Origin of the sequence: Bdellovibrio bacteriovorus (genome assembly GCF_041888015.1) — a bacterium.
Classification (GTDB): domain Bacteria; phylum Bdellovibrionota; class Bdellovibrionia; order Bdellovibrionales; family Bdellovibrionaceae; genus Bdellovibrio.
The window spans coordinates 511388-567297 of the sequence record NZ_CP168968.1; the positions used below are offsets into that span (position 1 = coordinate 511388).

General features: G+C 48.6%; 57 protein-coding genes (2 of these 57 running past the window's edge). 39 read left to right on the plus strand and 18 right to left on the minus strand.

Features of this window, described 5'->3' with window-relative positions; translation table 11 throughout:
* Positions 1-435 carry the 3' portion of an aldehyde dehydrogenase family protein gene (locus ACES2G_RS02565; protein ID WP_374001239.1) on the plus strand. It extends 951 nt beyond the left edge of the window, so only the last 435 of its 1386 coding nucleotides appear in the window; the start codon falls outside the window, past its left edge; its stop codon occupies positions 433-435.
* Between the two features lie 43 nt (positions 436-478).
* Here the strand turns inward: ACES2G_RS02565 and ACES2G_RS02570 are convergent, their stop codons facing one another.
* Entirely contained in the window at positions 479-685 is a 207-nt protein-coding gene (locus tag ACES2G_RS02570) for a hypothetical protein (protein ID WP_347356176.1), read from the minus strand.
* A gap of 192 nt (positions 686-877) precedes the next feature.
* Here ACES2G_RS02570 and ACES2G_RS02575 point away from each other — a divergent pair, with 192 nt between their 5' ends.
* Positions 878-1831, plus strand: coding sequence for a hypothetical protein (locus ACES2G_RS02575; RefSeq protein WP_347356179.1), 954 nt, complete (start codon positions 878-880; stop codon positions 1829-1831).
* Here the strand turns inward: ACES2G_RS02575 and ACES2G_RS02580 are convergent.
* The 5 genes from ACES2G_RS02580 to ACES2G_RS02600 form a co-directional block, all read right to left on the minus strand.
* Complete coding sequence (locus ACES2G_RS02580; RefSeq protein ID WP_347356181.1) at positions 1828-3762, minus strand: response regulator; 1935 nt, start codon at positions 3760-3762, stop codon at positions 1828-1830. The two genes, ACES2G_RS02575 and ACES2G_RS02580, sit on opposite strands and share 4 nt — an antisense overlap.
* Before the next feature lie 190 nt (positions 3763-3952).
* On the minus strand, positions 3953-5044 hold the full coding sequence (locus ACES2G_RS02585; protein ID WP_347356183.1) for a D-alanine--D-alanine ligase family protein: 1092 nt from the start codon (positions 5042-5044) through the stop codon (positions 3953-3955).
* Between the two features lie 44 nt (positions 5045-5088).
* A complete protein-coding gene (gene elbB, locus ACES2G_RS02590; RefSeq protein ID WP_347356184.1) occupies positions 5089-5742 on the minus strand; it encodes an isoprenoid biosynthesis glyoxalase ElbB in 654 nt (217 codons plus the stop codon).
* Positions 5743-5811: 69 nt separating this feature from the next.
* Complete coding sequence (locus ACES2G_RS02595; protein WP_374001242.1) at positions 5812-6681, minus strand: hypothetical protein; 870 nt, start codon at positions 6679-6681, stop codon at positions 5812-5814.
* Positions 6678-7769 carry a GNAT family N-acetyltransferase gene (locus ACES2G_RS02600; RefSeq protein ID WP_347356188.1) on the minus strand — a complete coding sequence of 364 codons (1092 nt, stop codon included), beginning with the start codon at positions 7767-7769 and terminating at the stop codon, positions 6678-6680. Before ACES2G_RS02600 ends, ACES2G_RS02595 begins: the two co-directional genes overlap by 4 nt.
* A 163-nt stretch (positions 7770-7932) precedes the next feature.
* Here ACES2G_RS02600 and ACES2G_RS02605 point away from each other — a divergent pair, with 163 nt between their 5' ends.
* From ACES2G_RS02605 to ACES2G_RS02630, 6 genes are read left to right on the plus strand one after another with little or no spacing between them, the layout of a single operon-like run.
* Positions 7933-8166, plus strand: a complete 234-nt coding sequence (locus tag ACES2G_RS02605) for a ferredoxin (protein WP_347356189.1) — start codon at positions 7933-7935, stop codon at positions 8164-8166.
* Complete coding sequence (nth, locus tag ACES2G_RS02610; RefSeq protein WP_347356191.1) at positions 8156-8809, plus strand: endonuclease III; 654 nt, start codon at positions 8156-8158, stop codon at positions 8807-8809. Before ACES2G_RS02605 ends, nth begins: the two co-directional genes overlap by 11 nt.
* A gap of 14 nt (positions 8810-8823) precedes the next feature.
* Positions 8824-9306 carry a DoxX family membrane protein gene (locus tag ACES2G_RS02615; protein ID WP_347356192.1) on the plus strand — a complete coding sequence of 161 codons (483 nt, stop codon included), beginning with the start codon at positions 8824-8826 and terminating at the stop codon, positions 9304-9306.
* A 3-nt stretch (positions 9307-9309) separates the two neighbouring features.
* A complete protein-coding gene (locus ACES2G_RS02620) occupies positions 9310-10350 on the plus strand; it encodes a thiamine ABC transporter substrate-binding protein (RefSeq protein ID WP_374001243.1) in 1041 nt (346 codons plus the stop codon).
* 11 nt (positions 10351-10361) lie between these two features.
* Positions 10362-11810, plus strand: coding sequence for an ABC transporter permease (locus ACES2G_RS02625; RefSeq protein ID WP_374001244.1), 1449 nt, complete (start codon positions 10362-10364; stop codon positions 11808-11810).
* Positions 11782-12420, plus strand: a complete 639-nt coding sequence (locus ACES2G_RS02630) for an ATP-binding cassette domain-containing protein (protein WP_374001245.1) — start codon at positions 11782-11784, stop codon at positions 12418-12420. The genes ACES2G_RS02625 and ACES2G_RS02630 overlap by 29 nt, the downstream gene beginning before the upstream one ends.
* On the opposite strand, the gene ACES2G_RS02635 is transcribed toward ACES2G_RS02630, so the two are convergent.
* Positions 12417-15149, minus strand: a complete 2733-nt coding sequence (locus ACES2G_RS02635; protein WP_374001246.1) for an ATP-binding protein — start codon at positions 15147-15149, stop codon at positions 12417-12419. The genes ACES2G_RS02630 and ACES2G_RS02635 overlap by 4 nt on opposite strands.
* Before the next feature lie 106 nt (positions 15150-15255).
* On the opposite strand from ACES2G_RS02635, the gene ACES2G_RS02640 reads away from it, so the two are divergent.
* The 4 genes from ACES2G_RS02640 to ACES2G_RS02655 all read left to right on the plus strand — a co-directional run bounded on the left by ACES2G_RS02640 (position 15256) and on the right by ACES2G_RS02655 (position 19175).
* The gene (locus ACES2G_RS02640; RefSeq protein WP_374001247.1) at positions 15256-16002 is read left to right on the plus strand and encodes a substrate-binding periplasmic protein; all 747 of its coding nucleotides are present in this window, start codon (positions 15256-15258) and stop codon (positions 16000-16002) included.
* Positions 16003-16113: 111 nt separating this feature from the next.
* Positions 16114-16866, plus strand: a complete 753-nt coding sequence (locus ACES2G_RS02645) for a 3D domain-containing protein (protein WP_374001248.1) — start codon at positions 16114-16116, stop codon at positions 16864-16866.
* A 102-nt stretch (positions 16867-16968) separates the two neighbouring features.
* On the plus strand, positions 16969-17898 hold the full coding sequence (locus ACES2G_RS02650; RefSeq protein WP_374001249.1) for an N-acetylmuramoyl-L-alanine amidase-like domain-containing protein: 930 nt from the start codon (positions 16969-16971) through the stop codon (positions 17896-17898).
* A 452-nt stretch (positions 17899-18350) separates the two neighbouring features.
* Positions 18351-19175 (plus strand): flagellin, encoded by an 825-nt coding sequence (locus tag ACES2G_RS02655; RefSeq protein ID WP_347356207.1) that lies wholly within the window; start codon positions 18351-18353, stop codon positions 19173-19175.
* Between the two features lie 183 nt (positions 19176-19358).
* On the opposite strand, the gene ACES2G_RS02660 is transcribed toward ACES2G_RS02655, so the two are convergent.
* The gene (locus ACES2G_RS02660) at positions 19359-19997 is read right to left on the minus strand and encodes a transposase (protein WP_347356209.1); all 639 of its coding nucleotides are present in this window, start codon (positions 19995-19997) and stop codon (positions 19359-19361) included.
* A 434-nt stretch (positions 19998-20431) separates the two neighbouring features.
* Here ACES2G_RS02660 and ACES2G_RS02665 point away from each other — a divergent pair, with 434 nt between their 5' ends.
* Both ACES2G_RS02665 and ACES2G_RS02670 read left to right on the plus strand, forming a co-directional pair.
* Positions 20432-21265 (plus strand): flagellin, encoded by an 834-nt coding sequence (locus ACES2G_RS02665; RefSeq protein WP_347356210.1) that lies wholly within the window; start codon positions 20432-20434, stop codon positions 21263-21265.
* A 278-nt stretch (positions 21266-21543) separates the two neighbouring features.
* A complete protein-coding gene (locus ACES2G_RS02670; protein ID WP_374001250.1) occupies positions 21544-23700 on the plus strand; it encodes a zinc-dependent metalloprotease in 2157 nt (718 codons plus the stop codon).
* Here the strand turns inward: ACES2G_RS02670 and ACES2G_RS02675 are convergent.
* Positions 23690-26038, minus strand: coding sequence for a phosphoenolpyruvate carboxylase (locus ACES2G_RS02675; RefSeq protein ID WP_374001251.1), 2349 nt, complete (start codon positions 26036-26038; stop codon positions 23690-23692). The genes ACES2G_RS02670 and ACES2G_RS02675 overlap by 11 nt on opposite strands.
* A gap of 112 nt (positions 26039-26150) precedes the next feature.
* On the opposite strand from ACES2G_RS02675, the gene ACES2G_RS02680 reads away from it, so the two are divergent.
* The 14 genes from ACES2G_RS02680 to ACES2G_RS02745 all read left to right on the plus strand — a co-directional run bounded on the left by ACES2G_RS02680 (position 26151) and on the right by ACES2G_RS02745 (position 39088).
* Positions 26151-26528: a hypothetical protein gene (locus tag ACES2G_RS02680; protein ID WP_347356216.1), complete on the plus strand. Its 378-nt coding sequence runs from the start codon at positions 26151-26153 to the stop codon at positions 26526-26528.
* A gap of 197 nt (positions 26529-26725) precedes the next feature.
* Complete coding sequence (gene fliD / locus ACES2G_RS02685; protein WP_374001252.1) at positions 26726-28069, plus strand: flagellar filament capping protein FliD; 1344 nt, start codon at positions 26726-26728, stop codon at positions 28067-28069.
* Positions 28070-28108: 39 nt separating this feature from the next.
* Positions 28109-28516 carry a flagellar export chaperone FliS gene (gene fliS / locus ACES2G_RS02690; protein ID WP_347356220.1) on the plus strand — a complete coding sequence of 136 codons (408 nt, stop codon included), beginning with the start codon at positions 28109-28111 and terminating at the stop codon, positions 28514-28516.
* Between the two features lie 23 nt (positions 28517-28539).
* Positions 28540-28965, plus strand: coding sequence for a hypothetical protein (locus ACES2G_RS02695; RefSeq protein WP_347356222.1), 426 nt, complete (start codon positions 28540-28542; stop codon positions 28963-28965).
* A gap of 146 nt (positions 28966-29111) precedes the next feature.
* Complete coding sequence (locus tag ACES2G_RS02700; RefSeq protein ID WP_347356224.1) at positions 29112-30158, plus strand: tetratricopeptide repeat protein; 1047 nt, start codon at positions 29112-29114, stop codon at positions 30156-30158.
* 1 nt (position 30159) lies between these two features.
* The gene (locus tag ACES2G_RS02705; RefSeq protein ID WP_347356225.1) at positions 30160-30771 is read left to right on the plus strand and encodes a hypothetical protein; all 612 of its coding nucleotides are present in this window, start codon (positions 30160-30162) and stop codon (positions 30769-30771) included.
* Positions 30771-32333, plus strand: a complete 1563-nt coding sequence (locus tag ACES2G_RS02710) for a glycosyltransferase family 9 protein (protein WP_374001254.1) — start codon at positions 30771-30773, stop codon at positions 32331-32333. The genes ACES2G_RS02705 and ACES2G_RS02710 overlap by 1 nt, the downstream gene beginning before the upstream one ends.
* A 56-nt stretch (positions 32334-32389) precedes the next feature.
* Entirely contained in the window at positions 32390-33844 is a 1455-nt protein-coding gene (locus ACES2G_RS02715; RefSeq protein ID WP_347356229.1) for a glycosyltransferase family 9 protein, read from the plus strand.
* Positions 33831-34514, plus strand: a complete 684-nt coding sequence (locus ACES2G_RS02720; RefSeq protein WP_347356231.1) for a hypothetical protein — start codon at positions 33831-33833, stop codon at positions 34512-34514. Before ACES2G_RS02715 ends, ACES2G_RS02720 begins: the two co-directional genes overlap by 14 nt.
* Entirely contained in the window at positions 34435-36471 is a 2037-nt protein-coding gene (locus ACES2G_RS02725; RefSeq protein WP_374001256.1) for an ATP-binding protein, read from the plus strand. The genes ACES2G_RS02720 and ACES2G_RS02725 overlap by 80 nt, the downstream gene beginning before the upstream one ends.
* Positions 36468-36821 (plus strand): response regulator, encoded by a 354-nt coding sequence (locus ACES2G_RS02730; RefSeq protein WP_347358976.1) that lies wholly within the window; start codon positions 36468-36470, stop codon positions 36819-36821. The genes ACES2G_RS02725 and ACES2G_RS02730 overlap by 4 nt, the downstream gene beginning before the upstream one ends.
* The gene (gene rsmD, locus ACES2G_RS02735; RefSeq protein WP_347358977.1) at positions 36818-37399 is read left to right on the plus strand and encodes a 16S rRNA (guanine(966)-N(2))-methyltransferase RsmD; all 582 of its coding nucleotides are present in this window, start codon (positions 36818-36820) and stop codon (positions 37397-37399) included. The genes ACES2G_RS02730 and rsmD overlap by 4 nt, the downstream gene beginning before the upstream one ends.
* Complete coding sequence (coaD, locus tag ACES2G_RS02740) at positions 37392-37871, plus strand: pantetheine-phosphate adenylyltransferase (RefSeq protein ID WP_347358978.1); 480 nt, start codon at positions 37392-37394, stop codon at positions 37869-37871. Before rsmD ends, coaD begins: the two co-directional genes overlap by 8 nt.
* A 14-nt stretch (positions 37872-37885) precedes the next feature.
* Positions 37886-39088 (plus strand): pyridoxal phosphate-dependent aminotransferase, encoded by a 1203-nt coding sequence (locus ACES2G_RS02745; RefSeq protein ID WP_347358979.1) that lies wholly within the window; start codon positions 37886-37888, stop codon positions 39086-39088.
* Between the two features lie 72 nt (positions 39089-39160).
* Here the strand turns inward: ACES2G_RS02745 and ACES2G_RS02750 are convergent, their stop codons facing one another.
* Positions 39161-40378: a hypothetical protein gene (locus ACES2G_RS02750; protein WP_374001258.1), complete on the minus strand. Its 1218-nt coding sequence runs from the start codon at positions 40376-40378 to the stop codon at positions 39161-39163.
* Between the two features lie 161 nt (positions 40379-40539).
* On the opposite strand from ACES2G_RS02750, the gene ACES2G_RS02755 reads away from it, so the two are divergent.
* Both ACES2G_RS02755 and ACES2G_RS02760 read left to right on the plus strand, forming a co-directional pair.
* Complete coding sequence (locus ACES2G_RS02755) at positions 40540-41451, plus strand: DUF2802 domain-containing protein (protein ID WP_347358981.1); 912 nt, start codon at positions 40540-40542, stop codon at positions 41449-41451.
* Between the two features lie 2 nt (positions 41452-41453).
* Positions 41454-41696: a hypothetical protein gene (locus ACES2G_RS02760; protein ID WP_347358982.1), complete on the plus strand. Its 243-nt coding sequence runs from the start codon at positions 41454-41456 to the stop codon at positions 41694-41696.
* Here ACES2G_RS02760 and ACES2G_RS02765 read toward each other — a convergent pair.
* Positions 41693-42658 (minus strand): hypothetical protein, encoded by a 966-nt coding sequence (locus ACES2G_RS02765; RefSeq protein ID WP_347358983.1) that lies wholly within the window; start codon positions 42656-42658, stop codon positions 41693-41695. The genes ACES2G_RS02760 and ACES2G_RS02765 overlap by 4 nt on opposite strands.
* A gap of 185 nt (positions 42659-42843) precedes the next feature.
* Here ACES2G_RS02765 and ACES2G_RS02770 point away from each other — a divergent pair, with 185 nt between their 5' ends.
* Positions 42844-43644: a trypsin-like serine protease gene (locus ACES2G_RS02770; protein ID WP_374001259.1), complete on the plus strand. Its 801-nt coding sequence runs from the start codon at positions 42844-42846 to the stop codon at positions 43642-43644.
* Positions 43645-43689: 45 nt separating this feature from the next.
* On the opposite strand, the gene ACES2G_RS02775 is transcribed toward ACES2G_RS02770, so the two are convergent.
* Both ACES2G_RS02775 and ACES2G_RS02780 read right to left on the minus strand, forming a co-directional pair.
* A complete protein-coding gene (locus tag ACES2G_RS02775; RefSeq protein ID WP_347358985.1) occupies positions 43690-44169 on the minus strand; it encodes a LuxR C-terminal-related transcriptional regulator in 480 nt (159 codons plus the stop codon).
* 60 nt (positions 44170-44229) lie between these two features.
* A complete protein-coding gene (locus tag ACES2G_RS02780) occupies positions 44230-44886 on the minus strand; it encodes a cytochrome b/b6 domain-containing protein (RefSeq protein ID WP_374001260.1) in 657 nt (218 codons plus the stop codon).
* A gap of 262 nt (positions 44887-45148) precedes the next feature.
* Between ACES2G_RS02780 and ACES2G_RS02785 the strand changes: the two genes are divergently transcribed.
* On the plus strand, positions 45149-45409 hold the full coding sequence (locus tag ACES2G_RS02785) for a PepSY domain-containing protein (protein WP_347358987.1): 261 nt from the start codon (positions 45149-45151) through the stop codon (positions 45407-45409).
* Positions 45410-45444: 35 nt separating this feature from the next.
* Here the strand turns inward: ACES2G_RS02785 and ACES2G_RS02790 are convergent, their stop codons facing one another.
* Together ACES2G_RS02790 and ACES2G_RS02795 are read right to left on the minus strand one after the other, a co-directional pair.
* Positions 45445-45954 carry a hypothetical protein gene (locus ACES2G_RS02790; RefSeq protein WP_374001263.1) on the minus strand — a complete coding sequence of 170 codons (510 nt, stop codon included), beginning with the start codon at positions 45952-45954 and terminating at the stop codon, positions 45445-45447.
* 124 nt (positions 45955-46078) lie between these two features.
* The gene (locus ACES2G_RS02795) at positions 46079-49036 is read right to left on the minus strand and encodes a hypothetical protein (RefSeq protein ID WP_347358988.1); all 2958 of its coding nucleotides are present in this window, start codon (positions 49034-49036) and stop codon (positions 46079-46081) included.
* A gap of 122 nt (positions 49037-49158) precedes the next feature.
* Here ACES2G_RS02795 and pal point away from each other — a divergent pair, with 122 nt between their 5' ends.
* From pal to smpB, 6 genes are read left to right on the plus strand one after another with little or no spacing between them, the layout of a single operon-like run.
* Entirely contained in the window at positions 49159-49662 is a 504-nt protein-coding gene (gene pal / locus ACES2G_RS02800) for a peptidoglycan-associated lipoprotein Pal (protein WP_262553565.1), read from the plus strand.
* A gap of 47 nt (positions 49663-49709) precedes the next feature.
* On the plus strand, positions 49710-50021 hold the full coding sequence (locus ACES2G_RS02805) for a DUF4398 domain-containing protein (RefSeq protein WP_347358989.1): 312 nt from the start codon (positions 49710-49712) through the stop codon (positions 50019-50021).
* The gene (locus ACES2G_RS02810) at positions 50018-50695 is read left to right on the plus strand and encodes a tetratricopeptide repeat protein (protein ID WP_347358990.1); all 678 of its coding nucleotides are present in this window, start codon (positions 50018-50020) and stop codon (positions 50693-50695) included. Before ACES2G_RS02805 ends, ACES2G_RS02810 begins: the two co-directional genes overlap by 4 nt.
* 7 nt (positions 50696-50702) lie before the next feature.
* Entirely contained in the window at positions 50703-51737 is a 1035-nt protein-coding gene (gene tsaD, locus ACES2G_RS02815; protein ID WP_374001881.1) for a tRNA (adenosine(37)-N6)-threonylcarbamoyltransferase complex transferase subunit TsaD, read from the plus strand.
* A complete protein-coding gene (rsmA, locus tag ACES2G_RS02820; protein ID WP_374001264.1) occupies positions 51734-52558 on the plus strand; it encodes a 16S rRNA (adenine(1518)-N(6)/adenine(1519)-N(6))-dimethyltransferase RsmA in 825 nt (274 codons plus the stop codon). Before tsaD ends, rsmA begins: the two co-directional genes overlap by 4 nt.
* The gene (smpB, locus tag ACES2G_RS02825) at positions 52558-53016 is read left to right on the plus strand and encodes an SsrA-binding protein SmpB (RefSeq protein WP_347358993.1); all 459 of its coding nucleotides are present in this window, start codon (positions 52558-52560) and stop codon (positions 53014-53016) included. The genes rsmA and smpB overlap by 1 nt, the downstream gene beginning before the upstream one ends.
* Here smpB and ACES2G_RS02830 read toward each other — a convergent pair.
* The gene (locus tag ACES2G_RS02830) at positions 52961-53620 is read right to left on the minus strand and encodes a hypothetical protein (RefSeq protein ID WP_347358994.1); all 660 of its coding nucleotides are present in this window, start codon (positions 53618-53620) and stop codon (positions 52961-52963) included. The two genes, smpB and ACES2G_RS02830, sit on opposite strands and share 56 nt — an antisense overlap.
* Before the next feature lie 76 nt (positions 53621-53696).
* On the opposite strand from ACES2G_RS02830, the gene ACES2G_RS02835 reads away from it, so the two are divergent.
* Positions 53697-54488 (plus strand): hypothetical protein, encoded by a 792-nt coding sequence (locus ACES2G_RS02835; RefSeq protein ID WP_374001265.1) that lies wholly within the window; start codon positions 53697-53699, stop codon positions 54486-54488.
* 11 nt (positions 54489-54499) lie between these two features.
* Here the strand turns inward: ACES2G_RS02835 and ACES2G_RS02840 are convergent, their stop codons facing one another.
* Both ACES2G_RS02840 and ACES2G_RS02845 read right to left on the minus strand, forming a co-directional pair.
* Entirely contained in the window at positions 54500-55177 is a 678-nt protein-coding gene (locus ACES2G_RS02840) for a PilZ domain-containing protein (RefSeq protein WP_347358996.1), read from the minus strand.
* On the minus strand, positions 55153-55910 hold the 3' portion of the coding sequence (locus ACES2G_RS02845) for an SAM-dependent methyltransferase (RefSeq protein WP_374001266.1). 142 nt of this gene lie beyond the right edge of the window; the window shows 758 of its 900 coding nt (coding positions 143-900); its start codon lies off the right edge, out of view — the gene reads right to left on this strand; it ends in the stop codon at positions 55153-55155. The genes ACES2G_RS02840 and ACES2G_RS02845 overlap by 25 nt, the downstream gene beginning before the upstream one ends.

Consider the following 55910-nt stretch of genomic DNA (forward strand, 5'->3'; position numbering starts at 1 on the left):
GTGGAAGATGTTTTGAAGAAAACCCAAGGTGGGGTTGTTGAGCACGGCAAGGTGGCTTGGGGGGCTGAAAAGATTTCGGGCTCTGGATACTTCGTTAAGCCGGTGATGATGATTGATCTTCCGAACTGTTCTGTTCTGCAGCAGGATGAGCTTCAAGGTCCGCTGTTTTTAATTACCCCGGTGAAGTATCAGCATGAAGTCGCCAAATGGGTGAATACATCTTATCTGGCTCATTCCGCAGTGATCTGGGGACCGGCTGAAAAGTTGGACAAGGTGATTGCACAGCTGGAGTGTGCTCAAGTTTGGATGAATCAGTGGATGAATGGTGAAAGCCAGACAATCTTTGGTCATAAGCAGTCCAGCTTCGGCAATCCCGATATGTCCTGGTCAGGCTCGTTCTATTCGGATGTTAAGATCTTGACGGGAACCCGTTAATGTCAATCATCTGACAAGATTCCCGTCGAAACATTGGCTGGACTTAGTTCAGGATGTGCGTTCGGTTGCGGGTTTTGACTTCACAGTGAGGGCAGAAAGCCTCTTCTTTGACTTCGGAAAGATCGCGGTCTGCGATGTGTTTTAGCTCCAGTACGGTGCCGCAAAGTATGCAATTGTTTTGGGAAATGATGAACTCGCGGTGTTGCGCTGATTCGGCTTTTTCGAAGTAGTTGATCTTGTTGTATTCCATTTGCCTCTATCCTTGGGGCGTTCATCGTCGTCCTGACGAAGTCTCCTGTCCGGAGCATTCATGTAACTATGCAAAAGCTGTTCACAGACGAAAGTCCGGCATCCGGAGTCGGAAAGAAAGCCAGAAGGTTTTATTGGGGAACTGATTTTGGAAGGCGTCCTTTGCATTTGAAACTTGTAAAAGGGGTTTTCCATGAAAAAGGTTGTTCTGATTATTAGCTCATTGATGGTGTTGTTCGCTCAAGCTGGTTGCATTGAGGTCCGGGATGACAGTGATGTCCCGGATGCGAGTTCCCCGCAGGCACCGGCGGCTCCAGTCGTGCCCTCTATGGTGGAGGAAGTCAAAGGCGAGAAAATGGTTGTTGACGGTGAGGCCTTTGTTTTTAAAGGAAAAATTCTTTCAAGAAAAGAAATGGAATTTGAGATGTACCAAGCCGGTCTGAAATCTATTCCTCGCGACGTCAGCGACTTAGAGTTCCGCTTTGAAGAGTTGGAGTTTCACGAAGGCGCAGTCTTGAACACACTCGGGAACCGAGTTCGAATTCATGTAAATAAGCTCTCCGTAGCTCCGAAAGCATTGATTCGAACCTTTCAAAAGGGAATTAAAGCTCCCAAAGGGGTCTCTGGCCGCTCGGGAGGACATTTGTTTTTGAATGTGGGCACGGCCAGTGGACATTTGACTATTGAGATGCGTGGCGAGGATGGGGGCGATGGGCATGAAGGCGCTCCCCCGACACCAGATATGAAAGGGAAGCGCGGTACGGATATGCCGAATTGTGGCGTTGGTCAGAACTCCGTCGCCGGGGAAATTGGAAAAAGGGGGCATTCTGGCCAAGCGGGCTTTGCGGGTGGAAACTGCGGGACGGTGGAGTTGAGTGTTCAAAAAGAAAATGATTTTTCAGTCTACTTGACGAAGCACCCAGGAGCTGGAGGGGCCGGCGGAGTTGGAGGGGCCGGGGGTGTTGGGGGTGACTTTGGAGTACGCCGGTACTTGAAAACTGGATCAAGAGGCGGGCAGGACTGTGCAGTTGACAGGGAACCACGCCGTGGTCCAAATGGCTTGCAGGGGCCCACTGGTGCAAGTGGAGAGCCTGGGGTCGCTCAAGCCGCGTGTGTCACCCGAGATGGAAAAGCCACCTGCTTTTAGTTGCTCTCCATCGAATAGTTCAGAATCGTTTGTATGAGTGATTCCACCTGCACGGGTTTGGTCAAGTAGTCCGTGCAGCCGGCTTCGATACAGCGTTCGCGATCATCTTTCATCGCGTGCGCAGTCAGGGCAATGATGGGCTTTTTGTATCCGGCCTGGCGAAGTTTTTTAGTGGCAGTATAGCCATCCATCACGGGCATCTGGATGTCCATCAGGATGATGTCATATTCCTTTTCCAATGCCTTGGATAGTCCTTCCTGACCGTTTGTTGCCAGAGTCAGGTGGGCTCCTCGTTTGGCCAGCATTCTTTGAATCAAAAGGCGATTGTCCTCGACATCGTCAACCAACAAAATTGAAGTGGATGAAAGTTGTTGGCCCAAGTGAACCTCTTTGGGGAGTCCCATTGAGTGTTTGGGCTTTGGACTGTTTGGAATGTCCAATGCAATTTTAATAATAAAGGTGCTGCCTTTTGCAGACTCGCCGTCTTCTAGAGTGACATCGCCACCCATCATCTGGGCCAAGCGGCGCGACAGAACCAATCCTAAGCCTGTGCCTTCATATTTGCGTGATATCGAATTGTCGATCTGACTGAAGGCCTGGAACAACAGGCTGCGCTGTGAACTGGAAATTCCCACGCCGGTATCCTTGATGGTAAAGACCAGGTAAGGACCCGAAATTTCATAGGTCATGCGCACATAACCTGCATCTGTGAATTTCACAGCATTCCCCAGAATATTGGTCAGGATTTGGCGCAGACGTAAGGAATCTGTGCGAATCATATCCGGGATCAGGCCCCGGCGATTGAATTCAACGTGCACAGGTTTTGATCCGACTCGTGCGACCATCAGAATATGCAGGTCGCTGAGCAGGGATGAAAGATTCACATTGTGGGATTCCAGTTCCAGATGCCCGGCTTCCACTTTCGACAGATCCAGAATGTCATTGATAATACGGGTCAGATGTTCACCGGTGCGGTGAATGATATTGACGTATTGCTGGCGTTCCTCTTCGGTCAGGTGGGAATCCTTTAGCAGATCGGAAAAGCCGATAATTGCCGCCAGAGGTGTGCGAATTTCATGACTCATGTTTGCCAGGAACAAACTTTTTAACTGACTGGCTTGCTCCGCCTGACGACGTTCCCCAATGCTGCTGCTTAGGTGCTGGGCCATATTGTTGATCGACTCTGCCAGTTGTCCCAGCTCGTCTCCAGAACGTACGGGCACCGCCACATCAAACTTGCCTTCGCCGACCTTGAACGCGGCATCGTTGAGCTCAGACAGACCCTTGGAAAGATTACGACTGAAAGAAATGGTGAGCAGCAAGCCCGTGCCTTCCACAAGCAGTACAGCGAAGATCAAGGTCACCATCAGAACATGTTCCAACCAGCGAGAGCCTTCACCGAGAGTGTTGGAGAAAGCTTCCTCCATAATCGTCAGGCGGTCGTTCAAAGCATCCACCCTATCAAGAGCCTGGATGACGTCTGTTTCGCGAGCGCCTTTTTGGATCAAGTCATGCAAGTTGTTTCCATGGGCAATCAGCTCTTGGGTCATGCCATCGCCTTCTCTCCAGATGTCGACGGCTTTTTTTACATACTTAAAATCATGGAATCGCGTGATCAGGCGAATGACTCCGGGAATATCATCCGGATGAACTTTGCCTTCGCGGAAACCTTCAAAGGCTTTGTCGTAGTTGGGAGGTGTTTCTTCCAGAGCCATGCGGGCCTTGGAGTCACCCAAAGGGACTTTTATATTTTCCTGGAAGTTCTTGTAGTAAGTGAGATCACGGGTTCGTGCATACTTGTGCAGGCTTAATACGGCGTCTTTTTGCCCTTTGGACCACATGCTTTCACCGGTAACAAAGGCACGGACGGATGAAAGATTGTTCATCGCAAAATAAAGCGTGAACAGTTCCAGCGCAATCAGCAGAGCCATAACTCCGATAACGATATAGAGTTTATTAGCTACAGAAAGAAATTTCCAAAAACGTCGTAATCCCATATGCACTAATGTATCGGCATATACGACTATTGTTGTAAACAAAAGATTCTTTTGAATAACATCAGGACATAAGATTGAAGCCCTTCATTTTAAGAGAGGCCTCAAAGTGAAATATTGCGAAAAATTAATCCAGATAGCTGGTTTTGAGCTTTTGCTCGGATTGGTGCTTTTCAACCCCTAGCTGCAGAAGTTGGGTAATCAAATCCTTATAACTTAAGCCCGAAGCTTCCCACATTTTTGGATACATGGAAATCTTAGTAAAGCCAGGAATGGTGTTAATTTCGTTGATATAAAGATCACCATTTGGGCGCACGAAGAAGTCCACGCGAGTCAGGCCGTCGCATCCCATGGCTTGATACGTTTGTTCCGCCATTTTTTGCACAGCTTTGATCGTTGCCTCGGGCAGTTCTGCGGGAATTTTTAGCAAAGCTCCGTTGTCATCAATATACTTGGCTTCGTAAGAATAAAATTCGTGCTGAGGAATCACCTCGCCTGGCAGGGATGCCTTCGGAGCATGATTCAAGCCCAGCACCGAACATTCGATTTCACGGCCCTGGATAAACTCTTCCGCCAGAACTTTGTGGTCGAATTGGAAGGCGTCTTTCAGTTTAACGGTAAAATCTTCGGCAGTTTTGATTTTATGAACGCCGACAGAAGATCCCGCATTGGCTGGTTTGATAAAGAAAGGCGTTCCCAATTGTGCAACAACGTCGTTGTAGCTTGGGTTGTTATGTGGAGTCAGAAGAAGGTATTTTGCGTTGGGGATTTTTGCCACCTGCAACAGGCGTTTCATGATCTCTTTATCCATACCTGCTGCTGAAGACCATACTCCGCAGCCAACGAACGGCAATTGAACCATTTTGAAGAGCCCTTGAATCGTGCCGTCTTCACCCATGGTTCCATGCAGAATCGGGAAAGCGATATCCACATGTGTTTTGGAATGATCTTTAAGAGAGTAAAGAACGGGTTTTCCCTGCAAGGACATCAAAGCCACGGATTCGGCATTCGCAGGCAGGGATTGATCCACGATCTTGGTCGCTTCAGAGAAGACTTTCATGTCGGGGAAGCGATACCAGCTTCCTTCTTTACTGATGCCGATCAGAATCGGAGAGAATTTGTCTTTATCCAGAGCATCCGCGATGTTCTTTGCCGAACGGACAGAGACTTCATGTTCTGCGGATTTGCCACCAAAAATCAATGCTACAACTTGCTTCATAACTGTCTTTAATCCTAACTTCAGTTGCTTTATCTAAAAAATTATTATGCCCACTCAACCAATTCGTGAGCCAGACCGAAAATACCTGCAAACACTTCGTTAGGTTTTGCGTCGCCATACATGTAAGCCGGGGTGGTCACAACTTTTGATTCACGGTCTGTGATGTAATCGTTCACAGGACACTCTTCATGAATGGCACCGGTTTTTTGAATTTCGGCGGCGGTTTCTGCATCATCCCCGATAGTCACGGTGACTTTTTTATCGCCTAAAACCTTGGCAACGACTACAGGTGCGATGCAAAGAGCACCGATGGGTTTGCTGGAATTATAGAAATCCAGAATCACACGTTTAACTTCCGGATTCACTTCACACTGCGCCCCTTTTTCGGCCCAGTTGCAAAGATTCTTGGCAGCGCCATAGCCACCCGGGAATGCCACTGCATCGAAATCTTTGGCGTGCAACTTGTCCAAACTTTTGATGTGACCGCGAGCAATACGTGCGGATTCAGCCAAAAGGCTGCGAGTTTCTCCGGAAGGTTTTCCGGTCAAGTGATCGGTCACGGGAATTTGAATGTCGGGAGCAAAACAGGAAACTTCGGCTCCGGCTTGGTTCAGGCCAACCAGCAAGCTGACAGCCTCTGTGATTTCGCTTCCGTCTTTGAAGCCACAGCCAGAAAGAACAACGGCCACTTTTTTCATAAAAAACCTCCCGAAAGAGGCTTTAGCTTAGCGGATTCACAAGGGCATGGCAATGAAGGAGGGCGGAAACTAGTTGCCGCCCTTTTTATAATTTTCCAATCGATTGCAGACTGTGACCAGAGCTTTCTGGTCACCGGCACTTGCCAAAGCGCGATAACAATAGTCCGTCACGCGTGAGAAGAAAGGCAGATCCGGAGTGATGGAAACACTGTAATTGACCTTTTGCTTCTCGGTGGTTTCACCCTTTTTGTAGTAAGCGGCCCAGTCAAACGACACAGTTTTTACTTTCATAGTGCAATTGCTTAAGCCGCCACAGTTCGGCTGTGTCTTCATCAGATCCGGTGCCGGGCGCATTTCTTCAGACACTTTCAGATTGAAGCATTTGATTTCGCAACTGTCGTAACCCAGAGTTTCTTTGCAGACCTTCTGTTGTGCATCGGAAAGCTGGCAGGCATAGGCCAAACCCAAAACCCGCTCGTATCCCAAAGACATCTGCAGGTCATCGGCCATGGTGGAAACTTCGCCCTTCAGGCGGGCGGCCCGAGACATGACTTCCACAGCTGGAGCCGCCTTTGTCACTGTGCGATGCTCTTCCTGTGTACTTTGTTGGGTGTTGCCATCCGAAGTCAGCACTTCGGTCTGATACAGATAAGTGTAAAGCCAGTCGTTTTCACGCTCTTCTTTTTTAGAGATCGTGATGCCTTCTTGCAGCCATAGCTTATCTTCGCCGGTTTCGATTTTGCGATAAGTGCGTTGCAGAACGAAGTCATTCGCTGACATTGTCAAAGGTTCCGCATTATCCCAGGCATCCCCAAGGGCTCCAGCAACCTCCTGGAGGGTTGACGGATTTTCTTCGTCTTCCAATTCCGGCGTTTTCACGCAGGACACTACGGAAGTCAGAAGTAGAACGGACAGCAGGGGTTTTAAGAAATACTTCATATTGAATCCCATCCCCAGACCCAAAGATTCAATGGCAGAATTTTTTCAAATTGCAAAACTGTTTCTTCCTTAAAGATTCCCAGTGCACGATAGTCCACAGGGCCAAACAACAGGCGAACCATGTCTGTTTCGTTGTTGATGGTGTACAGATCCTGACCGATCCCGAAGACAAAATGTTGCGGGTGCTTTTCCAGAACAATATCCGCGACACCTTCTGCACGGAAGGCGCGCTTGATTTTGGCTGCCAATTGATCAAAGTTCACAAGTTTGATCATGCCCAGGAAGCCGTTGTTCATGGTCACATTTTTAGTCTGTAAAGAGTGAATCAGATTTTGTGCATGGCGCGGGCAGATGATGGTGTAAGGCTGACCTTTTTGTGCACGAATAAAGCTGAGCAGCGCCATCAGTTTGGAAACAGAGCCGCCCCATTCGTGGATATAGCCGCCCAAGTCCACACCCTTGCCCTCAATGGCATAGGCTGCCAGCTGTCCGTTGCTTTCCCATGCTGTGTAAACCTTGGTTTGCGGGATTGAGAGGAACTTTCGAGTTTCTTCAATCGTACGCACAGAATTCACGGAATGTGCTGCGTAGAGGCGATAGATCGCATCTGGAGAGACTTTATTGTCAGTAGAGAAGCGCAGATTGATGGGGGGGATGTCAAATTCGTCTTCGATCACAAAGCTGATCTCTGAACCTGCCAGCTCAAACCCCATACGACGATAAAAATCGAACAGATCGGTCCACAGGATGGCAATATCACAGGATTGCTCTGTGGCGGATTTAAGGCAGTCATTGATGATCTGTGTGCTGTATCCCTGACCTTGGTGTTGGTCATCTGTCACAACGGAGCCAATGGCACCCACTTTAAAGATGACATGCGGCGATTTGATAATGAGAGGCTTTAGCACCGCATGAGAAAGGACAGCGCCCTCCTCGGCAATGATACGCATGTTATGCAAGTTGTTAGAGGAAAAGGCCGTAGGATACTCTGCGGCGATAGACCAAGAGGCTTCATTTCTTAGCTTTTTATTCAAAAAATCCAAAACTTGAGGAAGCTCAGCTTCCATTGGAGAACGAGGTCCTTCCATTATGCCTCCTAGGGCTCATATATAGATACTATACGGGGGGCGAGGGGGAACCCAGCATTCAACACAGGACGGCCTGAAAAATGCGACCCAAGTCGGGAAGGGGATTTGACATCAAGGGCAAAAGGCTTATATTAAGGCGGCTTGGCACCCTAAGGAGATTGCAATGGCAGATAAAGGTCAGAGTTGGAAAGATAATAAGCCCGGCAAAATGTTCGTGGATCAGTCTTGTATTGCCTGCGATGCTTGTGTTCTGACGGCTCCGAAGAACTTCTCCATGCACGAAGAAGATGGTCACGCTTTCGTGGCAAAACAGCCGGAAACCCCGGAAGAAGAAGCTTTGTGCAAAGAGGCGATGGAAGGTTGTCCAGTTGAAGCCATCGGGAACGATGGCGAGTAGTAAGAAGGTTTCTGCCAAGCAGGCCTCAGTTCTTGCAACTATTGAACTTCTCAAAAGATATTACCCTGACGCTCATTGTGCTTTAAACTATACAAACCCCTTTGAGCTTCTTGTTGCGACCATTTTATCCGCCCAGTGTACAGATGAACGGGTGAACATGGTGACCCCGCATTTATTCAAAAAATACCCGACACCGAAGGCGATGGCGAAGGCTCCGGTTGAGTCCATCGAAGAAATCATCCGTTCCACCGGATTTTTTAAAAATAAGGCCAAAAATCTGAAGGCCTGTGCAACGGCTTTGGTTGAAAAGCATAAAGGCGAAGTCCCCCAGGATCTCGAGGCTTTGGTCGAGCTGGCAGGGGTGGGGCGCAAAACAGCGAACGTTGTTCTGGGCAATGCCTATGGGATTCCCAGCGGGATTGTCGTGGACACTCACGTGACCCGTTTATCAAACCGTTTGGGTTGGGTCAAAACGGACAACGCTGTGATGATCGAACGCCAACTGTCAAAACTGGTGCCTCAGGAAGATTGGATCATGTTGTCGCATTATCTGATTTCTCATGGTCGAGCTGTCTGTAAGGCGAGAAAACCTGCATGCAGTCATTGCTTTCTCGAGGAAACTTGCCCTAAGAAGGGTGTCTAGTTCACAATGTCTTCATGTTAGTTTCATTCTTTGAGAGCGTTAAATACGTTGGTCATCTTCTGCCGATTTCTTTCCTCAGAATCTTCCTGGGTTATTACTACCTGGAGCATGCACTTTTGAAATATCGCGGTGACTATCTGACTCGTCCGCGTATCGCAGACCAGATGGCGGAGTGGCTGCCAGCCAGTCATGCGCCGAACTGGTTCAAAATTTTTGCCAGCAGCACGATGATTCCAAATTGGCAGACGGTGGCTTTTATCGTTTTGGGCCTGGAGTTCGCGATCGCGATTTCTTATATCGTTGGCTATGTCGTGCGTCCGGTGGCTTTGTTGGGAGTGCTGTTGTGTGTGACAATGCTCTTCGTTTCCGGCCCGGCTTCTGAAGACTTGTATAAAACCTTCCTGGCGATTCACCTGATTCTGGCTTGGGTCGGAGCAGGTCGTTGTCTGGGGTTTGATTATTACTTCTACAAGCGCCGTCGCGGGCTTTGGTGGTAAATCGTGAAGCACTTTGTTCTTTATATCGCAGTCGTATTTCTGACATTATTTCTGGCGGTTTTAAATCGCACGGACAATGCCGCGCCATCCAGTTCTTTGCCGACGGTGCGGGTGTTTGGTTATGCGTCCTTTACCGGCCGTTGGGGGCCGGGCCCCCTGTTGAAGGAACTTTTTGAAAAGACCTGCAAATGCAAAGTTGAATTTATTGAAGGCAGTGATTCAGGCATCTTGTTACAGCGTTTGAAAATCGAAGGTGAAAGCCTGGGGGCTGATGTTGTTGTGGGATTGGATCAATTTGATCTTTCCAAAGCGACTGCTGAACAGCCTTGGCGCAAGCTGAGCTTGGGACAACTGGATGTGTATGATTCTGTAAAACCCGCCCTGGCGAACAGCTATTTTGTTCCTTATGACTGGGGGGCTTTAACATTCGTGGCTCGCCGTGGGGAGCTGGTGCACATGCCGGGCTCGTTGGATGACTTACTGGCGCCGGAGCTAGCGAAAAAAATCGCTTTGCAGGATCCGCGCACCAGTTCACCGGGAATGCAGTTTTTGTATTGGGTGATTCGCTCCAAGGGCGAGGAAGAGGGCTTCCGCTATCTGCAAAAGCTGATGTCGCAGATTCATAGTTTCTCTCCGACCTGGTCCACGGCTTATGGTCTTTTCACCAACAAGCAGACCAAGTTGGTTTATTCTTATGTGACTTCGCCGCTGTATCATGAAACTGAAGAAAAGAATAAAGACTATCTGGCATTGCCATTTACAGAGGCGTTGCCGGTGCAGTTCGAGTTCGTGGGTATTCCGGATTTCTGCCGTCACTGTGATCTGGCTGAGCAGTTCGTGAATTTGATGCTGTCGCCTGAAGGGCAGAAGATCATCATGGAAAAGAACTATATGTTCCCGGTGATGAAGGGCGTGATGGAAAACACTCCTTTTGCGGCATTGATGAATGTAAAGACACTTCAGCAGGTTGAGATTCTTTCTGCCACAGAAGTGGATCGTCTTCTGCGCCGCTGGACGGAAATTCGTCGGGGCGAACTCAATTGAATCTTCGTCAAATGCTCAGGATTGGACTGGTTCTATTCCTGATCTTTCCCTTTCTCTTTCTGCTGACGCAGTTCCAGGTGACAAGCTGGCCCGATATGGGCGAGCTGACCTGGGCCTTTAAGAACAGCTTCCTGCAGGCCGCTCTGTCTGCGGTATTTTCTTTATTGATAGGTTTTTGGGTGGCTTTGGGGCTTTTGGCTTTGAACTCGCCCCGGACGCGTCGCTTGCGGTTTGTGTTGGAGCTTTTATGTCTTCTGCCGAACTTCCTGCCGCCGATTTTTATTCTTCTGTCAGCTTTAAGTGTGATTGATCCATTCCCGATGGGAATTGCCGGAATTGTTATTATCCACAGTTTGATGAATTTCGGACTGGCGGCGGTGCTATTGGCTTCGACCATTGAAACCAAACTGGGTGGAATCATTGAGCTGGCTTATGTCGAAGGCTCCAGCCGCTGGAGATTCCTGCGCCAGGGATTACTGCCGATGTTGAAGAAAGATATATGGTTGTTGGGACTATTTATCTTTGTGGTTTGTTTTGGCAGCTTTGCCGTGCCTTTGATCGTCGGTGGGGGGCGTGGAACCACAGTAGAAGTTCTGATCTATGAAAAGATCCGCCTGTCCAGTCAGTGGGGGGATGCAGTTTTGCTGGCCTTCCTGCAGTCGGTCTTTATTTTTGCTTTGTCCTTTATAGCCAGCCGGGGCAAAGGGACTGCGCAACACCGACCCGCAAATCTGAAATTATTGGGTAGCTACTCCGGGCTGATGGTGATTGGACTCCTTTCTTTTGTGTACTTGTTTGGCTATGCCCAAGGATTTGTTTCTGGCCTGGCCATGATCTCCACCTTCTATGAATTACAGTCGGCTCTGATTTGGAATTTTTTGGGCAGTATTGTTCTCGGGTTGTCGGTTGGACTTCTTTGTTATGTGGGCCTGATGTGGATTGCCTATTGCTGGCCAAAAAAATGGTTTGCAAGATTCCTGAATGGCTATGTGGCTCCATCAACTTCATTGGCTTGTTTCTGTCTGCTTATTTTGGGCCCCAATGAAGGCCTTTATCCATTCATCAAAATTCCATTGGCGTTGACCGCGTTAAGTCTAAACAGTCTGTTTCGTATGGGCTGGGATTCCGAGCTTCATGCTTTGCAAAATCAGATGACCGTGGCTTATTCCATGGGGGCTTCGGCCACTCAGATTTTCCGAGAGATCCTGTTCCCGCAGTTGTCCCGCCGCGCGGGTTTACTTGCAGGCATTGCCTCGATCTGGGCGTGTGGTGATTTTGCTGTGTCGCGAATTCTGGCTCATCGTGATTTGAGTATTGCCATGATGACCGAAACGCTGATGTCCGGTTATCGCCTGAATCAGGCCATCGTGTTGAGCAGTCTTATTGTTGTTGCTGGATTGATTTGTTTCCTGGTTTGTGTGGGAGGAAGCCGTGTCCTTAGTCGAAAATTTGCACCGTGATTATGGCGACTTCAAATTGTCCATAGATCAATGGGAGATCCTGGATGAAGGGGTCACTGTGTTGTGGGGGCCTTCGGGCTCTGGAAAGACGTCGGTCTTTCGTATTCTGTTGGGGCTGGAAGATTGCCCAGGCATGAAGTGGATCTATCAGGGGGTTGATCTTGCGCGCTTGAAAACGCCGGATCGTCGTTTGGGCGTGGTATTTCAGACGTTGGATTTGTTCCCGCATTTGACGGCAGAAGAAAATATGATGTTTGCGGCCCGGGCCCGCAATGTAGAGCTCGCCAAGGCTCGCGCCAGAATGAAAGAGCTTGTGGGGATCCTGAAAATGGAGTCCTTCCTGCAAAGACCGGCCTCGGTTTTGTCAGGTGGTGAAAAACAACGGGTGGCGATCTCGCGCGCGATTATGGGTGAACCGCGCCTGCTTCTGTTGGACGAACCTTTTTCCGCTTTGGATCAGGAGTTGCGCGAAGAAAGCCGTAAGTTGGTTAAGAATGTGATTGAACAGGAAAAGATTCCCACGTTGCTTGTGACGCACGATCAGCGTGATGTTGAAGTGATGGCTAATAAAATCACAACAATTCGTAACGGAAAACTTGTGGAAGGTTAGCCGATATAGCGCTGGATCATTTCAAGCAGGGCTGATTTTTTAATCGGCTTGGTCATATGCTCAGAACATCCCACATCCAAAGACTTTTGAACATCTTCGGCCATGGCATTGGCGCTTACGGCGATAATAGGAGTGGCTTTGGCGCTGTTCTGTTGTTCCCATTCGCGGATTTTTCTGGTGGCAGCATAGCCGTCCATAATGGGCATTTGGATGTCCATCAGAATCAGATCAAATGGTTCGGCCAGAACTTTATCAACGGCATCTTTGCCGTTTTCGGCCTGAACAACCTCAAACGGAAGTTTCTTTAAGTAGGTCAGTAACAAGAAGCGATTGTCTTCCGTATCATCCACCACCAAAATGCGGGCCGTGCGAGTCAGCAAAGGCTCTTCAGAACGCGTCGAGGACAGCTCACCACCACCTGTTGGAACTTCGGAGCTTGCCAGCTCTAACCCGCCTTCAGTGGGAATATAAGGAATTGTAAAGTGGAAGGAACTTCCTTTGCTTTCTTCACTTTGGAACCAGATACGGCCGCCCATCAGCTCAACCAGATTTTTTGAAATGGTCAGTCCCAGTCCGCTGCCACCATACTTGCGGGTGATGGAGCTATCGGCTTGAACGAAGCTTTGGAATAGCAGGTGTTGTTTGTCTTCGGGAATTCCGGTGCCAGTGTCTTTGATAGAGAAGCGCACAAATTTATGCAGATTTCCTTCAAAATCCACATGAACTGAAATACTGCCTTTTTGTGTGAACTTGATGGCATTGCCAATCAGGTTGAACAGGATCTGTCGCAGACGGGTCGGATCACCCACGACCAAGGGGGAGCGGTCTTTCGGCAGGTTCATCGTCAGGCTGAAATGCAGATTTTTTTCTGTCGCCTTTTGTTTCAGAATATCGCAGATGTTGGTTGTCGTGGATTCCAGGTCGAAGGCGATTTTTTCCAAACGCACTTCGCGGGCCTCGATCTTGGAAATATCCAGAATGTCGTTAATAAGAGCCAGCAGGTTTTCTCCGGCATTGGCGCAGACTTTGACCAGTTGCTCTTGTTCGGCTTTCAGATCGGATTCTGTCAGAATGTCGGTGATCCCGATGATCGCATTCAATGGTGTGCGGATTTCATGACTCATGCGTGCCAGGAATTCAGACTTGGCTTGCGAAGCTTTGACGGCCTGTTCGCGGGCTTCAATCAGGGCTTGTTCGGCGGTGATACGATCGGTGATGTCGGTACAGACAAACACAAATGTCAGGTCTTTGCTGGTGCGATTTGGAAGGGCTGTCCAGTTCATCAGGATCGGCAGGCGGCGTCCGTCTTGAGCAATGATCTCGGCTTCGATACTGTGGCGGGTTTGCAGCAGCCAGGTGTAGTTGTTGAATTCGTCCTGGGCATGGATCAGTTTTCTTAAGTCCACCTGCGAGATCTGATTGAAAGAATAGCCCAGAAATTTGAGCGCGGATTCATTGGCTTGAGAAATCGTGTACGAAGACTGACGCCAGTCTTCGTGGTGGCTCACTTTGACGATGAAAAGGAAGGATTTGATGGATTGGATCACGCTGTCCAGGAATTCTTTGGAAACGGTCGTGGTTTCCAGGCGGTCCGCCAGTTGATTGTATTTGCTAACCAGAAGACCGATTTCATCGCGGGAATGATAGTTGATTTTCTGAGTCAGGTTACTGGTGCCCAGTTTTTCCAAGCGATCAGTCAGAAGCTGAATGGGCTCGACCACTTTTCCGGTAGCGGCAAAGGTTGCAAAAAAGAACAGAATAAAGATCAGAACTGCGGCAGCACTGGAGGCGATGGCAATGCGATCCAGGACGGCAAAGGCCTCGCTTTCATCGATCTTGGTCTGGATGTACCACAACTCACCATTAGGCAGATAGATCTTGCCGATAGAACGAATGACCTTCTGATTTCGATAGTCGGTACCCAGTTCGCGGACTTCGCTGAGGTTTTCAATCTTCTTGATATCTTCGTCACCGCGGTTGGAGGATAGGACCTCGGCTTCCAGCTGACCGGCTTCACCCTGGGCACCGTCTTCGACACGGAAGCGCCCGGTGTTGCGCAAGCTCCAGTCTTCGCCGTAAATCAGAGTTTCCCCGGTTTGCCCCATTCCATGGGTTGGCCAGGCATAGTTGTCACTGGTGATACGGTCGATCTCAGAGATGGAAATTTTCAGTACTAGAACCCCTGTGGCCTTGCCATCCCGATAGATAGGGGAGGCGACGAAACCTGTGGCTGAATTGGGATTCAGCGCATCTTTGTCGAAGTCCAGGAACAAGGTCGAGCCCTCTTGGGCTTTCACTCCCCAAGTGTAAACGTCCTTGAGCTTGGCTCCCGGGGGCATTCCCGTAAAGACAGAGATCCCATCTTCGATATCTTTGCGTGTGGTATAGACGACGGTGCCGTTCGTATTTACCAAGGCCATGTCATAGATATTGAAGTCCAGGACATAGTTGTCCAGAAGCCGACGGAACTCCGGGTGGCTGCTCATGCTCTTGTCGCGCAGAAGATCGTCCGTCAATTCATGGGAGGAAATAAGATTTATGGCAGTTTGTAGGTCTCGGAAATAGGACTCGATAGCGCTGGTTTTGCTAATGCGAATTTGAGTGAGTCTTTCATAGGTGCTGTCGATGACGGTGGATTCCACGATCTTGAGGCCAATCAAAGCAACAACAAATGTCGCAAGAAAGACCGATATGAGATTGAATAAAAAAATTCTTAAACGTAACGTCATGCTTTTTGATTAGCCTATGCATTTTTAGTGATATCGTATAGGTGTTCGATGAGCAATGAGCGAGTTACAAAAAACGAGGAAACTAGGCATTTGGAGGAGAGGTTAAATGAGTGTAATCAAAGGCGCTGTTTTAGCTCTCGCCATTCAGATATTTTCCCTATCGGCACTGGCGGCGGAACGTTGGGTTGTGACGACGCTGGAGTGGCCTCCCTTTACATGCTCTCGGTGTCCTGAGAACGGGGCTGCCGCCAAGGCATTAAAAGACACCTTGAAGACGGTCGGAGTGAGTGTCGAATTTGTCTTCTACCCTTGGACTCAGGCCATTAAAAGAGGCGAGCGTCCCGAGGTAGTGGGCTTCTTTCCAGTGTGGCCCGAGACTTTTCGTCCTGGCTTCAGCCCTTCACATTTACTTTTTAGATCTCCGTTAGGCATCATTCAACAGCGGTCTAAACCATTGGTATGGTCCAAGCTCAGCGATCTTAAAGGGAAAAAGATTGGTATTACTGAGGGCTATGGCAATACGGTTGAGTTCAACCGTTTGGTGAAAGAGAAAATACTGAAGGTGGAGGCCGTGAAAAGTGACGATACCAACCTCCGCAAGGTGGCGTTGGGGCAGCTTGATGGCGCGTTGATGGATATTAATAATGCGCGGTACTTAATGCACGTTACTCACCCCAAATTGGCCGGGCGTGTTTCGGTCAGCCCTCGTATTGTCCAGGATAAAGACCATTTCTTTGCATTCAACATTCACAATAAAGCCAAAGTCGATAAATTGAACAAGGCTTTGGCTAACGTGAACTATCAGCGTATCGTCGATGACTACTTGCTTAAGTACATGCGGCGCCTTGATTAAAGTTTTGACATCTCAGCAAGATTTTCACTACTTTGCTGTATTTTATCCGGAGCTCCACTCAAAAGACCGAAGGTTTGGTATATCTTGGCCCTTGGCGAAAGGAGCTTATACATGAAGTCGGTGCTAATGCTATTGTCGCTCCTTTTTGTTTCATCCACATTGATTTCATGTGCCGCGCCAAAGACGACTTCGGACTCTGGCGGGATGACGCCCACAATCTACTACAAACCGACAATTCATCTCGGAAAAACAAAGTGTGCGATTTCTCATCTACGTGAGATCCTGTCGCCTGATGGTGTTACCTTGGCGACATTATGTGACTCGGATTATCGTGCGTGTCTGATGCAAGGGTCCTGCTTTGTTGAAGACGATGGTGTTCTGACTTCCTATAACTATCACTCCACCAAAGAAGGTGTGGCTCGTTTTATTATCACAGATCTGAAGAAGTGCCCTTATGGGTATGGGGTCAGCAGTGTTTGTCTTGACCCTTACTTTTCTGTCGCCGCTGACTTAAAAATTCACAAGGTCGGGGGCGTGATCTATGTGCCCCGCTTGGTGGGCGTGACAATGCCCAACGGTGAAGTCCATGACGGTTTTCTGGTAATTCGGGATGCTGGTGGAGGAATCAATGGCAGTCATCGCTTTGATTTCTTTACGGGCTTCTTGAATCACAAAGACAAAAAGAATCCGATGGCCCGTCTGGGATTTGGTGATCCCCGCAGTCGTATTCACTACCGTCTGGCCACGGAAAGCGAAGCTGCCGCAGCCAGGGAACGCCGCGGCTATCCGGGCCTCAGAAAAGACGTTCTGGCCGAGGGGCAGATCGTTGATGGGGTGTCTGAAAACGTCTCCGTGTCAAATTGATACACACTCTTTTCGCCTCTAACTCCTGTAGGAGGCGGTAGCTCCCAGCCCCAATTTTGCTTATATGCCAAGCGGCCCCCGTGGTGGGGTTGTGAGGTGTATATGAATATGGCCCGAGCAATCACATTTTTTTCGATTTCTATAGTGCTTGCTGTTCAGCCTGCATTTGCTGAATTTGACCAAAGCCGGACCGATTTGTATCTCCAGCAGCTATATACCCAATCGAACGTTGAAAAGTTAGAGCGTCTGTCCATCCAGCGGCGTGTAGAGTATTTCTCCGGTCTTTTCCTGGGCAGACCTTATTTGGGTGGGGCGTTGGGAGAGGGAGCTCAGTCTGCTTTCGATAATGATCCGTTATATAGATTTGATGCCTTTGACTGTACGACCTTCGTAGAAACAGTGACAGCGCTGTCGTTGTCACGCAGTGATCTGGACTTCAAAAAGAATATGAATGCGATCCGCTACAGTGGCGGCCGGGTCAGTCTCTTATCCCGCAATCATTTTACCAGTGCGGACTGGAATCCAAACGTTGAAAAGATCGGTATTTTGAAGGATGTAACGGCTGATATCGGTAAAACAGAAGTGACCTCTCTGGAAACGCTAATTGATAAGAGGGCATGGTATGAAAAGCAGGCCGCATCCATGGTTCTGACCGAAGGCAATAGAGACGCCAAAATCGGTGCGATTCTGACGAAGACACAAATACTGGTTCCTCAGCTGTCGCAGCTTAACTTCTTAAGTAAAGAAATTATGACCACGAAGCCGGAATTGCTGAAGAGCTTTCCAAAAGCGGGCGTCATCAATATTGTGAGGAAAAACTGGAAGGTCAAAGATGCCATCGGCACGGATCTCGACATTTCTCATCAAGGAGTTTTCTTTGAGAGAGACGGAGAGATTATTTTCCGTCACGCGAGCTTCAAAAAAAGTTCCCAGTTTGTTGTTGAGGTGCCTCTTCTGGAGTACGTGAAAAACAACTTCAATGATCAGACTTTTGCTGGCGTTAACGTACTGTCGTTCGCAGAAGGTTTGTAACATAACACTTCGATAAATCATCGTTTTTTAGCCCTAGGTCGAGCCCGAACTGGACCTAGGTCAAAAATAATTGGGTCCTTAATATCCAGTGAAATCAAGTACTAGCAAGATCACCAAAAAAAATCCTAGACCTTAGGCTAAAGTTTTCAGGACCTAGGTCCGAAGAGTTTGTTGTACACGTTGGGCAAGCTAAAAAGGATCTCCAGATCAAATCAGGATACCTCCTCTTGAAGCTCAAGCTCCTCGAAAGAAACGACCAATCACCGTTTCTTAGAGGGGCGGCTCCAACCATATTTTTGTTTTTAAAAATTTAAGTAAGAACGAAATACAACAAATCAGATCACGGGACGTAGGCGGATTTCGGGTGTTCAAAAGGTAAGTGGTGCTACCTTCGATCATTTTGATTCCATAAAAAACCAACGGCTCGGGTCTCTCATCCCAAGGGGGGTTCTATGGGCTTAAGAATCGCAACAAACACCGCATCTATTGCAGCACAACGTGTGCTATCCAAACAACAGAAACGCGCAGAGCATGCCGCGCAGGCATTGGCCTCTGGTAGCCGTATCGTAAATGCAGCGGACGACGCTGCTGGCTTGGCGATTTCTGAGAATTTCAAAGGACAATTGAAGGGGATCGGTCAGGCGCGAAACAACGCCAACAATGCCATCTCATTTGTTCAGGTCAGTGAAGGGGGCTTGAATGAGGTCTCCAACATTCTGGTGCGCCTGCGTGAGCTGGGCGTACAAGCAGCTTCCGATACTGTGAGTGACACAGAGAGGGAGTTCCTAAATAAAGAAACTCAACAACTTATCCAAGAAGCAGATCGTATTGCCAAGACCACAGTCTTTGGTACAAAGAAAATGCTTGATGGTTCTGCCGGAGCGATGGAGTTCCAGGTGGGCGCTTACTCGGATGAGAATAACGTAATCAAATTTGAATTCGATGCCGATGCCACATCAGGTGCACTGGGTATCGACAGTATCGCGATGGCCGACAGGGGCGATGCGCGAGACTCACTGGAAACGGTGGATAAGGCCATCGAAAAAGTATCGGGTATGCGAGCGAACTTCGGTGCGATGCAATCCCGAATGGAATCCGCAGTGAGTAACCTTGATGTGTCCTATGAGAACTTATCAGCGGCAAATTCTCGTATCCGCGACACAGACGTGGCTAAAGAAACGGCCGAAATGACATCTGCAAGTATTTTGCAAAATACGGCGGTGTCGGTCTTGGCGCAAGCCAACCAGTTGCCTCAAGTAGCAATGAAGTTGGTCTAATTATATCAGCATAAATATTTAAGATTCACATTCGCGAATTACGGATGTCGGGAGAAGCCTGTTCTGGGATAAGGTTTCTCTCGGGAAGAGGGGTCGCCCACATATACTCCTCGTCTTAAGCCCACCCCGGGGACACCCGTCCCCGGGGATTTTCAGGAAAAGGTGCCTGGTTGTTTTTTCTGGCTACAGCGCACAATCCTCCAAGGGCGAAGAACGACTATCCATTTTAGGAAGAGCGAATACTCCCTTCCTAAGAGCTTTGCGTACAGATTCCCAGTTGTCCTCGTGAGGCTTTGAATTTAACCACCTCAAAGTTTGCACTCTGTCTTCCCACGTGCCCCAGCGAGGGTCTTCCAGCACGGGAACCTCCACCATCTTTCTTCCCATCAAAGCTTGAATTGTCGAGTAAGGATAATCCTGCACTCTTTCACACTGTCCCGCCTCTACCGGATTTCTATATACATATTTATAAGCGTGATCGTAATGGTGTGGATGAGTGATCAGGCTGCGATGGAATCTTCCGCCGTAAGTTTGATTGATTCGACCACTGATCTCGCGCAGATCATTTCCAGTTGCACGCATGAAGTACTGCATGGCTTCGCTCAGATTCGCTTGCGGAGATCGCACTATCATATGGAAGTGATTGCTCATCAAAACGAAGCTGTGAATCCGCAGATCAAAAGCCAGAGCAGTGAAATACAGATGGCGAGTCGTGATATCCCACACGTGCGGAAGATCCTGAGAAAACCAATCGCGATTAATGCATCTTGCGGTGATGTGATAGGGAAGCTCCGGATGATTTTCAAATTTTCTTCGAGTCATATGTCTGCGACGAGCAAATAAATCGCCGCAGAGAATGCTTCTTCTATTAGTTCTTAGGTCCGGCTCACGAACTTTGCTGCTTTGTAGCCAGAAAAAACAACCAGGCACCTTTTCTTGGTCGGGGTGGACGTTGGGTTGGGCTGGACCTTGGTCTTGAGAAATGCAGGGTTTTGGTCTGTTTTTCAGGATCTTAGTCCAGGTTTTTCTGGATGATAGTCCAGTTCTGCTAGACGCGACTAAAGCCTTTTAAGACCTCGCCGAAAGGTATGTCAGAAGCAACGACGAGAACCAAGTCGAAGCTCTCGAGGAACCCGCAAGGAGTGATTGCCTTACGAAGATTCGCTTGAGAGAGCCCGACGAAAGTTTGAGTCACCAACGTGTACAACAGGTCAGCCTAAGTAGGTATAAGGCGGCCGAATTAATGGAGGTCCCAAATGGGAATGAGAATTTCTACGAACGTATCCGCGATCAATGCACAGAGAACAATGGTGAACTCTCAGCGTGATATCAGTAAATCAATGTCACAATTGGCATCTGGCTCCCGCATCAATAAAGCGGCAGACGATGCAGCAGGTTTGGCGATCAGTGAAAACTTGAAATCACAAATTCGCTCTCTAGGTCAGGCTTCCCGAAATGCGAACGATGGTATCTCCATGGTTCAAACGGCAGAGGGTGGTTTGTCAGAGATCTCCAACATCCTGACTCGTATGAGAGAATTGGGTGTTCAGGCTTCTTCTGACACTATCGGTGAAACAGAGCGTGGCTTCCTGAACAAAGAGGTTCAGCAATTGAAAGATGAAGCACAACGTATCACTCAGACGACTAGATTCGGTACAACAAAACTTCTGGATGGTTCCGGCGACAAGTTCGACTTCCAGGTAGGTATCAATAATGACGGTGAAGCAGACAGAATCTCCTTCAACGCCGGTGAAACAGATGCAACAACGTCCAGCTTAGGAATTGAAGGCTTCGACTTCTCTTCCAAAGAGGGAGCGCAAGACGCCCTGGCTCAAGTGGATAAGGCGCAGTCTCAAGTGAATGGTTTCCGCGCAAGTCTCGGTGCCCTTCAAAACAGATTGCAGTCCACAGTTGATAACTTGGGTGTGCAACACGAGAATATCTCCGCAGCCAACTCTCGTATCCGTGATACAGATATTGCAGCAGCAACGGCGGAGTCCACTCGTAACCAGGTTCTTTTGCAGGCGAATACATCAGTACTGGCTCAAGCCAATGCGATGCCGAACTCTGCACTAAGATTGATTGGTTAATATTAGAATTGTTTATAAGGATTTGACCTGAGAGGGTACCTCCGTTCCCTCTCGGTACCAACCTACCCAGGAAGACTTCTGGCTTCCTGGGGTACTTAACGACGCCGCCTCGGTCACGAGGTTTTCTGCGTTTGAGCAGGAGCATTTCTTGCTTTCTTAGTCTTCCTGAAAATTAGGACCTTGTGTGTTGGATTTGGGCTCTGGCTCAGACTCAATTTTGGGTTCATTGTCTCGTTTTTAGACAGTGTTCCCGGGTTCTATTTTATTTGGGAGTATTCATGAATTCCTGGAGTCGTGCGTCTGTTGCCATGCTTTTGTGCTCGTCCCTTCTTGTTGCCTGCAGTAAGGAGACTGAGAAGATCATCGTTAAAGAGGCGTTGCCTCCAGCCAAGATCGAATCCAGTGCCCAGGTCAGTAAAAATCTGGTGACCTTTGAGAAGGCGTCATTGGGGAAATTATTCCTGCTGGTTCCCACTGTTATAGATGGATCCCGTTCTGCGGCGCCGAGCTTTTTCCGGCCTCAGCTGATCTCTTTTGAAAGAAGCGGCGACCGTATTGCGGTCTTCAATAAAACTGTTCAAAACAACGTGGAATCAGTCACCGCAGATCAGCTCCTGCAAACTTTCGCGGTGGTTGAAGAAACGGCCGACAAGCTGGTCTTCGATATGGGCCAGGGTTTCCTGTCCATGAACTATCAAACTGCCATGGATATTCTGATTCCTCAAACTTACGAAGACATCGAGTTCATGGGGCAAAATAAGAAAGAAACGCACTTCGACATCAAAGATTCTTTCGTGAGTTCTCTGTCCATCCGCAATAACTCTATCTTGATGAAGCAGGTTGTGCGGGTGGTTGAAAATTTCAAAAACCCCTATGCCGGAGAAAAAAAGAAGGAAGAGCAGCACAAGTTCGCCATGATGGGTCTGGCTGCACCGGAAAAGGTTGAAAGCAGCAAGACTGTCTTCTTTGAAATTAAGCCTTATGTGGCGAAAGATAGTTTCAAATCCAAAGCTTCCGACAGCCAAAATCGTTTTGGATTTTTCATCAACAACACCTTCGGGGTTGCTGAAAACGACATGAAGACTCAGATTGCCCGCTGGAGTATGGCTCCAGAAGACGGTGACATCCGCGTTCTTTTGGATGCGAATGTCCCGACAGAGATGAAAAATGCCGTGACCGAAGGTGTGACTTACTGGAATCGGGTTTTGGGGCGTGATGTGCTCAAGGTGGAATACGGCTACAAGGATGGAGAGCCGCAAACGGACCGATCCATCGTCATTCGCTGGATCAAGTGGGATGAAGGGTTTGGTGCTTACGCCAATGCTCAAGTGGATCCGCTGACGGGTGAAGCCTTCCGTGGATATGTGTATATGACCTCCACCTTCACTAAGAAGCGTGATGAGTCTGTCGTGAATGGTTTCTTCTCTTTCAAAAAAGGAAACTTGTGCGGATTGGTTGTGGATCGTCCCTTGATCGAACAGGAAGATTCCGTGCGCAATGTGATCGCGCATGAGATGGGGCATGTTCTGGGGCTACGCCATAACTTTGCCGGAACTTCTTCTTCTGGGGTATCTGATCTGGATATTAGAAATGCGGTGGATAGAGCCATTAAGGGTGACAACTCCAAGCCAGTGGCTTTGAGTAGCACGGTGATGGACTATACGACGGATGGGCCGACTCTTGTGGTTGGTGGGTATATCAAAAACAATGTTCTTTCTTATGATAAGAAGGCCATTGACTGGGCTTATGCTGATATTGAATCAGACAAGATTAAGAACTCCTACTGTTCAGATGAGCATATCCTCGAGGCCGGACTGGGGGGACGGGAAGTTCTGGGCTGTCAGCGCCACGACCTTTACGGTAACATCTTCTATGGGGCCAAGCAGGAGATTCTGAGCTCGGCACAGAAGGCCTTGAATGTGTCCTTGGAAAGTATTCGCTATGGTAAAAAGGCTGGATATAAGTACGAACACAAACAGATGGTGTATGTAGGTTTTGAACCGAGTTTCCCCCTTGCTGAAAAGCTTTATAAGAATGAAAAGAAGAATCTGTTCCTAACGATTGATTCACTTGTCGGTCAGTACCTGAGCCCTTACATGAAGTGGGGTGTCGGTGCGCCAGACTTCAATAGTAACGAAAATGGTGAAGGTGACCGTCTGATTGTCGAACAGATCAAGGCCCAGGGCGGCTGGGACGCCTATTTAAAGTCCCTGAACCCACAGATCGAGGGCGGTTCGAACTTCTTCGTAAAGCAGGCCCAAGAGGTGATTTCTTCCGGCAAGTTGAACAATCTGGGGCTGGGCGAAAGCGAGATTCCGGTTGTGGCCGAAGGATTGCTTGATGGCGCTGCTAAGTTGGATCAGGAAATTGGCGCCAAACTTGAAAAGCTGGTAGATCAAAGCAAGCTGCGGGACTCGCTGAAAATCACCCCGTAGTCAGCATACCGCTGGCAACACCGGTGACTGTCTCGCGCAGCAGTTTGATGTCTTTGTTTTCAAGGGCAATCAACTGCAGCACATTCAGTGGGTGAATCAACGGTGAACGCAGGCTGATGCTGGTTTCCAGCCATGGTCGGTACCAGAGCAGACTTTTTTCTCCCGTGATTTCCCGGACACATTTGATGGCTTCCACATATTCAGTGCGGAAGCTTTTTTCGTATTTGGCGATAGTGCTTGCGGAAAGTTTTGAAGAGCGCAGATACATAAAGAACACATCGAGTTCGATTTTCTCTAAAGTAAATCCGACGGCCTTGATGTAGGTGCGGAACATGGATGATTCTTTGAAAGCCCGGCGGTATTGATTTTTCTCGGTCGCGGTTAGATTCTTCCAGAAGGCACCCAGTCCCCACCAAGTCGGGAACAATGCCCGGGTTTGGGTCCAGCACAGCACCCACGGGATTGCGCGCAGGCTCTTGAGTTGTACCGGGCCCTGCCGTTTTGAGGGGCGTGAACCCATACGCAGGTCCTTCATAAAGGAATAGGGAGTGGCCTTTTCAATCAGTTCCAAAAAGTCTTCCTGCTTCAGAATATTCTGATAACTGGTTTGTACAGAGTCAGCCAGTGTGCGCAGGGCTTTTTCCGTCTTGGCAGAACCTCGCATAGCGGGCTTCTTCTTACGGGCATCACGGTTTTTTACCAGAAGACTCAACTGTCTTTGCAAAATGGCCGGGGAATTGTAGTTACGATAAATCATTTCCCCTTGCACGGTCATCTTGACAGTTTTCAGTGCCGACAGTGGCCACCATTCGGTTTGCTCTTGGATAGACCCGCCACCGCGCTCAATGCTGCCTCCGGAACCATGGAAGAAAATCGGTGTCAGACCGTGAGCTTCAATGGTTTTTTCCAAGGTGCCGATTGCCGATTGAATCAGATAGCGGGATGGGAAAGAGCCATTTTCCTTGGCTGAATCCGAATAGCCCAGCATAACCTCAATCTGTGCCGACCAGTGCTTCTTAATCAGCTGCACGTTTTTGGCTTTTCCCAGAAACTCGGTGATGATTTCTTTGGAGTTTTTTAAAGAGTGCGAACTTTCAAATAGTGGAACTATAGGAAGGCGGGAGTCTTTGAGGAATCTTGAGCTTAAGCGGACTCCAGCGTCGATATCCTGCGCGGATTCGCATTGGCTTAGAACGAACCCTCGCACATAGTTCCGTGGACTGTGATCGGGGCAGAGGCGCGCCAAGGTCTGCAGCATACGAGTGATGTTCGGTCGCTTGTTGGGGTGAGCAAGGGCTTCGTGAACCAAGGAACTGTCTTCGCGAAGCTCCAGCGGGACAACCAGACCGGGAAAGATCTTTAGTAGGTAGCGGATGCGGTTGAGCTGCTCGGATTCGGCTCCAAACAGGCGGCTTTGTTCATGAGAAAGCTGTTGCAAGGACTCAGTCAAGCGATGCACGCGGCTGGCATCCCCAGCGGAAATTCGGCGGACTTTTGCCAAGTGGACTTTTACTTGCCGGGCATGTCGCTGCAGTGTCTGGATGCGTTTGCGCTGCTCTAGTCCTGAGCGCACCAAGGGGGAAAGTTCTGAGAGGTATTGAGAAAATTGCCGGCTTATCCATTGGTGCAGACGCAGGCGGGACATCCCCAGGCTTCCCAGCATGGTCTTTTCATTCACGCCCGGATGGCCGTCTTTGTCTCCGCCGACCCAGGTGCGGATATAGAAGGGATGTCGCTCTTGGCGTTGTTGCAGATAAATTTCGATAACATTATCCTGCAAAACCAACGAGTAAATATATTCAGCCTCGTCCATCACGCTGGGCTTTCGCTGTTTGGACATGGGTAAGTGCCAAGCCATTCTTAGCAAGGCATGCAGTTGATGGGTTTGCGAATCCTGTCCTGCGGCCAGGCGTTGCACCAGAAGATCATGAATCTTACGCAGGTAAAAAAGCATATCGCTATTGCGCGATTCCGTTGGGTGCGCCGTCAGAACGTGAATCACGCGACCGTAAGAGTGTGGTTCGTTGTCAATGGCAGTGGTGCTTTCCTCTTCCAGGCGATGGGTGCGATACGCAGACTCGCAGGCATTGATAAGCTCCAGCATCAGTGCGAACGAGTGGGCAATTGCAAAGCGCTCTTGGTCGGTGAGTTTCTCCAATTGCATTTTTAGTTTCAGCAGACCCTGCAGATGATTGCTGGCAGGTGACTTTACATAGCGGCGAATTTTTTCGATACGATTGAAGGCTGCTGTGCCCAGCTCTGCACGAATCACGTGTCCTAGCTCGGTGACCGACCAGTCCACAAGAGAGGTGAGTTCTTTGGCAAGTTGTTGCTGCATGGTGGAGCCTCCTCTACATAGGGACAGGGTACGCCTCTTTCATTCGTCTAGGAAGCACGAAAAAACAACCAGGCACCTTTTGGGGGTGGAGGAATGTGCCGATAAGATGGGCATGAATATCAAGGGACTGATCTCTAACATTTTACCGAATAACGAGGTTCGAAGTGTCGAAACCATCGGTAAAACTATCAAGTCCGATTCCACTCATGATCGTGATGCCAATGGGCAAGAGCAATATCAGAGTCAAGAGCAGCCTCAGCGCGAGCCGATGACAGAGGAACAGCTCGAGAAATCCATGGAGCATCTTCGCAATCTTCCAGCGATGAAAGAACACAAGTGGAGTGTGGAGCTTGAGGTGACTGAAAGTGGAAGATTTGTTCTGGTGAAGGACAACCTTGGTACTTTGATTCGCCGTATTCCTGAGTTGGAGCTGTGGACGTTGCCGACCGATGACTCTCCAAGAGGACAGTTGCTTAAGCGTTCTGCTTAAGTTTTCATTTTATAAAGTGCATTTGATTCCCGGATGGAGGTCCAGCAAAAAGGCCTGCCGTCAAAATCCCTGCCGCGTATAATTCATTAGAGCCCTGAAAGCCTTGCTACTGGCCTTTCCTAGAGACATTTAATTGACTCACGGTCACTGAATCATTTTGACACAATGGATTCATGGCAGGATTCCGAATTACAGGCATGGCCTCTGGGCTACCACCAAATATCGTCGAGCAGCTGATGGATGCTGAGCGGATTCCTGTGAAGCAAATGGAAGTCGGTCGTGCAAAGCAAGAGGACAAGCTTAAGCTGGTGCAGGATCTGGAAACCAAGGTGAATGATATCACCAAAAACTTGGGGGAACTGACTTCCACAAGCGGCTTCATCGACAAAAAGTTTCTAAGTGGCGACACCAATGTGGTGGATGGCCAGGTCGATCCACAAACTGCAATTCCCGGGGACTATGCGATCGAGGTGGTTCAGTTGGCGCAAAAGCCGGCGGCGATCTCGAACGGCTTCCCGGATAAAAATGAAACTCAGATGGGGACTGGATACATCAAATTCCAAACTCCAGAAGGAACAAAGGAAGTCTATATCAATGGCAACAGTTCCACTTTGGAAGGGGTTGCCAAACAGATCAACGCTTCCAATACAGGGCTGAAGGCACAGGTGCTGGAAGACCGTAAGGATTCAGAGAATCCGTTTAAGCTTCTGGTATCAGGGTTGGCACCAGGATCTGACAATCAGGTCAGCTTTCCAAAAATCTATCTTTTGGATGGTGATCAGGACATGTACTTCGATGAGTCCCGCAAGGCTCAGAATGCGAAGATCAAGGTCGATGGCTTTGAAATTGAACTTCCGGACAACAAATCCACGGATTTGGTGCCAGGTGTGGCTTTGGACTTCAAGTCGGCAGCTCCGGGCCGCGAGATTCGTCTTTCCGTGAAAGAGAATCTTGAGGTCATTAGCGGCAAAATTAAAAGCTTCGTTGATGCTTACAATGCGGCTTTGGAATTTATCCAGAAGCAAAACAAGCTTCAGGCAGGAAATGGAAAAAATCCGGCACTGGGTCCTTTGGGCGGTGACGGGATGTTGCGCTCGATTGAAAACAGTCTGCGACGTGTGATCTTGAATCCACAAATGGGCGTTGAGTCGCCGATTCGTCGTGTGGGTGAGCTGGGGATCGAGTTCAACAGAAACGGTACGCTGAACTTTTCTCAGGACAAGTTCAACAAGGTGTTGCAGGCCAATCCGCAGGGAGTGGCGGCATTCTTACGCGGGGACGGGTTTGCGACCGGGTTTGTATCCACGGTGAAGCGCGAGATCGGGAATCTGGTCAACGGACAGTTCGGGACTATCTCCAACCGGAAGCGCGGATTGGAAGATCGTATCAAACAGGTGAACAACCGTATTGAGACGAAAGAGCGCCAACTGGAAAGAAAAGAAGACAGTCTCAGACGTAAGTTTGCGGATCTGGAACAAAAGATGTCTGCACTTAATGCGCAGCAGGCGAAGTTCGCGGCAATGGCGCAACCACAGGGTTAAGAACGTTGAGTATTGAATAGGAAGATGAAGTGAGGGGCTATGAATAAGAACGCATATCAGAAGTACAAAACAACTTCCGTACAAAGCGCCAGCCGCGAAAAAATTCTGCTGATGCTTTATGAAGGTGCCATTAAGTTCACGAAGCTGGCGATCAAGGCCGCCGAAGAAAAAAAGATTGCCGATCGGGGCATGAATATCGGGCGTGCTTTTGACATCATTATGGAACTGAACAACACCCTGGATCACAAGGTCGGTGGTGAAGTCGCCAATCAACTGGAACAGCTCTATATGTTCATGATGGAGCAATACACTAAGGCCAATATTTCCGGCAGCCCAGAGCCTCTCAAAGAGAATCTGAAGCTTCTCAACACTCTTTATGATGGTTGGGTTCAAGCCGTGGAAAAGATTAAGCAAGAAACCAACAATTCAGACAAAAAAGCGGGTTAAGAATGAGTCACTGTGGAGGGGACATGACCAGAATCATCACGTTGTTGAACGAAAAGAATCACTACCTCGAGAAATTCTACTCTTTGAATGAAGTAGAACTGGCGAATTTTGCCCAAGGGCAGTTCGACAATCTGGAGTACTTCTATCAAACCCGCGACAGAATTCTGGATGTTCTGAAGTATGTGGATGCACAGATTGAAAAAGCCCATGATGAAATGGGGATGGAAGCCGTGATTCCAGAGGGCCAACGCCGCGAGGCGAAAGAAGCTCTGGCGATCAAGGATGAATACGTGGCCCGTATCATTGAGCAGGATATTCAGGTCCTGGCTTGCATTGAAATGGCCAAGAACTCTATTATCCGCGAATTGCAGGAGGTCCGCCGCAGCCGTAAAGCTGTTGGTGGTTACAAGACCAAGACCTTCAATCAGCGTCTGGATGAAGAGGTCTAGGAAAAAAATTCCTGACAAAAACATGACGGCAGGTTCAGCCAAAGAGTCAAACAACTGGCTGAGTCTGCCTCAGAATCAATTAAAGCACAAAGCACCCTTTGGCATCTGTGTTGCTCCTTCAATTCTGCGCGAGGAGATCACGTCAGATGTTGGAAAATCAGATCGTTCAAAAGTCCAGTGAAATTTCTGGTATCAATTCAAATCCTGAAAGTTATCAGGAGGCACCTAAAATTTATTTTGATCCGCAACAGGCTATTGCCGATTTCGAAGCGGAAGTGTCTGAAGTCAAAGAAGTAAAAATTGTCGATGAACGTGTTGCTAGGTTCATTCGTAATGCTCAAGTGCTGATGAAGCACCGTGAGTATCCTTTGGCCATGAATCTTCTGAGAGAAGCCTCTAATAAGGATTCCAAGAACCCGGCGACTTTAACAATGCTGGCAAGCTGCCTGGACAAGATGTCCCGTGGTTCTGAGTCTTTGATTGTGCGTAAGACTTTGGCGGAAGTGGACTATGGCTTTGAAAGTCTGCATGGCTATGCAACGGCTCTATATAAAGCGGGTCGTGATCAGGAAGCTTTGGATAAGTACTACGAGGCTTTGGCTATTCTGACAGAAGAATCTTCGACTTTGTTTGAGACTTACAAAAACATGGGAAATATCTTCGTGCGCCAAGGGGATTTCGATGGTGCGGAAGAATACTACAATAAAGCTTATACCTTGAATCCTCAATCCGACGTGCTGCTGGTAAATTTCGGCACATTGGAAGTTCAGCGCAATGACTACGACAAATCTTTGTTCTGTTTCCGCAAAGCCGTCGAGATCAATCCAGAGAACGACAAAGCTTGGGTGGGTCTTGCCATGGTACACAGTCAGTTCGGTGATATTGAACTGGCGTGGGCAAATATTGAATCTGCCATTGATATCAATCCACAAAACAGAACAGCGGTTCATCTGGCGGCTAACTGGGGACTGCGTGATGGTAAGTTACAAAAAGCCATCGAGGCGCTTCAGGGTTATCTTGCCAGTGTGGAAGAAGATGAGGATATGTCCCTGGTTTTGATCAACCTGCTGTGCAGTGCTGGTCAGGTGGATCAGGCTTTGCTTGAGATGGAACGTGTTCTTCTTTGGAATCCGGATCATCAGGAAGTTCGCAATTTGAAAAAGAAAATTATCGCATCACAGAAGGTTGCCTAACATGTCAATGATCACATTTTCTGAGAACCATGAGTCTTCATTGATTGCTTTTGAAGAAGGTCAGGCGTTGGCCTCTATGCATGATCCTCGTGGAGAGGGTCTGAAATGGGCTTACTCATTAGGTGTTCTGCCTGCAGAACATGTCATCGTCGTGGGTTTGGGCGCTGGCTTCCATATCGCCGCTTTGGCTGACGTGGACCCTGATGTGCGTATTACTGTGGTTGAATCACGAGAGTCTTTGATTCCAGTATTCCGTTCGCAGTTCCCTGAACTGGAAGATCGCGTGGAAATCCGCGTGGTTCAGGATGCTCAGGAACTTTTCAAGTCCGAACTTTTCCAGGAGATCCTGAATCATCGTTCGTTCGTGTTGTCGTTCCATGAATGTTGGGGGCAGCAATCTGATTTCTTTGCAGAGTTGTTCTCTCACCTGACAGGGCGTTCTCTGGAATCTCTGAAGTATCACTTTCAGGAATTCGGTATCAATATGAAGGCGTTGTATAATTTGCCACGCCATAACCTGTCCATTAACGAAATCGCCCCTATGGTAGAGGCATCGACAATGGCAGATAATAAAAAACAGATCTTCCGTGTGCTCGGTGAGCTGGTGAAATAATGAAAATTCTGGTTCTTTCCCTTTTACGGCTTGGTGATATCATCCAGCAGGAACCTCTTCTGCGCGCTTTGCGGGAAAAGTATCCTGAGGCCCAGATTCACCTGTTGGTGAATCGTCAGTTTGCACAAGTTGAAAAACTGATGCACGGACTGGTGGATCGCTATATTCATTTTGATCGTGAAATGATTCAGCGAGGCCTGGGGGAAAGTGGATTCAATATCATGTGGTCCTTCACGCAGGTGCAGGAATTGGTGAACTCACTGAATGCCGAACGCTATGATTTGGCATTAAACTTCACTCACAATAAACTTAGCGGCTATCTTTTGGGAGCTTTGGAAGTTCCGCAAAAGAAGGGTCTTTATCATGCCGAGGGGCGCTTCCGGGGGTTGGATAACCGCTGGATTCGCTATTTCAACGAACGCTTTTCCGGATCACAGAAGTCGCTTTTTCATTACGTGGAACTTCTTGGCAGTTCATTCGATTTGCCGGTTCAGCCGCAGGCCAAAGGCGAAAAGAAGAGGAGCAAACGAATCCTGTTCCAGTGTCTGACCAGCAACGAGAAAAAGAACTGGGGGCTGGAGCACTTTGCCCAGTTGAAAAGAACCATTGAAGTGTCCTTGGTGGACTATAAGGTTCAGATTCTGGGGGCCTCTTTTGAAAAGGAAACCTTGCTGCAGGCATTTGCTGAAAAAGATCTTCTGATTTGTGATCTCAATGAGGCTCGCCGTCATTTGCAGGAATCGGCCCTTCTGGTGACTGGAGATACAAGTATCAAGCATTTGGCAGCTCAATTGGGGACGCCTATTGTAGAGCTGGTTTTAGGAAGCAGCGATGCGACCAAAACCGGAGCTTTCGTGCAAGGGGCCCGCATTCTGACGACGCAAGTGCCATGCGCGCCGTGTGGTTATTCGTCGGCTTGTTCTCAACCCAGTCATTTATGTGCTCAGGATATTTCGGTGGAAAAAGTGTTTGAATCCATCTGGGATGAGCTGAGTGATGAAAAACTGCACATGCAGCAGTTTGGCGAGTCATTGGAAAAGGCCACATGGAAAACATATCTCGATCAGGGCAAGACATCATTATTGACTGTCATGCAGGGTTTATTGCTGGAGCAGCCTAAAAAAGGTTCTGGCGAAATACTCAGTCACTTTGCTGAACGCACAGCTTTGTATCAGCAATGGCAGCAAAGAATTGAAGCGGCTTTGCCTTCCAGAGAATTGATGTCGCAAAAACAATCAGTCCAAGCGTCGGAAATGGCGGACCTGGTTTTGGTAGCGCAGGAAATTGTACGCTCCAAAAAAGACGAAGCCGGATATTTCCAGGGCTTTGTGGAGGCGTTAATCGCTCGTTATACTCAACCGGTGCAGATCGTGGACCGTGTGCAGACCGCTTTGCAGGAGCAAGGCGAGTTATTGACTATTCGTGAAAATATTTACCGTCACTTGCAATCTCTCTCCAGGGAAGGAGCGTACTATGCAAAAGGAATTGGACAATTACCTATCAGCGGCTTTGAAGAAGCTGGAAAAAGCATCCAGCGAAATCCTGAAAACGCAGAGCTATAGTAAAGAAGCTGAAAAAATCCAAATGCTCAAAGAGCTTGTGAAGGAACAGATTAAAAATGAAAATACTCGTTCTGCAACTCGCTAGACTGGGTGATATTTATATGACGTGGCCTGCTTTGCAGGGTCTGCGTCGTATGTATCCTCATGCGGAAATTCATTTGCTGACACGCCCTCGATTTGAAGGGGCCTTGGTGGGTCTTAAAGCCGTGGATCGTCACTGGTCTTTGCCCTCGGGTGAGATATTGACCCCTCTGGTGCAGACTGAGCCGGATATTGAATCCTCATTGGCTGAGATGGATCGTTTTGTTTCTGAACTGAAGGCTGAAGGTTTTGATCGTATTATCAACTTCACGTTTTCACCTTTTTCCAGCTACTTGACCCATGCTGTTTCTGAATTGCATACCGAAGTGCAGGGCTATACACGCTTTAAGGACGGCAGTTTGTGTCTGGCTGACGAAGTCAGTGCTTATTTTTACTCTCAGGTGGGGTTGGATAAGCCCAATCGCGTTCATGTGGCGGACGTGATGGCGTCGATGATTGAACTTCAGTACACAGAGTCGGACTGGAGCCTTTCTGAAGTTCCTGAGTGTGCATTGACGCTGCCTGAGCGCTATCTGGTTTTGCATGTCGGGGCCAGTGATGCCAATAAAGCTCTTTCCGCGGAAGCTTGGGTGCGCACACTTCGTCAACTGGCGAAGCAGTTCGCCGAGTTGCCGATCGTACTGATCGGTTCTGCTGGCGAAGCTCCGGTGGCGTTGCAGATCGAGTCCGAGGTGACAGAGCTTCAGTTTGTGAATCTGGCGGGTCGTACACAGATGTCAGATCTGTTTGCGATTCTCAAGAATGCGGAATTGCTGATTGGCTGTGACAGTGCACCTATTCACATGGCTTCACTTACGGACACACCGACCTTGAACGTCAGCGTCGGGCCGGTGAATTTCTGGGAGACGGGTCCGAAAGCAAGTTTGGGCTTTATCTATCGTGCTGAAAATCAGGAAACGATTGTTCCGGAACAAGTGGGATCGGCCATTGCAAATCTTTTGGCGGGCCATGTGACTCCGGGTCTGATTGTGCGTACAGGTGGGCTTGTGAGCTATGCTCGGGAAGAGTCTGCGGCCGAGAGCTTCCAATGGGGGCTGGTTCAGGCGCTTTATCTGGGTGGGAACTTCCCCATGGCTGAACGCATGGAAATCGTGCAGGGGGCTATGAAACTCAATGATATCAATGATTTTGCGATGGAGCAGCTGGGGCTGTTGCCGACGTTAGGGGTGGAGAAGGTGGCTCCGTTCCTGGATAGCGCTGAAGAAGTTATTTCAAATATTAGCCGAATGGTTCCGGAATTGAGTCCTTTAGTAAGCTGGTATCATGCGGAAAGAATCCGTATTGCTCCCGGCACGCTCGAGGAAATCCGTACCGCAACTTTGAATGTGCATGAGCGTCTGAAACGCCATCTTCATGTATACATTCCGCATGAGGCACTCAAGGAAGAGGTAGGCAATGGAGCGGTTTAAAGTTAGCGGAGAGGATCTGCGCAATTTTTATCAAGAGAACATTCCTTTGGCCAAGGTTTTTAGCGATATCGAGCAGGATCTAAGGCACACCAATCAGGTTGTGTGTCGGTATATCGTTAACGGTCTTGAGATCGCAGAAGCAGACGAAGCTCGTTTTTCCACTGTGACGCTGGAGCAGATCGAGACGCTGGAGTATCTGACTGAAAACAGTCGTGATCTGACCGCACTGGTTTTGCGTGGTTGGATGGAGGCTTTGCCGGAGCTGATGCAAAGAACTGAGAATCTGGCTAAGCGCATGCGCGTTCAGGGGCTGAGTGGTCTATTGAAGCCCATTCACGATTTGGTTCAGAATTGTGAATTCCTGATCGACAGTGCCATGACGATCAAAGAAACCATGGGAGATCAGTTCCTAGGGGGAAGTCCAGTTCGTTGGGAAAAGACGGAAGCTGAAAGTAAAAGAACGGTTCTGGAGGCTTTGCGCGCTTTGGAAAATAAGGATTTTGTTCTTTTAGCGGATGTCCTGGAGTATGATTTGAACAATGTTCTTCAGATGTGGCTGGACCACTTGAGAGTGTTGGAGAAATCACTGAATGGCGAATACTCAGGGTCTTATTTCGATTCCGAACAAGCTGGATCCAATCCTGTGGGTCGGAAACGTATCGCCAATTAGGCTGCCTCACTTCTTCCCGTTTCAAAAGCGGGAGGTGGAGATTGTCTTCAGAGCCTCCACCAGCGAGGCTCTTCCTCTTTTGCAAACTCGGCGTTTTTCCTCGATCTTAGTCCAGGGTTCTTCTGACAGCGAGTCCTTGGAATTTCTGTATAAGGCCCGCACGCTTCAGCCAATGGCTCCTCGTTTATTGATTGCGGAGGATCTGAATGAGCAGGAAGTGCGCGAGGGCATCAATAAAGCCCAGGTGTATCGCTTTATGCGCTGGCCATTGTCTGAGCATGAAATCTGGGAGCAATTGGAGCTGGCATTACAGCGCCATTCGATGTTCCTGTCCCGTTCGTTGCTGCTTAAGGAATCTTCGCATCAGAACAAGCAGCTTGAAGCCCTGACACATTCGTTAGAGGCCATGGTCGAAGAAAGAACTCAGTACATCGAGATGTCCCACCACGAAGAAAGTGAGAAGCTGAATCGTGAGAGGCAACTGATTCGTTTTATCAAAGATCTGGCAACGCAGACCTCTTTTGAGGATATTCTGGCAATTTTACGAAAAGAATTGCGCAAGTTCCATAAGATGGGTGACCCGATATTGTCGTTCCGCCTTGGTGGCGCGAAAACTTTCTTTTTGAGTTTCCAATCCGGGCATTTTACCCAGACAGAGTCGACCAGCTATTTTGAGTTTCCCAAGATGGCTCAGATGCCTAGCCCCGAACTGACTCGTTATTTTGCCAATCATTTCGGAAGACCTTTTATTAAAGCCTACGTCGTTCCCTTTGAATTGCGTCTGACCAGTCATCTGACCAGCGGGCAGGGGGAAGCTATCTTGTGCATCGAAAACTCTTTGAACGACAAAGAGATGGGTCCCTTCGTGGACTTCATGAGTGACCGAGTGCGCCCTTTAAGTATGGCGCTGGATCGTGTTCTTTTGGAAAGTCAGTTGTCGGGGTTTTCTTATCGTTGGGAAAAAACCTTCGATGGTATGCGCGATCCGATTGCGATCGTGGATATTGACTACAACGTCGTTCGGGCCAATCGCAAGTTCAGTGACCGTTTCATGCATCATAAATGTCATGAAAGCTTTGCTCACCGTAAGGCTGCCTGTGAAGGCTGTCCAGTGCCTCAAGCTTTGAAAGAAGGGGCCCCGGCGGCAGGACAGATTCAGGTGGATGGAAGAATTTATCAGGTCCACAGTTATCCGGTTCTTTTGGATCAAAGCACAAGGCCCACCAATGTTGTGAATCAGTATGTGGATATCACTCAGTCCCGGGAATTGTACTTGCGAATGTTGCAAAGTGAAAAGATGGGGGCCATCGGGATGCTGGCGGGAAACATCGCCCATGAGCTGAATAATCCCCTGACGGGACTACGGTCCTTGTCTCAGGTCCTTTTGCAGGAGGCCGAACAGGGCAGTAATTTGCATTCTGATCTGGTGGAAATTGAAAAAGCCACGGCCCGCTCGCAAAGAATTATTAAAAATCTTCTGGATTTTTCCAAAGGCGAAGATCAGCCGTCAGAGTATATCAGTGTTGATGAAGTGGTTGAAAGAACCTTGCCGATGTTGAAGTCGGCTTTGCGAACTCATCGTTTGGAAGTGGATCTGGAAACTTTGGGGCAGACGGTTTTTGTAGAGCCTCATCTGTTGCAACAGGTTGTGTTTAATCTGATTAACAACTCCTGTCAGGCGATGAAAGAAACGGGACGCCTGAGTGTGAGAACCCGTCACGATCAGGGCCGTATTTATTTGGAGATCGAAGACACCGGACCGGGGATTCCAGAGGATATTCGCCGACGCATTTTTGAGCCCTTCTTTACGACAAAAAAAGAGGGACATGGTACGGGTCTTGGGTTAAGTATGTCTAAGTCAGTCATCGAAAAATTCGGCGGAACTATTGAGTTCCGCAACGTAGAGCCGCACGGTACTTGTTTTGTGATTGTGCTGCCGCAAAGGAATGCGCCGTGAAGATTTTGATTGTGGATGATGAGGTTTTGGTTCGCCGTTCTTTGAGTCGTGCCTTGAAAGGCAAGGGCCATGATGTCGTTGAAGCTGTGGACGGCAATGAAGGTCTGCAGTTATGGCAGAACTCAAATCCGGATTTGGTTTTTCTGGATGTTCTGATGCCGGGACGAACAGGCCCTGAAGTTTTAAAAGAAATGCGGGAGCAGTCTGAAGCCAAGGTGATTCTGATGTCCGCTTTTGCGGGCGAGCATAACATGGAGACGGCTTTGCAAATGGGAGCCAATCTTTTTGTGCCAAAACCATTTGAAGATATTTTTGCCGTCGTGAAGATGGCCGAGGATTTGGAAAAATGAGAATTATTGCGGGGAAATATCGTGGACATCAGTTGGTCTCTTTCAATGCAGACCATATCCGCCCCACAACTGATCGCGTAAAAGAGACTTTATTTAATAAGCTTCAATTTGAAATTGAAGGTTCACGTGTTGCAGATCTTTTCTGTGGAACCGGGAACCTGGGGATAGAAGCCTTGTCGCGCGGTGCAGAGTTTTGCACGTTCGTGGAGAAAAATCCCAAGTCTTTGGCGATCACTCGGCAGAATTTTGAAAAACTGCGAGTTCCCGCCTCAGATTACAAAATCATAAATATGGAAGTAATTGCCTTTTTGAAATCATATTCAGGAGAGGCATTTGACATTATTTTTGCCGACCCTCCATTTACAGAAAAAATGGCCCATGCCGTTATGGAAGCGGCGGGTGTGAGTGCCGCCTTTGGCCCGACGACGTTGCTGGCCATTGAATCTCAGGCCAAAGAGAGAATGGAAGACCGCTACGGCGCAGTGGTTCGTTACAGCAAGAAAGAATATGGCGACAAGATTTTGAGTATGTTCTGTCATGAAAGCGCTTTGCAGCAGGAAGAGGAAAACCATGAGTAGAATTGCTGTTTATCCCGGAAGCTTTGATCCGATCACTATGGGGCATGTGGATATCATCAACCGTATTTCGCCTTTGTATGATCAGGTGATCGTTTTAGTTGCGCAATCTTCCCAGAAGCAGAGCATGTTCACTGGCGAAGAACGTAAACAGTTGATAGAAAAATCCTTGTCCCACTTGAAGAATGTCAAAGTGGATGTCTTTGGCGGTTTGACGGTGGAATACATGAAAACGGTCAAGGCACAGGTGATTGTGCGGGGCTTGCGTGCGGTGGTGGATTTCGAGTACGAGATGACCATGGCCAACATGAACCGTAAGCTGGCACCGGACTTTGAAACCATGCTGGTTTTTGCCAGCCCTGAGTACTATTACATTTCTTCACGTGGTGTGAAGGAAGTGGCCATTAACGGTGGCGCATTGAAGGACCTGGTTCCTGACGTTGTTATCGAAGCAATGAATGCAAAATTGAAATAATAAAGGAGTGGGTCTTGATCCAGCTTTCAAAAAGAGCACAAAATCTGAAGCCGTCCCCAACGCTTTTCTTGGTGGCTAAAGCCAAAGAGCTGGCGGCCCAAGGCCATGATGTGATCTCTTTGACTGTTGGAGAACCGGATTGGCCTACGTTCGCCGGTCCGGCCCAGGCAGGCATTGAGGCCATTCAAAAAGGTATCACCAAATACACTCCGGCCAACGGCACCGTAGAGCTTCGTAAAGAAATTGCGCAAAAGATGAAAAGCGAGCTGGGTTTTGAATATTCGGCAAAAGAAGTTACTGTGGCTTCCGGCGCGAAGTACATTATCTTTTCAGCCTTGCAGATGATCTGTTCGCCAGGCGACGAAGTGGTGATTGCAACTCCTTATTGGGTCAGCTATCCGGCCATGGTAGAGCTGGCTGACGGGGTTCCGCATATTGTTGAGTGTGGTGAAAAGGAGAATTTTAAAATCACTCCTGAAAAATTGGAAGCCGCTATCAATGCCAAAACCAAAGGCTTCTTGTTCTGTTCACCCAGCAATCCCACCGGATTGCAGTATTCTGCTGAAGAGCTTAAGGCCCTGGCAGAGGTGCTGAGGAAGCACCCGCAAGTGGTGATCATTTCTGATGATATCTACAATCGCCTGGTTTTTGATGGCAGCACGGTGGCGCCGCATCTTCTGACCGTGGCGCCGGATCTGAAGGATCGTTGTGTGCTGGTGAATGGGGGATCTAAAGCCTATTCCATGACGGGGTGGAGAATCGGCTGGGCCGTGGGACCAGAGCGTCTGATTACGGCCATGGCGGATTATCAAAGCCAAAGCACAGGATCACCTTCCAGTATTTCGCAGCATGCTTTGTTGGAGGGGCTCAAGGCGTCCGAGGCGGATATCAGGGAAGTGGTGAAAAAACTGGTGGCCCGCAAAAACAGCGGATTGAAAGAATTGGAAACAGTTCCTGGCTTTAAAACGGCAGAACCGCAGGGAGCTTTCTATTTCTGGGTGGATATTCGTGCTTGTCTGGGGAAAACCTACCAGGACCGGGTGATCCGAACCTCTAAGGACTTCTGTGCTGTTCTGCTGGAGAAGTTCTATGTGGCGACTGTTCCGGGTGCGGAGTTCGGCACGGAAGGATACATGCGCCTGAGTTTTGCGGTTTCAGAGGAAACCATGAAAAGAGGCATCGCTCGTATGAAAGACTTTGTCGGGCAGTTGGTTTAGCAAGATCATTTTTGGAAAATAAAAAAGGCGTTGATCTCTCAACGCCTTTTTCTTTTTACGATATCAATTAATTCAGAACAGATTACGGAAGAAGGACATAATGCGAGCAAAGAATCCTTCTTCTTTCAGTGGGACCACTTTCCCGCCTACGGAGCTTGGAGCGCGGTTGTCAGAACACTGATAAGTCACATCAATGGTCTTGCCAGCAGGAACCGGAGTGCTGAAGATCAGGTTCATCCCTTCGATGCGGGATTCAACCACACCAATGCTTGGAGTGATAGTGACATTCACTGCGCCGACGGGAGCACATTCCAAAGGAATGGAGCTTAAAGAGTCTTTGATCTTATCCACGAACAGATTCAGGTTCGTGGAGTAGTCGCTGTCACAGATACTTCCGATACCGCCACCAGTCAGGTTGGACAGTTCTGCGTATTTAAAGCCATAGTGGCTTTTCGCAGAGCCTGTATCCTGAGTTTGCTTACAGGCGGAATCGCCTGGTTTTACAATGATCGAGTTCACAGTGAAACGGCGGTCCGCGCCCATAATCTGGCGGACATAGTCGACAAACACTTGAGGTTTGTCTTCATTTTCGAGAGGTTTTAACTCGCCCGTATAAACCTGCTGGGAGGCATCGCCGCCGATACTGCGTTCGTCTTCGTCAGAAATAATGATAAAGGCAATCGCTGAGTCCGAACGATAGCAACCATTGTTGCCGGAGGCTCTGTAGTCGCCATTGTAAACGTGGTGATAAGCCGACTTGATCGCGCGCTCGTCATCAGAGCCCTGCCAGCCGGCATCGATGTATTCCATCGTGTGAACGAAGACATTATTTAGATCCGAAGTACTGGTCTTTTTAAGTACCAGCCCCATGCTGTAGCTTTCTGTGGCGCTGTTCTGCCAGAAGATGGAAGCACCCCAGGCGCTTGCAGTTGCGCTTACAGGAAGAGCACGAGTCACCGTCGCACACATCTGCCAGTCGATATTGGAAGCCTGAAGTTTGTTGACGAAGGAGGAGAGCTTCGCCGCCAGCTTCAAGTTGTCCGGTTTCATCGAGTTGGAGTCATCGACAATCAGGATGATATCCAGTTTATTATCAGTAGCCTGCACTTGATTGGAGTAGTGAACATCTCTGAGTGGAATGTTCGGAGTCGGGGTTGGTGAAACTCCGGTTCCATCAGTATCCACATCATCAGTAGATGGCGCAGAAAATTTTACAGGTCCACAGGCGGATAGGGCTAACACCAGCAACAATGAGGTCCAACGAACCCCATGCCATCTTTTCAACGACATAATACAAACTCCCCTTTGTTGCATAATAACACACTGGAATTTCTGTCCCAAAGCGATCTGGGGTCTAGGTCCTGCTTTGATACATTTAGGACCTAGGTCTCATTGTGAGACGGAGCGAGGCCATCTAAACTAAAGGAGTGCTGTAGCCGGGGAGGCGATGGGTGAGCTTTTGGGTGTTACTACAAATTCTGATGAACTTGATTCTTTTGGCCGGTGTGGTCGGTCTGTGGGTGCGCTTAAATCGTCCTCCTAAAGATGATCCGCGCTTGAGCAAAGGCCTGCAGCTTCTGCAAAGTAAGATTGCCGTTTTAGAGGATCTGTCAGATCGCACGGAAACTCAGGTGAATCAACTGACAGCCCTGCTTGAACAAAAGGTCAAAGATATCCAGTCGAAGATCCAAGCGGCAGATAAACAAATCGGTAAAATCGAACAGAATATGCAAAAGAGTCTGGAAGTGGCCAAGATCTTCCAGGACCGCATCCCGCACACCGAAATCATCGAACGTCAGAATACCGTGAAATACGTCAAAGCCGCGCGTATGGCCCATCAGGGAATGAGCGTGGATGAAATCGCCAGCGAAGTGGATTTGTCCCGTGGCGAGATTGAATTCATTGCAAAAGTAAATCGTGACCAACTGATGTTCTGTGAAGACAGTCTTCCAGAGTGGGCGAACGAAGAAGCTCAAGAGGAAGCGACTTCTTCTGACCTGAGCGATGTGGATAACATCAGCTTTATGGCCCCCCTGCAAAAAGAGATTCCCATCGAGATCAGCACAGCCTTTGAGGTTCCCAAAACCGATAAAGAAGCTTTGAAAAAGCTGGGTGATGCTTTCAAGGCCGCTTGCGAGGAAGTCGAAGCGGAAGAAAAAGCGGCTCAGCAGACGGCGAACAATGTATCAGCTCTGTTCAATGTGACTCAAAATATCGCGCAGACCTTTTTGAGTGAAAAGCCGACTCCGGCAACTCCGACGGCTGCGACAGTGGCGACTCATAAACCGGTTCAGTATATCGGTGAACCTGAAATCCGTCCGGTGCAGTTCCGTCGTATTGATCTGACCAAGGATATGGACTAGCTATGGCATCTGCGGCCTTTATTCGTTCCTTGGAAAAAGGCCGTATCCTGAATGCTATTGTTGAGGAAGTCACTTCCCCGACAGAGGCGCTTTGTAATTTTCAGGGTGAACTTTTGTTGATCTTCAATCATACGGGGCGCCAGATTAAAAAGGGCGACCCGATTCAGTTACAGGTGCAAAGTGTACACCCTTTGCAATTTCAGATTTTTTCTTCAGGCAGCCCCAAGTTTCAGCGTGTGGTTTAGTTCGCGCATAGGCCGGGCTGATGAAAGTCTTTGCCCCCGAAAAGAGTGCCTTTAAGGAAACGATATTTCGCCGGATCATTGTGCTGCAGTTTTTGCGGTTCAAACAGGTAAGCCATCACGCTTTCGGCAAAGTCCTCGATGGAATTGCTTTGAGCATAGTTAGAAACCCAGAAAGTCTTTCGACCATTATGCTGCCACAGCACATCCGGAATAGACGGGATCATTTCCCAGCCGGTGATTTGTAGCCACGCCTCGCTGCGATCCATATCATTGCCATCTTCTTTTAGGGCCCAAAGATGCGCGAACTCGTGCAGCAGGATATAGATTTTCTTTTCTTCACTTAAAGTATTCCAGAAATCATAAACCAGAATTTCACTGTTGGCGGCGACAGCCGAACTGTCATTGCGGGGATCTTTGGCGCCCCGGCGATAGTGAACCAGCTTTTTATTTTCAGAAAAACGACTGAGCTCTGTCGGTACCAGGCTTAAGGCTCTTAAGATCGTCCCAAGCTCTGTAGGGTTCCATGCCGAGGCATGGTCAAAACGGAAGTGCGAGACATTCAAATTAAATCGACTGTTCAGGTAAAGAACCTTCCAGGCATTTTCTTTTCCGAAAAGAGATTCCGTGGCGCAGATCACTGTGGAACAACGCTGAGCCGCAGGTGCAAACAATCGTGTGTCCTGACGGGTTTCCCGATAGGGATCCGCTTCAGTCAGATTTTTAAATATCCGGATAAGTTCTGCTGAATCATTTTTGAAATTAAAACCTTGTGCCGTGGTCTCGCTGATCACTTTATCAGCTCTATTTTGAAAATATCTTTGAATGTCCTGATCTGTCTGGGCCACACCGAAGCGGCAAGGTGCTTGGCGAATAGAGGCTTCAGAAACGGCATAGTCCGTTCCAGCCACAGAGGACCAGGGAAGTAAAAGTAGGCATAGGGTCAGGGACAGGACGGATTTCATGGTTTTGTTTTAATGCGAAGTCAGGGCCAATCTTTGTGCTCTCAGAAGCAATAGAATCGCTTTAAAAGGACTCTTAAGTCCTAAAACGAAGGGACTGACAAAAAGGGCGCAAAACTGTCAAGCAATAGACTGGCGCTGATCCGGGGTCTTGTAATAAACCTCCGCCCATACAAAACGGAGGCTTTATGAATAAAGCAGTACTATTGATTGCATCTCTTTTTCTGGTAGCGGCATGTGCCCCTCAAAATTTTCAGGAACAAACAGTAAATCCGACAGAGGCTTCTCAGATCGTCGGTGGTGACAAGGTTGAAAGCTCCAGCAATATCGGTCGCAGCACGGTGGGTATCTATGAATCCAAAATCGGATACATCTGCTCTGGAACTTTGATTGCGAAAAATCTGGTTTTGACTGCGGCTCACTGCGTGGACCCTAAAGCCAAAGATCTGGTTGTGATCTTTGCACCAGAAATGAAGAAAGCCAGCAAAGAACAAACTCGCCGTGTGACGGGAAAAGTTGTTCACGATGGTTACACGGGTGAAGTGCAAACCAAAGACACCAATGACATCGCGGTTCTGCGCTTTGAAGGCGAAGCTCCTGCGGGCTTCCAGGTGGCTCCGATGTTGTTTGATTCCGGTTTCCTGAACAACAACGTGCGCACGATTGTTGCCGGTTACGGTTTGAACTGGACAATTCTGCTGAGCAAAGGTGCGGGCACTTTGAGAACTGCAAAGTTATCCATTGAAGATGTGAACTTTTCCCGCACAGAAGTGATGCTGGGGCAGTCTGTTCGCCGCGGTATCTGCAGCGGTGACTCTGGCGGTCCGGCTTATCTTGAGTTGAATGGTCGTTTGCATGTTTGGGGTGTGGCAAGTCGTGGAGATTCTTTGCCAGGTCTATTGACTCCAAAGTGCATGCTGTTCTCGGTATTCACAAGAGTGGATGCGCATCAGGATTTCATTGCCAAAGCCATCGGCGAACTTCAATAAAGTAAATTTTCAAAAAGCCCTGGCACTCTGTCGGGGCTTTTTCTTTTATTCTACGGGTACTAACAAATCCTCTAGAAAAAATGCAGAAAGCTCCGATCGTCCTGCCAGGCCTGCTTTTGCGTACACTGCGATAGACTGGGCACGGACCGTTTTTTCGGAAGTGTTGCGAACCTCAGCAATCTCTTTCAGGCTTAAGCCCTTCAGAAGCAAAAATGCCACTTCCTTTTCGGCCTTTGATAACTTCCACTTGGACAATTGTTGATCAATGGCCAAAGAAAGACCTTCCACGTACTTCTTGGATTCGGCCCTCCAGATTTCAGCCTCTTTTTTGAACTGTGAGAAATCCTGAATTTCCCTGTCAAGCCGATGCTTCAGAACAACAGAACCCCGTAAGATATAGAACACACCGACCAGAGCCGCAGTTCCAATAGTCCCTTCGACAAGCACATGCCACAGGGCCACCCCTTCTTGAGAATCTGTAACCAGATCCAAGCCCGCCATCACCGCGATGATGAGAAGAACCACAGCTATGAGGCTTCTTTCTTTGTTATTCAAAATGACACCTTAATCCTCTCTTACACCGGCTCAGTCATCGTCATCGCTATCGCCTCCGTGACCGGAGGCTTCGTTTTCACCCAGTTTAAGTTGAGTGTTGAACAGCTGCAGAGTCTGGTTTTGTCTGTCATAATTTTTATAAATATAAACAGAAAGTGCAATAACAAGTCCTAGGAACAAAACACCAGCTGCGGGGTGGGAAGAGGTGATTTCCTCAGACGTTGGCACGTCATTCTTTTTGCCATCAATCATGCTGAGGCCAATCATCTCTTTATGTCGCAAAGTGTGTAAAACAACACCTGCCACATGCAAAACGGCGACAATGATAAAGCCGTTGGACAGAAGCTCGTGAATATCTTCAAAGTTCTCTTTGTTGGGGCCTGAGGTCATAAGGAACCCGGTCAACCCGAGGCCTAGAGCAAATAACATCATCAGAAGCGCCGCCCAACTGGAGGCTGGATTGTGCCCTGCCCAACGCTCTTTAGAACCAGACAGGATCCCACGAAAGTAAGCAAAGACCGACTTTGGATGAAGAGAAAAATCTATGAACTTGGCATGTTTGCTGCCCACAAATCCCCAGACGATCCGCAGCAAGACTACGAAGGTCAGCATCAGCCCCGCCAGCATGTGCAGAGTAAAAATGGCCGAATCATCCTCCACGGTCTGGGCGATAATAAAGGCCGTCAAGAATAGTCCCGCAAAGATCCAATGGAAAAGTCGGGTTGGTAGATCGTAAATAAGATTGTTTCGCATAGTGACTCCGATCTGGGGTTGCCCCGTATGTCTCAAATTATCGGTGGAGTCGGTCGTGGCGTCTATGGAGCAAATGACCTAAAGCCACTGATATTAGGCATTTAGGTCCTTTGCCATATTTACAATAAGCAGCCTCAGATCGATATTTTGGAAAACGCCTCAGGAAAAAATACCGGGGCAAAAAAGGAGATTCTTTATGAAGCAATTCGTTCTTATCGCAGGTGTCATCGTTCTGGCGAGCCTGAATGCCCAAGCTAAGAAAAGCTGTACCGACCAACCCAAAGACAAGTGGATGTCCGAGGAGGAATTTAAAACGAAAGTCGAAGGTATGGGGTACAAAATTAATAAATTCAAACAGCCAGGAACTTGCTATGAAATCTATGGGCTGGATAAAGATGGTAAGAAAGTGGAGATCTACTTTAATCCGGTCGATGCCACGATTGTAAAATCAAAATAGCCTAAAAAGAGAAAAGGCCCCATTCGGGGCCTTTCTTATTTGGAACTCTCCTTGATGAAAAGAGTCATATAGTGACGAACCATGTATTCCAGCTTGATCGGCTGACCCTGATAAGTCCAGATCACTTCACCGAAGGCACCCCATTTGGCTTCAACAATATGTTCATCCATCACGTTGGTGGCAGTCTGTGCTGCCTCCATGCCCGGAGTTGGAATGTAGTTGGTTCCGATGAAGTTGAAACGGATGCTGATTTGTCCCGGAGCTTTCAATGAGAAGATCATTTTAAAGCCGTTACGGAAAAGCATGAAGTCTGCGTGTGTTTTTGCGATACCGTAGATTTTAATACGGCCCAAAGCCGACGGTTTCAGTTCGTTGAAGGATGTTGATGCATCCACGAACTCGGTTTTCATAGCAAGAAGGAACTGAATCGTGTCGTTGATAAGAATCTTTTCGGCGTCAAAACCGAAGCTCATATCAACAAGACCGGATTCCTCCATCTGTTGCTCAGCCTTCACAAGTTCTTTAATCCAGCTGATTTTTTCCATGAATCTCCCCCAAGGTGACAGCATAGAGCAGCATCCTCGCCGCTAGTTGTCGATATCTTCAATAATTTCGAGGGGCTGTGTCTTTGTCAAGATGGAGCGGTTTGGCTCACCGCAATATATCAACTTAGAAGCCGGTTATTTGCAGCGCAGTTGCCAGAACACCTTCCGCACCCTGCTCAGCCTGGAAGGCCACATAGTATCCGGCAACCAAGGTGACCGGGACGACGTAACCCAAAGTGGTTTCCAACTTCAGCTCAACGCCGGAGCTCCAGAACTGTTTTTTACCGAACGACACGGACTCGGCAGGTTTGGTTTCATTGATAAAGACACCGTCGGCAGCAGCTCCATCCACGATCACGGCCCCATAAATACGGCGCAGGAAAAGAGGATCGGTGCCAGAGCCACTGTAGATTTCCTTCAAAGGCAGTCGATATTCCGCATTCAGTGTAACCAGGTTTCGTCCAAACAGTTGACCGCGTTTGTAGCCGCGCAAAATATACTGTGGCAAAGGGCTGTCGGGAACAAAGACCATCGACTCGGTTGAAACGCCATAGATAGACGACACTTTTTCAGGGATATAAACCCCGTTTGCTCGCAACATGATTGCGTGATGTTTTGGCAAATAGCGAGACAGATAGATCTCGCCACCTGTGACGAACTGTGAATGGTTCAGATAGCCATCCTGAGCAATATAGTTGTAAGCCCCCAGATAAGCGCCGCCTCCAGATTCAGGTGAAATTTGTGCTCCGGAATCAGAGTAGTTGGCATAGTTCAAATAGACAAAGGGACCGGTGCGTTTGACGGTGGTGTGAGCGGCATTGGTACGTTCTAAATACTGCCAGCCAACTTGCAGGTTGGTGTAGATCGACATCCAGTAGCTGTCGGGCAGAGCAGAAAGCTGGGTTCCGGTGTCTTCAATCTCGTTGCTGGTGGTGCCCAGATAATAGCTGCGTTTATAGGCCAGCAAAGACACGGGCAGGGATGTCGTTTGATTCAGATAACTTCCCAACAGGCTGCCTTTGTTGATGGCGGTATCCCAGGAAGCGGCGATGGCATAAGAGTGTTTTTTCAAGGGATCAAATCCCGAAGTTTGGGCTTGCAGGATGACGCCGGTTTCGCTGGAAGAACCCGAGATAAATGGAATCCAGTAGCGAGGCAGCAAGTATCCGTAAGGGGAGTAGTCTTCCATTTTAGAGTCTGCAATCGCGGCGCGAGCCTCTTCATCAGCTTTTGGGTTTCTTTCAACAGCGTCGTAGCGATCTCCCACCATCGAGGAAACTTGCGGCAATTGTGTCGGAGTCTTTTGCCATTCTTCAGGCAAGATGGCTGAAACGCGCAACCCCTGACTGGTCATCTGTGTGGTGAAGATTTCTTTTTTGACGGGGTCCAAATCTGCCGTGAAAAGAGCCGTCAAAGTATGGGAAACCGGGCGGACATTTTTAAGATCCTGATCAGCCAGATACAGATTCAAGGCGCCATTTTTGCTGGAAGCAAAGAGCAACCCTTCGTTGGTTTTACGGGCGAAACGAGCGCTGGGGTGGTCAGCAAATAGAATCTCTGGTTGGCGCGAGTCCAAAGAAATCCGGTAAAGGTGTTCGCTGCCATCTTCTTTGCGGAAGGAGTAGATCAAAGTATTTTCGTCCCAGAATGTGGGATAGGAGATACGCTCCTGCATTTTTGGGGAAAAGATAATTTCTGACGGGGGATTTTTTTCTCCGTTCAGTTTTAGAATTCCCAAGTGGGTGCGGTTGCCGTCCAGCTTAACGAAAGCCACCTGTTGACCAGAAGGGGAAACGGCGGGTTCACGAGCGCGAAGCCCCTTGGTCAGGGCTTGAGCTTTTTTGTTGCCCAGATCATAGACGAACAGGTCCGAGTAACGCTGAATGCGATTGGTGTAGTCGATTTTGTCATAGATCAGCTTTTGGGAATCCGGGAACCAACTGATGCGCTGGATACTTCCCGTTGGTGGGCCGTCTTTTTGTGTCGCCGGGATAAAGCCTTCGTTAAAGCGTTCAACGGTATTCGCGGACTTGGCATCCAAGAAGCTTTGTTCCGGATTTTCTTTGGTGATAATGCGAACCGCACGAGAATTCCCGTCATCTTCTGTGATCACCGCAAGATGTTTGCCATCCGGGGAAATGGCGGGAGCGCTGACGGACTGGAAGTTATTTTTAGGAACAATAACTTCAGTGGGGCTGACTTCGCGCAAGGTTTTGAGCTGTTCTAAAGCGCGCTGTTCGGTGGATTTCATCATGTGGTTGTACTGGCTGGTATAGCTTCGGCCCATATACTTCCGAGCCGGGCCTTCAATAAAGTAAGGGATGCGACCACCTTGGGCTTCATGAAGATCTGCGACAAGGGCATTGCCGTGATCAGCCAGCATCTGGCTCCACATCAAAGATCCGAACAAATATGGGCGGGCTCCTTGAGGCCAGGTGTAGATGGATTCATTGGCTTCTGCGATGTCGTATTCATGGAAATTTTGGGCATCGACCATGGCGCGGATGCTGGCATCCTGATACAGAGAGCGCAAACGTCCGTGATGGCCCAAACGGGTTTCCATTTCTACGGCCACGCCTTCCTTCCACCATTGTGGCATCAAAATATTCGGGGCGATGATGTTGCCGAAGACGACGCGCAGAGGTTTCATGATTCCGTTGGCCGGTTCAAAGGTCAGGATGTGAGTGTATTCGTGCGCCAGAAGTTCAAACGCCCAGTCGCCGGTGTCGGCCAGGCTTTCTTCAGGCCCGGGCAAAACTGGATAGGCCATGATGTGTGGATAAGGAATGCGGGTGGCATAACCATTGGTGATGTCCGTTTTATCATTGATAACCACGACTGTTTTTTCAGGCTGAGTGCGGAAGTACGAACGCAGTTCTGCATAGGCCTTTTCCAGTTTTTCGGCGTACAGATATCCAAGGTCCTGCTGCTCGGCATTAAAAATCACTTCAAAGTGCGGTGTTTGCAGGGTTTTCCACTTCAGATCAGGTGGAACTTCCAGTTGCGCCTCGGCCTGGGACATCAGTAGGAGTGTTGTTATAAATAGAGACGCCAGCCCGTAAACAAAGGATCTTTTTTGCATATGATTTCTTAGCCGTACAGCAACGCAACATCAATTCAGAAATCTAAGGTTTGACAATGAGCCGCTATAAATTAAAGTTTTTATTGTTAATGATAACGACTCGAACTTCATAGGAGGACATCATGGTTCGTAAATTGGCTCTTGGTCTTGTTGCCATCGCTTTCGTAGCAGGTTGTAAAGGAAAACAAACTCAGTCTGATCAGGACATTCAAACAATGCCTACAGGCGATCAAACTGCTATTGATTCCACACCACTGAGCTTCGACCCAATGGGTTCTGACTCTGGTAAAATCTCTGGTCTTGTAACTGTTCACTTCGGTTACGATAAATCCAGCCTGGATGCTTCTTCCAAAAAAGACATCGCGACTAACGTCGAGTGGATGAAAGCAAATCCTTCTGTACGTGTTCAAATCGAAGGTCACTGCGATAATCGTGGTACAATCGAGTACAACGTAGCATTGGGCGAAAGACGTGCGAACGCTGTAAAAGCTTACATGGTTTCTTTGGGCATCCAAGCTGACCGTTTGAGCACTATCAGCTACGGTAAAGAAAAACCACTTGAGATGGGTGACTCTGAAGCAGCATGGGCGAAAAATCGTCGTGCGAACTTCGTACCTGCTCAATAGGTCTACACTCCGACTCCGTCGGAGTAGGTTCTTAAGAAAGGCGCAGAGTGAAATTACAGAGACTTTTCATCGGAGTTTTACTTTTTACGGTGATCGTCGGCTGTCAAACTGCGCCAGTTCCTATAGATGACTATTCTCTCGCTCGAGCCGCACTGGATGCGGCTCGTTCTGTTCAAGCGGCCCGACACTCTCCCGGATACTGGCATCAGGCGGAAGAGGCTTATCGCAAGGGACGCATCTACTTCGAAGATCGTGATTACGGAAAAGCCAAAGAACAATTCATTCGCGCCCGCATGGCTGCGGAGAAGGCTGAAAATTCGGCTCGTCTGATCCGTCAAAAAACTGGAGATATTCTATGAAGTTAATTATTTCAGTGGCGGCAGCCTCGTTGCTTTTGACTGGCTGTTTGAAAACGCGCACCGATGTTCGCGACAATCAGCAGCGTCAGGTAATGCAACAGCAAGTGGTGACTTTGCAAAAAACCAACGCAGATGCGGCGGGACGTGTTTCTGATATCGAAGAGCAAATGCGTGAACTCAATGGCCGCGTGGACGTGGTCGAAAACAAGCTGGGGCAAAGTCATTCCGGTGTGGAAAGTGCGCTGAAAACTTCTCAACAGCAGAATGTCGACCTGAATACCAAAGTCACGATAATGCAAGAAGCCCTCGCAACCATGGAAAAGCAGATCTATGCTTTGAATACGGAAGTGAATGCATTGCGCGCGGAACGCGTTGCCAATGCCCAGGCGGCTGAAAAAGCGGCCAAACAGGCTAAAAAAGACCCTTATGAGGCAGCTCAAGATAATTTCAATAAAAAGGACTGGAAACAATCCATCCTGAACTTCCAGAAATACCGTGATGAAAACCCGAAAGGTCCTAAGTTTGCGGATGCGACCTATAAAATCGGGGTGTCTTTCCAGGAATTGGGTATGAAAGACGAAGCCAAAACCTTTTATGACGAGGTGGTCAGCAAGTTTCCGAAGTCAGAAGAGGCTCGTCGTGCTAAGATCCGTTTGAAGGGTTTAAAAAAGTAATATCGTGATTGAAAGAGTTCTGGCCATTGAAACAAGCTGTGATGACACTTCTGTAGCGATCGTGGATCGTACGGGCTGGGTGCACTCAGTGGTGGCCGCCTCTCAGGATCTGGATCACGAAATCTATGGCGGTATCGTTCCTGAAATTGCCGCCCGCAACCACTCCATCGCTCTCATTCCGCTGATTGAAGAAGCCTTTAAAAAAGCCAACATGAACTGGTCCGACGTTCAAGGGATCGCCGTGACCAATCGTCCGGGCCTGATCGGGGCCTTGATCGTAGGGTTGGTGACAGCGAAGTCGTTGTCGCAAGCCAAGCACTTGCCTTTCCTGGGTGTGAACCATTTGGAAGGTCATTTGTTGGCGCCGTTCCTGCGTGATGATAAGTATGCTCCGCCGGAAGACTTCGGTTATCCCTATGTGGGGCTTGCCATCAGCGGTGGACATACAAGCTTGTATCAAATCAAGGGCCTTGGCGATTACCGTATTTTGGGTGCCACCAAGGATGATGCTGCCGGAGAATGTTTCGATAAGTTTGCCAAGATGGCCGGTCTTGGATTCCCTGGTGGAGTCCGCGTGGATCAAATGGCCAAAGCTGGCAATCCCGAAGCCTTCGAGTTCCCGCGCAGTATGATCCATGATGACACTTTCGATATGAGCTTTTCGGGGCTTAAATCTTCCGGCCAGCGCATGATCGAACAGTTGGGACCTGAACTGGTTCAGGAAAGACTGCCGGATTTATGTGCGTCCTTCCAGGAAGCCATCGTCGATGTCTTGATTGCCAAGTTGGACCGCGCTGCCAAAGTTTTCCGTTCCAAGCGTGTGATTTTGACGGGCGGGGTGAGTGCGAACTCGCGTTTGCGTGCCCGTGCTCAGGAATGGGCCGATAAAAAAGGTTACACTTTGGTGATTCCGCCACTTCGTTATTGTACTGATAATGCCGCGATGATTGGTTATGTGGGTGCTTTGCGCATGGCCCGCGGTGAAGTTTCAAGTTTGGATCTGGGGCCGTCGCCTCAACCTTTAGCTACGGATTTTAGATGAGCAATTCCAGAGAACGTCTGCAACGCGCGCAAGAAGCCATGGGCATTGCCGCAAAAAAATCTTTAGGTCAGAACTTTCTGGTCAGCGACACCGTCATTGAGCGCATCATTAATCAGGTGAAGGCTTTCGAGCCGGAAGCTTTGATTGAGGTCGGTCCGGGACCGGGGGCGTTGACGGATCTTTTGCGTGAACTGAATTTGCCATTGCAGTTGATTGAACTGGATCACGCGATTGCGGCTTACTGGCGTGACAAGGGGATGCCGGTCATTGAAGAAGATGCTCTTCGCTTGGATTGGAAGCAGTTCTACACGGGGAAGAAAATCGTCTTTGTCAGCAACCTGCCTTATCAGATTTCTTCCAGTATCGTGGTTGAACGTTCTTTGGAAAACGAAGGTGTCGCTGCGATGGTGCTGATGTTCCAGAAGGAAGTGGCACAAAAGATCCGGGGCGTGGTGGACAGTGATCACTATGGCCTTTTAAGTGTCTTTGCACAAACATTCTGGAAGATGGAAACCGTGACCGAAGCCGGTCCCCGTGATTTCCAGCCTCCTCCGCGGGTGGCCAGCCGGGTGCTGTCCTTCCAGCGTATTGAGTCTGAGGTCAAAAACCGCAAGGCCTTCCTGGGCTTTGTAAAGTCGGCCTTTGCCCAAAGACGGAAGCTTCTGAAGAAAAATTTGTCTGGTATTTTAAGCCAAAAGAAGCTAACTGAAGAGCAGCTGATCGGGTGGTTGGCGGAGCTGGGCTTTAAAGAAACAGCCCGGGCCGAAGAACTGAATCCCGGCCAGTTCGTAAAGCTGTATAAGCATTTTGGATTTGAATAATGACTGAGAACATCCTGATTGTTCATGAGAACAAAAAAGCGCGCTTTGACTACACGATCGTAGAAACCTACGAAGCGGGCTTGCAGCTTATGGGCAGTGAGGTGAAGTCCTTACGCAACAAGGATGTTCAGTTGAAGGACTCATATATCAGCTTTAAAGGGAATGAAGCCTATTTGCAAAATGCCCACATCGCTGAATACAAAGCGTCCAGCTATAACAATCACGTTCCAGAAAGACATCGCAAGCTTTTGATGCACAGAAATGAGCTCGATGAAATCTTCGATGCTTTACGTGAAAAAGGTTATTCCTGCGTGCCGTTGAAGATCTACTTCAAAAACGGCCGCGCGAAACTTCAGATTGCTTTGGTGAAGGGTAAAAAGACCCACGACAAGCGTGAGGCGATCAAGAAACGCGACGTCTCTGATCAAATTCGTTCATCTCTACGACGTTCTCGCTAAGGATAAATTCTTCCTTAATACCCAAGCGCGCTCGCTTTTCAGACAATAAAGTCTTCCAGGCGGCATAGGCCTCGCGATTTTGCGGGTCGATGCTGAGCTTTTCCAAAAGCTTCAGTTCCGTTTCCGTGTTCGCTTTCAGGGCGCGATAGAAATAATCATAGGTCATGGAAAGATCGCGGAAGTCATCTTCTTCCGGGATTTGATAGTCGGGGATATGCCATTGCCCCAGCATCAGTTGGTGCATGTGCTTTTCCATGCTGACCAGCGGGGACAAAAGATTTTTGGTCATGCGAATACTGAGGAACAAAGTAACCCCGGTCAGGAAGACAAAACTGGCTGCCAGGAAGATGCGCAACCAGGTCGTTTCACGTTCCAGGTGCTGAACCAGGCTTGGATAGGTATCGTAAGCCAGACTTTTGAACAGGTCATAGTTCTGATTGATGAAGTAAAATGCCGGAAGAAGGAATAACAAAGCCCCACCAGCCACAGCCGTGATCATGTACCAGCAGTATTTGTACTGAAAGGCTTTATTCAGAATAAAGCGACGCGGGTGTTGCCCGTGTGGTACGCGTTGAGGTTCGATGACTCTTCTACCGTATAACATATGTCCCTTATCGGTCTGTTGTGTTTTGAGTAGAGTCCAATTATTCTCAAAAAGATTCATTCTTAAGGAGAACAACATGAGTTTACCACTCGCACCTTCATTTGCCGGGTCCAAGGCTCAAGATACATTGAGACTTAAGTCTGTACTGACTCTTCTTTTTTGTATCTTGGTCGTGATGCTTTCTTTTCTGGAAGCCAGAGCGGAAGCGGAAGGTCCAGGTGAGGGCGCCTTGGTGGATGAGAGTTATTCCCTGAAGGCGGACCGTGAGGCGTTGGAAGCTCTTCGCAAAAATATTCCTGCAGAGGTCCGCAAAGAAAACGACGAAAAGGCCTTTATGGACGGTCTGGTGTCGGATCTTTCCCGCTCGCCTTCCGAAGTTCGCAATCAGTTCAGCTCTATGGTGAACAAAAAGCGCAATGTCTTTAATAAAGACATGACCAAGGCACGTGAGCAATTCGGCAAACAGCAAAAGAAAGAACGCGACGATTTTACGAAGGATCTGGCTGATCAGCGAAAAACCTTCAGTAAGAAAAAAGTGAGCTCTGAAGACCGCAAAGAGTTCTATGATGATCTGGAGTCCAAGCGTAAAGACTTCTACGCAAATCAAAAAGAGAAGCGTGATTCCTTTGAGGCCGACACGCGCGATAAGCGCAAAAACTTCGACGACTATATCCGCTCTAAGACCGATGAATTCAACCAGCTGCACCGGGACTATTCCAAGCGCTTTGAAGAAAATAAAAAGTCCCTGTCCGATCAGAAAAAACAAGCTGAGCTGAAAAAGAAGCAACTTCAACAACAGCTTGATCAGGAATACGACTCTATCCGCAAAAAAGACCCGACCGTCTTAGCTCCAGAGTCCGGGGAATAAAAAGGTGCCTTTTAGCGGCGGAAGACTTCTTTGTGGATTTCTAGGGTGATGGCGAAGAGTTTGTTTTCCAGAATTGCTGGCAGCGGGGTGAACTCGATGCCGAAGGTTTGGATGACCTTATTGCTTTCATCGACCTTGATATGACGAACCACGCCCTGCACTTCGATGGGGCTTCTTTTGCCAATTAAAAGATGTCCTGTGACCTGGTCACCCACGTTCATCAGTGGAGCCTCCAGACGATAGATCACGCGACAGCCCTGACCACTGAGGTCGGCCAGTTGGCCTGTGATTTTTTGCGGCTTTTGATTTACCAGAATAATATTATAGAACGCGTGATACCCTTCAGGAATATGCACCCGGTAATTCTGGCGACGTTGCAGGTGATAGAGTTCTTGTGGAACTGGGATCAGCACCTTGCCATTGTGAATCTGCGCCTTGGCTTGAAAGTAGTATTTCTCTCCACCCAGAAAGAAATGACCCAGGTATTCCTCTTGATCCACCATTTGGGTCGGGGATTCAAAAGTGCACTCTAAGGCCTGATGTTTGGAATTAAACAGCTGCACCTTCAATTTACAGATCGAGTCCTCGGTGCCTTTGCACAAAAAATCGCCGCGAGCTTTCGCCATATCATCCCAAAGCTTCGCTTTTTCGTCAGCGCGGCTTATCAGCTTAAAGGTGGTTTTATCCATACCGTGACCTCGTGCTTATTGTGGTGCAAATGCTGAATACGGGTGTGTTCCATCTGCAAAAACTTTTTCAGTGTTTTGTAGTCAGTCTCACCCTGGAATTTTATCGTGCAAACGAAGTTTGAGCAAAGTCCTGAAGCTTGCCAGGTCTGTACCAGCTCCAGCAGTTTTTCAGGGTAACAAATAATATCAGAATAGAACCAATCAATGCGGCCAAGATCTTCCGGCTTCACATTGAACGCGTTGGTCTTCATAAAATTCACACCCGGCAAAGCCGCAATGGTTGGTTCCAAAGGTGCGCGGTCAATACTAATCACTTCACAGCCCATGCGTTGAAGCACCCAAGTCCATCCCCCGGGGCAACTGCCGAAATCGACAACCTTCTGACCGGGTTTGGGGCGAATGCCGTAAACGGTGAAAAGCTCCCACAGTTTCAAGTAAGCCCGGGACGGGGGCGTTTTCTTGTCTTCATTGAACTTCACGTCCCCCAAGGGAAAGCGCGAGTTCGTCGTCGGGGAGGCCAGCAGAGTGTTCTTATCCAAAAGAGTCCACGCCCCCAGATTGTCTTCCGGAAGCTCGCTGAGGAAATCCAAAACGCGCGGGCGCAGTTTCGGAAGCTGATCCTGAATCAGTTGAGCGCGACGGTGATTTTCAACAGTATAACAGGCCCAGAGCTTACCGAGCCCCTTCAGAGCCTTGGAAGCTTGGGAAATCGATTCAAATGGAATGATCTGAG

What these genes read in the sequence shown, in the direction of transcription:
- ACES2G_RS02750 (WP_374001258.1), bottom strand. Translation starts at nt 40,378, where the DNA reads ATGTCGTTGAAAAGATGGCATGGGGTTCGTTGGACCTCATTGTTGCTG.
- elbB (WP_347356184.1), bottom strand. Translation starts at nt 5,742, where the DNA reads ATGAAAAAAGTGGCCGTTGTTCTTTCTGGCTGTGGCTTCAAAGACGGA.
- ACES2G_RS02810 (WP_347358990.1), top strand. Translation starts at nt 50,018, where the DNA reads ATGAAGTTAATTATTTCAGTGGCGGCAGCCTCGTTGCTTTTGACTGGC.
- ACES2G_RS02645 (WP_374001248.1), top strand. Translation starts at nt 16,114, where the DNA reads ATGAAGTCGGTGCTAATGCTATTGTCGCTCCTTTTTGTTTCATCCACA.
- ACES2G_RS02830 (WP_347358994.1), bottom strand. Translation starts at nt 53,620, where the DNA reads ATGTTATACGGTAGAAGAGTCATCGAACCTCAACGCGTACCACACGGG.
- fliD (WP_374001252.1), top strand. Translation starts at nt 26,726, where the DNA reads ATGGCCTCTGGGCTACCACCAAATATCGTCGAGCAGCTGATGGATGCT.
- ACES2G_RS02770 (WP_374001259.1), top strand. Translation starts at nt 42,844, where the DNA reads ATGAATAAAGCAGTACTATTGATTGCATCTCTTTTTCTGGTAGCGGCA.
- ACES2G_RS02605 (WP_347356189.1), top strand. Translation starts at nt 7,933, where the DNA reads ATGGCAGATAAAGGTCAGAGTTGGAAAGATAATAAGCCCGGCAAAATG.
- ACES2G_RS02650 (WP_374001249.1), top strand. Translation starts at nt 16,969, where the DNA reads ATGAATATGGCCCGAGCAATCACATTTTTTTCGATTTCTATAGTGCTT.
- ACES2G_RS02835 (WP_374001265.1), top strand. Translation starts at nt 53,697, where the DNA reads ATGAGTTTACCACTCGCACCTTCATTTGCCGGGTCCAAGGCTCAAGAT.
- ACES2G_RS02600 (WP_347356188.1), bottom strand. Translation starts at nt 7,769, where the DNA reads ATGGAAGGACCTCGTTCTCCAATGGAAGCTGAGCTTCCTCAAGTTTTG.
- ACES2G_RS02765 (WP_347358983.1), bottom strand. Translation starts at nt 42,658, where the DNA reads ATGAAATCCGTCCTGTCCCTGACCCTATGCCTACTTTTACTTCCCTGG.
- ACES2G_RS02670 (WP_374001250.1), top strand. Translation starts at nt 21,544, where the DNA reads ATGAATTCCTGGAGTCGTGCGTCTGTTGCCATGCTTTTGTGCTCGTCC.
- ACES2G_RS02760 (WP_347358982.1), top strand. Translation starts at nt 41,454, where the DNA reads ATGGCATCTGCGGCCTTTATTCGTTCCTTGGAAAAAGGCCGTATCCTG.
- ACES2G_RS02665 (WP_347356210.1), top strand. Translation starts at nt 20,432, where the DNA reads ATGGGAATGAGAATTTCTACGAACGTATCCGCGATCAATGCACAGAGA.
- rsmD (WP_347358977.1), top strand. Translation starts at nt 36,818, where the DNA reads ATGAGAATTATTGCGGGGAAATATCGTGGACATCAGTTGGTCTCTTTC.
- ACES2G_RS02795 (WP_347358988.1), bottom strand. Translation starts at nt 49,036, where the DNA reads ATGCAAAAAAGATCCTTTGTTTACGGGCTGGCGTCTCTATTTATAACA.
- ACES2G_RS02585 (WP_347356183.1), bottom strand. Translation starts at nt 5,044, where the DNA reads ATGAAGCAAGTTGTAGCATTGATTTTTGGTGGCAAATCCGCAGAACAT.
- ACES2G_RS02840 (WP_347358996.1), bottom strand. Translation starts at nt 55,177, where the DNA reads ATGGATAAAACCACCTTTAAGCTGATAAGCCGCGCTGACGAAAAAGCG.
- ACES2G_RS02640 (WP_374001247.1), top strand. Translation starts at nt 15,256, where the DNA reads ATGAGTGTAATCAAAGGCGCTGTTTTAGCTCTCGCCATTCAGATATTT.
- smpB (WP_347358993.1), top strand. Translation starts at nt 52,558, where the DNA reads ATGACTGAGAACATCCTGATTGTTCATGAGAACAAAAAAGCGCGCTTT.
- ACES2G_RS02615 (WP_347356192.1), top strand. Translation starts at nt 8,824, where the DNA reads ATGTTAGTTTCATTCTTTGAGAGCGTTAAATACGTTGGTCATCTTCTG.
- rsmA (WP_374001264.1), top strand. Translation starts at nt 51,734, where the DNA reads ATGAGCAATTCCAGAGAACGTCTGCAACGCGCGCAAGAAGCCATGGGC.
- fliS (WP_347356220.1), top strand. Translation starts at nt 28,109, where the DNA reads ATGAATAAGAACGCATATCAGAAGTACAAAACAACTTCCGTACAAAGC.
- nth (WP_347356191.1), top strand. Translation starts at nt 8,156, where the DNA reads ATGGCGAGTAGTAAGAAGGTTTCTGCCAAGCAGGCCTCAGTTCTTGCA.
- pal (WP_262553565.1), top strand. Translation starts at nt 49,159, where the DNA reads ATGGTTCGTAAATTGGCTCTTGGTCTTGTTGCCATCGCTTTCGTAGCA.
- ACES2G_RS02785 (WP_347358987.1), top strand. Translation starts at nt 45,149, where the DNA reads ATGAAGCAATTCGTTCTTATCGCAGGTGTCATCGTTCTGGCGAGCCTG.
- ACES2G_RS02595 (WP_374001242.1), bottom strand. Translation starts at nt 6,681, where the DNA reads ATGAAGTATTTCTTAAAACCCCTGCTGTCCGTTCTACTTCTGACTTCC.
- ACES2G_RS02675 (WP_374001251.1), bottom strand. Translation starts at nt 26,038, where the DNA reads ATGCAGCAACAACTTGCCAAAGAACTCACCTCTCTTGTGGACTGGTCG.
- ACES2G_RS02700 (WP_347356224.1), top strand. Translation starts at nt 29,112, where the DNA reads ATGTTGGAAAATCAGATCGTTCAAAAGTCCAGTGAAATTTCTGGTATC.
- ACES2G_RS02710 (WP_374001254.1), top strand. Translation starts at nt 30,771, where the DNA reads ATGAAAATTCTGGTTCTTTCCCTTTTACGGCTTGGTGATATCATCCAG.
- coaD (WP_347358978.1), top strand. Translation starts at nt 37,392, where the DNA reads ATGAGTAGAATTGCTGTTTATCCCGGAAGCTTTGATCCGATCACTATG.
- ACES2G_RS02680 (WP_347356216.1), top strand. Translation starts at nt 26,151, where the DNA reads ATGAATATCAAGGGACTGATCTCTAACATTTTACCGAATAACGAGGTT.
- ACES2G_RS02655 (WP_347356207.1), top strand. Translation starts at nt 18,351, where the DNA reads ATGGGCTTAAGAATCGCAACAAACACCGCATCTATTGCAGCACAACGT.
- ACES2G_RS02725 (WP_374001256.1), top strand. Translation starts at nt 34,435, where the DNA reads ATGGCGAATACTCAGGGTCTTATTTCGATTCCGAACAAGCTGGATCCA.
- ACES2G_RS02720 (WP_347356231.1), top strand. Translation starts at nt 33,831, where the DNA reads ATGGAGCGGTTTAAAGTTAGCGGAGAGGATCTGCGCAATTTTTATCAA.
- ACES2G_RS02715 (WP_347356229.1), top strand. Translation starts at nt 32,390, where the DNA reads ATGAAAATACTCGTTCTGCAACTCGCTAGACTGGGTGATATTTATATG.
- ACES2G_RS02695 (WP_347356222.1), top strand. Translation starts at nt 28,540, where the DNA reads ATGACCAGAATCATCACGTTGTTGAACGAAAAGAATCACTACCTCGAG.
- ACES2G_RS02660 (WP_347356209.1), bottom strand. Translation starts at nt 19,997, where the DNA reads ATGACTCGAAGAAAATTTGAAAATCATCCGGAGCTTCCCTATCACATC.
- ACES2G_RS02575 (WP_347356179.1), top strand. Translation starts at nt 878, where the DNA reads ATGAAAAAGGTTGTTCTGATTATTAGCTCATTGATGGTGTTGTTCGCT.
- ACES2G_RS02625 (WP_374001244.1), top strand. Translation starts at nt 10,362, where the DNA reads ATGCTCAGGATTGGACTGGTTCTATTCCTGATCTTTCCCTTTCTCTTT.
- ACES2G_RS02570 (WP_347356176.1), bottom strand. Translation starts at nt 685, where the DNA reads ATGGAATACAACAAGATCAACTACTTCGAAAAAGCCGAATCAGCGCAA.
- ACES2G_RS02580 (WP_347356181.1), bottom strand. Translation starts at nt 3,762, where the DNA reads ATGGCTCTGCTGATTGCGCTGGAACTGTTCACGCTTTATTTTGCGATG.
- ACES2G_RS02790 (WP_374001263.1), bottom strand. Translation starts at nt 45,954, where the DNA reads ATGGAAAAAATCAGCTGGATTAAAGAACTTGTGAAGGCTGAGCAACAG.
- ACES2G_RS02705 (WP_347356225.1), top strand. Translation starts at nt 30,160, where the DNA reads ATGTCAATGATCACATTTTCTGAGAACCATGAGTCTTCATTGATTGCT.
- ACES2G_RS02635 (WP_374001246.1), bottom strand. Translation starts at nt 15,149, where the DNA reads ATGACGTTACGTTTAAGAATTTTTTTATTCAATCTCATATCGGTCTTT.